This window comes from Psychrosphaera sp. B3R10 (assembly GCF_018861025.1).
GTDB classification, from domain to species: Bacteria; Pseudomonadota; Gammaproteobacteria; order Enterobacterales; family Alteromonadaceae; genus Psychrosphaera; species Psychrosphaera algicola.
In genome coordinates this window covers 1-54415 of record NZ_JAHKQH010000043.1, presented here as the reverse complement: position 1 = coordinate 54415, position 54415 = coordinate 1, and the positions used below count along the sequence as shown (strand labels likewise).

Below are 54415 nucleotides of genomic sequence, written 5' to 3'. Positions count from 1 at the left end.
TGATTTTATGGGAGGGTTACAGATTCATTATATTTTCTTCCTAAAACACTACTTAACGTCACGACTTGTATCACTTTTATCCGCAACATGTGTGCTTGGTCAAATTAAAAGTGCATCTATTGCCAAATTTCAGTTTTCACTAAGCGATTCTTAAGTTTCAGTTCATAAAATCAGCTCATCAAACTAGAGGTGATTTATGTTAATTAAGCCTGAACTTTGCAAAATAAATGTTCATTCCAACAAATCCTTTTATTGGAAGCCATTCGCTCTTTTTCTATTATTTTCGGCATTAGTTTCAAGCATTGCGTTGAACAAAGACCAATATATAGCCAGCCAACTAAAGGTATTTATTTTTGGTAATCAAACATTCCAGTTTTTACCTCAATACTTTTGGCATAACGTTACTTATTTAGGCGATGCGTTAATTCTCGTTCCTTTGCTTTCATTCATTTGTTTATTTAGCGTTAAAGCATGGGCTGCAATGTTTGGCTCAGTACCGCCTGCATTTATTATAAGTCATGCAGGAAAAGCATTTTTCGCTATTCCCCGACCAGCAGCAGTATTGGAGCATGACCAGTTTACTATTATTGGTCGTACTTTAGCCGCACACACAAGCTTTCCTTCTGGGCATACCATTACAATTTTCACTGCTATGTCAGCACTTATTTTTGTATATTTGAAGCAGGATAAACATCATTCGAATTTAAGAAACTCTGTAATAGCAATGCTACTGTTTATTGCAACCATCACTGCTATTTCAAGAGTTGCCGTTGGTGCTCATTGGCCTGCCGATTTACTCTTAGGCGCTCTTTTGGGTGGTATGGCAGGGATGAGTGGTGAGTATTTAAGTCGTCATTACTCAAAATGGTGGAACTGGGCAGTGACTAAGCCTATTTATCTAGGATACTTTATTCTTAATTTTTGTGCGCTATTACTTTATTTAACAATTAGCGGCGAAACCCCTGCATTATTTATAGTGTGGGTAGCGATAATTGTTAGCGGCACGGTCGGCACATACATTTCACTTAAAGCTATCCTATTAAAATGATATTAAAACTAAATTCATTATTCTTAATGATGAAAGCCAGTAATTATGTGCTAATAACTAGCATAATAAATACAATTTTTTTCAATCTAATTTTGTTCTCTTTTGTTGTAGAAAATACCGATGTATTAAGTGCCAGTGGTGCTGTCATTTTGTTGTCTGTGTTCCTCATCGCTTTTACCTTTACTTTTACATTCGCTTCCATTGTTACATTAATTTCCCCTATCTTACTTAAAATATTTCTTGGAGTGACCGCGATAATTAATGCCATGGCAATTTACTATATGGCTAATTACCAAGTGGTTTTAGATAAAACCATGATGGGCAATATATTTAATACTGAGTACTCTGAATCATCTGAACTTATTACCTTTAAGCTTTTATTATTTATAGTATTTATCGGCTTAATTCCGGCTTATTTTTATATAAAGCTTAAAATAAATCGACTAGATAGAGGAAAGGTCGCGATAAATGGAGTTATTGGATTAATTACTTCAATCCTTATCCTCTATTTAAACGCCTCAAGCTGGCTATGGATAGACAAATACGCAAGCTTGCTTGGGGGGAAAATATTGCCTTGGTCTTACATCATTAACACCAATCGATATTACGCTTCACTGAATAACTCAACTGACGGACAAATGCCCTTACCTGATGGGCAATTTAGCAATACTAAAAAGATGGTCTTTGTCTTAGTGATAGGTGAAACCGCTCGCTCAGACAATTTTTCTTTATATGGTTACCCGAAAAATACAAACCCTAAATTGCAACAAACGCCTAATTTACTTGTGTTTAAAAACACACAGTCATGCACCACGTATACTACAGGTTCACTAGCTTGCATGTTATCTCACACTGAAAAAGTCGCCAATTTTGAAGCATTACCAACTTATTTAGCTAGGCATGGGGCTGACGTGATATGGAGAACAAACAACTGGGGAGAGCCAGCAATTGACGTAAGCAGTTATGTTAAAGCTAGTGATTTACGTTCAAGTTGTCAGGGAGAAGGCTGTAGATTGGATGAGGCTCTATTAACAAACTTAATTGAAACTATTGAATCATCAACAAAACAAAAAATATTTATTGTTTTGCATACTAAAGGAAGCCACGGCCCTAGTTATTACTCTAGATATACAGCAAGTTTCAACCAATTTAAGCCAGTTTGTCGAGATGAGGAAATTAGTAAATGCACTTCACAAGAGCTGATTAATGCCTATGATAATACGATTTTATATACGGATCATTTTTTAGCAACTTTGATCGCCAAGCTTGAGAGTTTGCAGAGCATTCCATCAGCCATGATGTATATTTCAGATCACGGTGAGTCATTAGGAGAGCAAGGACTTTATTTGCACGGAACACCTTATTCATTTGCCCCTGACTATCAAAAAAACATCCCCTTTTTGTTATGGGCTTCAGATTCGATGCAATCGCATAAGCAAATAGACCTGGAGTTTATACAACAAGGCGAGAGTCATACACACTTCAATGTATTTCATACTGTATTAGGTGCGTTTGATTTTCAATCACCTATCTATAAAAAAGAACTAGATGTATTAAACCAAAATATTTCACCTAACCTGAGAGAATAATCAGTGTAATTTAGGTCAAATATCAGTTTACACTAAGCCGATCTTAAGGTTACCTCATTACTATAAAGTCACATTGAACGAGGTGACTTTATGTATAGAATTATTACTTCCACCGTATTAGTCAGCACATTACTAAATATTAGCTTTACATCTAAAGCTTCCGACCAAAAGCAAGTCTGTAACCAAACAAAAAATCTTGAACTGACCACTAACGATATTTTTGACCTAGAAGATCCTGACACTATTTTCCTCCATCGATGGGGGAATTTTCTACACATAAAAACCAAAAGTACAACCCTAATAAATGAAGCCGCCTTTTTCATAAAAAAATGTGAAATTGATGAGCAAGACTTACAAGAGTTAGAGCGCCACCTTAGAAGCAAAAAGTATCTCAAAGATGCACGAGTTACCACTAACGAAAACTCATCCAAGATAAAGGTTGAAACGTGGGATAATTGGTCATTAATGCCTACGGTCGATTTTGGCAGAAAAGGCGGAAAAAATAAGTATGCCATTGGTATTAAAGATAGAAATTTTCTTGGCTTAGGCATTAATGCGGAAATTGAATCGTTTACCAATGATCAGCGCAGTGGATATAAATTTAAGTCAAGTTTCCCTCTGTTTTTAAACAACAACATCAATGCAAATATTCGCTTCACAAGCAATGATGACTGCACATCAGAAGCAATATCAATAGACAAAGACTTTGTAAGTTTCGACACAAATAATGCCTTTAATATTGGTTTCAATAATTTTAATCAAATTGATACTCAATACAAAAATGGTGAGGAATTTGATCGATACAACCATAAACAAAAGCTTTCTACCGCACGCTGGCAGTGGCTGTATAAAGATACGACTGCCAATACGCTAAGGTTTGGTATTGGCTATACCAGTGAAGAACATCAGTTTTCAAACGATGATATTACCCATTTAACCGCACCAGAATTCCTGCCTGAAAATAGAGAGTTTAACTACCCATTTCTAAGCGTTGAATTTTTACAAAAAGATTATAGAAAACTCACCAACGTCAATTTAATTAATCAGATTGAAGATTTTAACTTAGGTTGGCACCTAACAGGTAATGTTGGCTCCGATATCAGTGGGTCAAATACCTCACCAATACTCATCTGGCAGTCGAGTGTTTCCAAAGGCATAGATATTTTTGAGAACTCCTTTTGGTTTTTTACAGCTACTTTTGAAGGGGAAGCGTATAGCTTGTCAGGTAAAGAATCTAGAACTCTTCTAAATATTAGCAATGAGTACTTTCACAAATTCAATAACAATTGGGGCGGCTATTTTAAGAATGTAAGCCAAATTAGTCAGAACCAATTTAAAGACTCTCCCATCGTATTGGGCGGCGAAACTGGGTTGCGAGGCTACCCTCTTCAATATCAACATGGCGACCACAGTACGCTTTTCACTCTTGAAGCGAGGTATTACCCTCATATCAATATTTACAAACTTATAGAAGTAGGTGGTGCTGCGTTTATCGATGTAGGAAAGATTTTTAACCAGCAAGAAGCAACCTCAGAAAAAAACTTATGGATGAAATCAATAGGACTAGGTGCTCGATTTTATTCAACCCAAACGAGTGAGGCACGAGTCATTCATGTTGACGTTATTAAACCAATAAGCTCCGATGCCAATGTCAATGGCGTTGAGTTTCGCATAACAACTAAACATTCATTTTAAGGCCATAAAAGTGAACCGCGCTATTCCCTTTATCAAAAACCTCAAACTCACAACAAATCAACTAGTAATCTATACCTGCCTATATATTACTTTTATTGTGAATATCCCGTTTTTAACCAAAACGGTAACTGTCATTACAGCCTTAGATCAATATAACCTATTATTTTTAATTTCTGTGCCTTTTTTCTTATTGTCGTTATCAATCATAGTACAAAGCTTTTTCGCTTTTAGATGGATAACTAAGCCGCTCTTAATCTTAATAGTTTTATTATCATCAATACTATTCTATGCGACTCTTAATTACGGCATCGTTTTTGATTACGGCATGATTCAGAACACTGCTGAAATCGATACTGCTGAAGCGTTTTCATATTTCAATTTGTCTGCTATTTTCTTCTTTCTATTTTTTGGGGTTGTACCTTCTATACTCATCGCAAAAGTGCAGTTAACCTATAACTCATTTATAGGGGAATTGTTCACTCGTTTAAAACTACTCAGTGGTAGTATTGGTGTACTATTATTAATAGCGATAGTTTTCTATTCTAGCTATGCATCTGTCGGCAGAAATAACCGCGACCTTGTAGGCTATTTAACACCTTATGCTTTAATTGATTCAACAGCCAAATATATTAGGAAGAACTACTTATATCCTCCATTAAAATTTAGCCTATTAGACACCAAACCTGAAATTGTTAAGCCTACACAAAACAAACACGTAACTGTCATGGTATTAGGCGAGACAGCTCGCGCTCAAAACTTTTCGCTTAATGGTTATGATAAACCTACCAATCAGTATACCGACAAGTTGAATGTTGTTTCATTTGCAAACGTTAGTTCTTGTGGAACTGCAACAGCCGTTTCTGTTCCTTGTTTGTTTTCAAGATTAAATAAAGAAAACTATGACAAACGAATAGCAATTTCGCAGCAAAATGCTATTGATATTATTCATTTAGCAGGTGCGGACGTATTATGGATTAGTAACAATAACGGTAGCTGTAAAGATGTATGCAACCGGGTAAAAACACTAAAGATTGCAACTGAAAAGGCAAGTCCATTATGTGATGGAGAGTATTGTTTTGACGAAGCACTACTTCCCCCACTAAGACAGAAGCTGACTTCGTTAACACATGAAAACACGTTAATTGTGCTTCACATGATTGGCTCTCACGGTCCAACGTATTACAAAAGATATCCAGAAAAAAAACGTATTTTCACACCTGACTGCCAACGTAGCGATATTCAAAATTGTACGCTAGATGAGTTGGTGAATACTTACGATAATACAATAGCGTATACTGATTACGTGCTATCTAAAGTTATAGGTGAATTGAGTTCCTTAAGTGAACTAAATGATGTTGAAACCTCTATGCTTTATATCTCAGATCATGGAGAGTCATTGGGTGAAAGTGGCGTTTTCCTGCATGGCTTACCTTATGCTTTTGCTCCAAGAGAACAAACCCACGTACCTTTTATCTATTGGGCCGATTCATTACACTTGAAAGGTAAAGCAGATTGTTTAAAAGAAGCAATAAATGTCGACCTTTCCCACGACAATATATTTGATATTTTACTCAATGAAATGTCGGTAAAGTCCGGCACCTACAAAGAACAAAACAATCCATTAAACCAATGTAAGCTATCGAGTTTAATAGCTCAATCAGCATACCAATCTACTTCTATTGGAGCCAAATAAGTCATGTTTGATAATAAAAATAAGCCGAAAGGCTTAAAAAGGGTTTACTTAGCAACCTTAAACTCGTTAAGAGCTTTTAACTGGTTAGTAAAAAACGAAGCTGCCTTTAGACAAGAACTTGTACTCTTAATCGTAGTTATCCCAATTACCTTTTTATTTGATATTACAAATAAAGAGCAACTGATATTAATTATAGTGACTTTGTTCATCCTTTTTACAGAAGTACTCAATACTGCGATTGAATCTGTTGTTGATAGAGTAGGGTTAGAAATTCACCCTTTATCAGGCTTAGCTAAAGATTTAGGCTCTGCGGCAGTTTTTATAAGCTTAGTTATCGCAGTATGTACTTGGGCTGCGGTTTTGATTTAATAACGAGAAGAATATGAACCAAAACTTAAAAGATATAGTGGTTAAAGTACTTCAAGTTACCCTAGGTTTTTGGGTTATTAAAGTGCTTGCCACCACATTAGGCGAAACAGGTGGATTAGAATTGAGTAGGTACACTGCAAACTTAGGCATTACTGTTTGACATAATAGTTTTCGTTGTAACTCTACCTCTACGGCCAGCCTTAATAAAACATTGAGAATTAATTTTCATTAATTCATAGAAAATTTCAGTAGAAATCTACTTACCTAGTTAAATATCAGTTTAAATTAAGCAAATTTTAAGCTTCATAAAATAAGGTAAATATCGTTTTATTAAGAGAGTTTTTCAACGATGTTTGCTCCTGTCTATAGTGTTTTAAGACCATTTGTTATTTTTTCTGCTGCATTGCTTATATTTCTTACGGCAACAAGATTTGGTTTAGCTATGTGGCAAGTTCAACGATTTGATACGGCTTCTAGCCTTATTCAGCTCTTCGTAAATGGTCTACGTATTGACTTAAGTCTGCTCGGCTACCTATGTGCATTACCAGCTTTACTTCACCCTTGGCTAGTAGCGACTAAATTCAGATTAATCTGGATAAACTGTTTGAAAATTTGGTTTTTCATTGCCGCTTTTGCTGTCTTATTTTTTGAATTAGCAACACCTGCTTTCATAATCGAATACGGTTTTAGACCTAATCGTTTATTTATTGAGTATCTAGCTTATCCTGATGAAGTAACAAAAATGCTAGTTAATGGTCATTCACTGACGTTAATCGTAGTTTTTACCGCCTTAATTGTTGCTAGTAAATTTATATGGAAGTACTTAGGGAAATTCCTACCAGCAGGTACAAATACCAATTTAAAAATCTCTATCGTTTCGTTCTTTACGCTTTTTATCGTTTTGTTTTTGTGTGCAAGAGGTACTGTTGGTCATCGACCAATTAATCCTGCATTGGTCTATTTTTCAACAGACCCATTAATAAACTCACTGACCTTAAACTCAACCTACAGCGTTGCCTATGCACTTAATCAGTTTGGCGATGAAAAAAATGCTGCCAAGCTGTACGGCAAAATGAGTGATGAGCGAATTATCGAATTGGTTAGACACCAAACGCAACAACCTCAAAGTAGCTTTAATAATAGCGAGTATCCAACTCTAACTAAACGTTCACCTTCTTACCAAGGCAAACCCAAAAATCTTGTGATCATTTTAGAAGAAAGTTTAGGCGCACAATATGTTTCATCATTAGGTGGAATACCAATAACGCCTGAAATAGACAAACTCAATGCACAAGGATGGGCGTTTAATCGATTATATGCCACAGGTACACGCTCAGTTCGCGGTATCGAAGCGGTCATCACTGGGTTTACTCCGACCCCATCAAGAGCGGTAGTCAAACTAGATAAGTCTCAAAAAGACTTCTTTACCATTGCATCATTATTAAAACGTAATGGCTATGAAACCCAATTCATTTACGGTGGCGAAAGTCATTTTGACAATATGAAAAGCTTTTTTCTGGGGAATGGGTTTACTGACATCGTTGATTTTGATGATATTGAAAACCCTCAATTTATCGCATCTTGGGGAGCTAGTGATGAAGATTTATTTAATCAAGCTGATATAGAGTTAACTAAATTACACAAATCTAATAAACCTTTTTTTAGTTTTGTGTTTACCTCTAGTAATCACGACCCTTTTGAAATCCCAGAGGGTGTCATAAGCCCTATAGAATATACCAAAGAACAATTACAACGATATGATTCTAAAGAATTACTTCGCCATAAAGCAATTCAATATGCTGACTATGCTCTTGGAAAATTTATAGCCAAAGCTAAAACGCAACCATATTGGGAAGATACCGTATTCCTTGTTGTCGCTGATCATGATGCTAGAGTAACAGGCAGTGACTTAGTGCCAATCAATAACTTTCATATACCCGGTGTCATTTTAAATTCAGGAAACAGCCCTCAGTCAGATGAGCGAATTGTCAGTCAAATTGACTTAGCACCAACATTGTTATCGTTAATGGGCGTAGAAAATCATTCACCTATGTTAGGGCAAGATCTTACCGAACCAAACTCATCAGGCAGAGCAATGATGCAATACGCAGAAAATTTTGCATATATGATCGATGATGAAGTAACCATATTACAACCAAGTAAACCTGCTTTAAATTTTGAATATAATATTAATGAAAATCAATTAAACCCAAAAGCAGAAAACGTTTATTTATCTGAAGTAGCTTTAGCTCATGTTCTATGGGGCAGTTTAGCGTATAAAAATGGCTGGTATTTTTCTTTGTATGACTAAAAATACAACCTATTCATTTTAGTGAGCTCTAGTTATTAAGTCCTACATTAATCAATCACAGAACTTTAAATACTGTGATTGATTACGAGCCTATTGCCTATACAGCCAACACAATTAATAGATAAGTTATTGCTTGAGCTAAAGCATCTATTTAGATCTCGCTTTGTTCACATTCAGGCTGAACTTTTGTACTGAACCTTATGTTTTAGAGTACTCATACTTTGTAATAAGTGCACGTAAACCCTATGGCGTAATGTGCCCGAAAGCATCAAAGAATCACAAAAATTTAATACCTAAAATCATCTTAATTGAATGTCCACTTCTTTTAGGTAACTTCTTTATCTAACGCTGGGAGAGTTGTATCGATTCAAATATCGTGAGAAATAACAAGGCTTATGTCCGCTACCGTATAATTGTTGCCTTAATCGTTAAGTGTCTCAAGGCTTGTTATTGGCACAAAGCACGCATTCGTTCTAACTCACAAGTGTCCATTGGCGAGCTAGCGTCTGACTCGTATTTGCCCCAAAACGGTTTAACTTATTTCATAGGTAGGAATTCTTTGTTACTTTGAAAAGTAGAATCTATTCGTTATTAAGGTATTTAGGTGAAAGTTAAAAAATTAAAAACATTTGATGAATATTTGGCATATATTCAAACTCTTCCCGGCGGAACATTTTATCGAGGGGTGGAAGATAAGAGTTTTGAATTGATTCCATCTATTGGTCGAAAAAATATAGACGAGCGGCCTATTAATGAAATAGAGAAAATATTAATTAAGCGCTTTAAAAATGAAGCTGTCCCTTTCCTTAATCAAATCCCAGAAAATGATTACGAGTTGTTAACAATTGCCCAACATCATGGACTGCCTACTAGATTACTAGATTGGACGCGTAGCCCTCTTGTTGCATTATATTTTGCAACTGAGAACCATATAAAAGAGAGTGACTTTGCTGTTTACATTACGCCGACAAATGTGAGGACTATTGAGGATATAACTGGAAAGCCACCAATTGATGGGTTGGACGACGTGTATATGTACCCACCTAAGCACTTAACAAGGCGCGTTAGTGCTCAAAGTGGATTTTTTTCGATACATCCAAATCCCACAACACCTTGGCAACACCCTGAAATAACTAAAATTATTATGCCATGTAGCATAAAAGAAGCTATTAAAAACACTCTTTCCATATCAGGAATAAATGCAGCTACAATATTCCCAGATTTGGATGGTTTAACTAAAAGTCTAAAGTTTGAATATGGTTTTTGGGAGTAGCAACTCACTTTTGTCCAGAAATGAGTTTGAACGACCGTCCGCTTTTCGCTCAAAACTGCCTGTCGTCGGTTAATCAAAGTGTTATAGCAGATGTGAACCACGACACTTTAGGACGAATAAATTTTGAGCGGTAAGTGCAGCGTAGTATTAATGCGCATGATTCATTTTGTAACCTATTTGTCTATAATTGTCGCACTGCGATTATAATTATCTCAAGCTATAATGTTCGTATACTAACTTAACAATCTTGCCCGCACGCCCATCCACAGGCCCAGGCCCACTGGAAGTTATAGCCGCCTAACCAACCCGTTACATCTGTGACCTCGCCAATAAAATACAAACCTTTTACTGATTTACATTCCATCGTTTTTGACGACAGTTGATTGGTGTCTACGCCGCCTAAAGTGACAAACATTATAATTACCACATTGTTGATCGATTCACTATATTAATGTTATCGAATTAAAAAGGTAATGGCATGGTTGTTAGTAAAAGAACAAAACGAGATTTATCAAAATATAGAAATAAAAGATCTGAAGATCATAAAGTGATATCGATTACTCATCCAGAACTTCCTCCATTTCAACCATATATTGAAAATAAATCAAAAGGAATACGTTTTTTCTTTGAAGCAGCTAACTCAAAAGAAGAGGCAAACTCAAGGTTTCATAATCACTTAAAAACAATAATTGGAGCCGGAACTCACGCAGAGAATAATAAAAAGGAATCATTTTTTAATTTCGCAGTGAGTGTATTAGGTCGAGAAAGTGCGGAGTTTTTAGCAAGGCTTTTAATAAAGCATTTAGAAAAACAAAGTAAATGGTCAAGCCTATCAAAAATTAACTCATGCTTACGTTACTTTATAGAGTATTTAGAAAAACTTAACTTAAGCGATATTTTAAATTTGGAATTAAGCACATTCGCAAATTTTAGAGCCTATTTACTCGAAGAAAAAAACATAACCAAAGAAAATTACTTTAATAGCTTAAAAGCGTTATTTCTTGAGGAGCCTTACTTCAAGGATATAGGTTTACTTAATGTAATGTGGGATAAAAGTCTATCTCGGAATATCCATGAAATAGATTTAGAGCTAGCACTTGATCAAGGGTACTCTGATCGAATAATGACTCAGATCTTAGCTTATACATTTTATGAAATTGAAAATATAAAGACTTCAATGGAGCACATTAAACAGCTATCCCCTGAAGTGTTAGGCGTACATTATTTAAATCCTAACAATTTTGAAATAGAAGCAGTACCTCCGATTTATTATTACGATAAAAAGATTAATGAATTACTTTCATCCCCTGAAAAGTATCAAACCTTATATCTGAATTGCATTTACGATGAAGCTCACAAGGCAGCCTACCAAGGTCGTTTTATGAATAAAATCAATAGACTTGCAACAAAGTTGGGAATGGTTTCTGAATATAAATCGTTTCTTAAATTTACAGCTACTAAAACGATAAAACAAAGAAAAAATGACATTAAAAGAATTAAAAAATCAGATTTGGGTAAAAACTATATCGAGTATGAAAAGTTTTCTATAAGAGTTCAACGACCGATAAAGCTATATGAAAGTAAAATTTCTGATTTACTTAATCAAGGTAATAACGGCTACGAAATCCTAATGGATAATGTTTTACTTCACTTAAAGGGAAACCCAGATCGAAAAGATTGGTTGGTTCAGCGAATAAGAAAAATTGCAGAAGCATATAATCAAGAAGAGCAATACCATGAATTTTTATGCTATCTGAGAAAAGACTTATGGGGAGTCAGACAAAGAAAAGAGTATGAAGATGGAGAAATTGAAAAATTTAACCACTCATATTTTGATTTTTTATCAGGAAAGTCAGATCACCTAGCCTTTTTAGTCGCTTTATATGCATGTATAACCTACGGCTTAAATGGCGAAGTAATTTACTCAACACTGTCAAAAATCGATGGTATTTCCACGTTAGAGTACTTTGATAAATATTTAGGATCAACTGAGGAATCTAACAACAAAGAAAAGGCGATATTGCTCTTAGGATACAAAAAAAGGTCGAATTTCACCGGGCTTGGAAAAGAGGTCATTAGCTCTGTAAATGTATCTTCACCTTTTTATAAATATCTGGAGCTGCTTGATAGCACAAAAGATAAAGAACGAGAATTGTTTTATGAATTAAATGATCACAAATGGCAGAACTTGATTTCTACATTTTGTAAGATATTTAGCATTATGGATGACACTTGGCAGCGATTACCTTCTCTTGAAGGACATAAGTTTCGAAAAGTTTTTGCCGGTCACAAACTAACTTCTTTAATAGATGAAGTAAAATCTGAAACTGAACTAATTGAAAAACTTAAAGCTGCACTTAGTCACAAAAATTTTGATGTAACAGTCTTTAGCTACTTGATGAAAAGTGGCCATAGTTCTCATGCAATTGATCTATCAATAATTGCGCTTACCGAAGACTTACTTGATTCCGCTTTAAAGTTCGAAGGCGAAATTGTAGTTGGTAAAGATAAATCACTGACAAATTTTAAGCAAAGATATCTATGTGATTGTACTGACCCTACGCAACCTACGCCTAAAGAATTAATTCATTTAGATTATTGTAAAAGTTTTGATTTATGCCTTGGCTGTAAAAGATCTAGAGTTTTTTCTGGCCATCTTCCTCGTATTGTTTACAGGGTATTGCAGTATGAAAAAGTTATGGAGAAGACACCTGACTTATTTAACTCAACATTGATTGATAAACATACTATTGCGCTTGACTCTTTAGAGCGATTCAAGAAAGAACATGTAAATGGTGTAAAGCTTTTAGAAGAGGCTTATATCTATGCAAACAAATGTTGGGTAAATGGACAAGCTCTTTTGCCTCCAATTTTTTCACAAAAAGGATTTTAAAATGGAAAACCTTTTAAAACTAAATGTACTAAATAGTCAACTTTACCAGCAGCTACAATGTTTAAAAGCTCTTGGCGAAAAGTATGACACCTACGATATGAGTAGAATATCTAACGAATCAAAGTTTTCTGATAACGTTTGGAAATTCAAGAACTTTGACCAGCCAGATTTTAAATGGTTAAACTACTTTAGTGAAAATCAATTTCCTTTAATGGTGCTCATTAAAGTTGTCATTTACCACCAAATAGAACTAAACAACAAAGCAACAAGCATTATCAATGTTGTTCCTGAATTTATGTCTAAATTTGGTCACCTTCTTGAAGAAAAGAATATACTTACAATTAGTGGTAGCTCTTCTATTAAAGGCTTATCGTACCTAAAAAAAGGAGATATTACGCAGGTAGTATCTTGTTATATTCAAAAGAAACAAAGCGTTTTTAACTATCATGCATTATCTGTTTTTTCTTATGTAGAAAAAACTCCATTTGACTCTATTAAAGAAGCACCTTTTTTACACGGTAATTTGGAGCTACCTTGGGAAGGAAATGACATTTCAAGTTGGGTGAATAATGTAAACAATCAGCTCGGTTATTATCATATAGCAACTCCATACATCCCGATTCCACTTTCCCAAATCAGTCAGATTATTACACATGCTGAACCATGGATATCTGAAGAAAGAATACGTGTTATATCTGAGATTTTTTATTTGGTTAGAAGTAATCAAGACAAAAACTCAAAGCGTGAAAAGAACAGCAAAAAACCTCAAATAAATACATTTATTTCAAGAACTATTGTTGAGAATTATGGACGGTACTTCAAATCATTTTTACCTTTAGAATTTGATGTTAAGGGCAAAATAACAATGTCATGGCTAAATGATTTATTTAAATTAGCAAGGGGAGCAGCAACTCAAATTATTCTTTTAACAACAGGCATTAGAAATGTAGATCTAAGAAATTTACAAGTGGGATGCTGCATTTCATCTAAGCGTAGTGATTTACTTTATTACCTCGTTCTCAACATAAAAAAAACTAAACTGAAAAACTTTGTTATTCCAGTACCTTCCAGAACTTATAAAGCAACAAAGCTGTTAGAAGCAATTCGATGGGAAAAATCGTCTAAATTTTTACTTAATCGTGTACAGAAAATTAACAGGGGTAAAGAACGAAAAGAAGGTGAAGAGTGGGCAATTGCAGATGGTAAAGTTACTAGCCAAATTATTCGATACTTTTTTAACTATTACTCTATTGATTTGATCATAGATGAAGACAAAGACTATGAAGCTACAGCTCATTGCTATAGATCGACTCTTGCTGGTTGGATCGGAAGTCATAGTAAGTTTGCTATTTTAATTTTAAAAAAATTATTCGGACACTCAAATGGGCTTATGCCTGATGCTTACTTGAAAAATAATCCCATCGTAATTAAAAAACGAAAAGAAATTATTAAGGAAAGTACCTTTAAAACCGTTGAGCAAATCACTAATGCGATAGTAAACGATCAAATTGCAGGAGGTAAGGCAGAATCATTAAAAACAGGCATTGAAGAGCTTAAAAAAGATATTAATCAATCTGAATCTCTAACAGAAGCAGAGCTAAATTTAACTTTAAAAGAACAATTTAAAGTCTTGCTCTATGAACGCATTCAATCAGGTCAAATGAATGCTCTTTTAACACCAATGAGTGTTATTTGTATGAGAAATGCAAACGATACTACTGAGTCCCCTTGCAGTCATGATAAATATCGACGAATGAGAAGTGACTCTGGTTTTTCTAAAGCATATTCAGAAGTTTTAGGTACATTACCAGATTTGGCGAACTGTATTGGAAATAAGTGCAAAGATTCACTAATGGGAGATTGGAGCTTACCACTTTATGAAGCTTACGTGTTCTATAAGCAACTTCTATTAGGTCTAGAAAGCTCATTTGATGAAGAGCAAACAGCTAAAATTTTTATTAAACAGTACGCTAAAGACATAAAAGAAGTCTTTGGGGATATCGAGGTAGAGTTAGCTAATGGTTAAAAAAATAGCTAAAAAGCCAAGTGAGCAAGACGAAGATAAACGCTCGCCACAGCAAAAGTATGATGATGCTTTAAATATATACATTGATCATCTATCTCAAGCAAAAGCTGAAGGTAAAAAAAGACTTGTACTGTCTAAAATAGCTGAAGAGTCGAGATTGAATAGAACAACTTTTTATAAACCTAATTTTTCAGAGTCAAAATATAATAACTTATTTACTGATCTAGGTGAAAAAATCACTACATGGAACAAAGATAAATCAATGGAGTTTGATGACACGGTGATCGGCATCAAGGATGAAGAAATCTCTCGATTAAGAAAAGAGTCAGAAAATGCGCAAGATCAATCTGCCAGACTACTTATTGATAAAAACAGGTTAAGTGCTTCTTTATCTTCTAAAAGGAAAGAAATAGAAGAACTTCAAGAGAAACTTGATAAATACGCATACGAAGCAATTTCTTCACCAAAAATTAAACAGTCATTTGTTGGTTCAGCTAAAGTGTTCTCACCTGATACACTTCTTTTTGTCGATGGTAAGTATAACTTTGATGATATTAGTTTAAGAAATTCAGCTTGGAGTGATACGCGAAAAAACATAACTACTGAGTTGAAAAAGCCAATATTAACAAGGGTATACTTAATGGTTGGCCTACCGTGCAGCGGAAAAACCACCTGGATTGAACAAGGAGAGCTTTACCCTGATCGCCACTCTCTAATAATTGATTGCTGTAATTTAACGCTTATTGATCGTTTTGAATGGGCTAACCTTATTGCGAAAACTAACCCAACAGCACTAATTTGTGCTGTTGTAATCAATACCCCAATTCCTTTAATACAAACAAGAAATATGGCTCGACCATTTGATAGACAAATACCATCTTCAATACTTATTGAATATGTTGCACGTCTTGAAAAAGTTGATATTGAAAGAGAAACATTCATTGACGAAATAATAGTGGTAAGAAATTAAATGCCAATTAAATTTACTGAAAGCAACCTTCTTTCTTGCGGGATCCCCATAACTAGTAATGGGCATGTCCATGAACAGCTTTTTTCATTCTTACATGCTTTTAAAAATGAGCCTTCATCCATACCTAATAAGAAAAAATCTGCAAGCGAAGAAACGTTAAGAACTACAGCGTACCACTTAAAATTTTTATTCGATACTTTTGAAGATAATGGAATTGATCCGTATGAGGCTACTTATGAAGATGTTGAAGATTTAATGGATTTTATGCATGACACTAGCTTTACAGGTAACTCTATCCAGGTTTATGTTTCATCGTGGCAGGCTTACTTCGATTATTTAACAGCAAATAACATTCATCATAATATGAAATTTCCAGCGTCCAACTTCTTTGAAAAAAAACGCAATCCCGAAGGTGATTTCCAATCACATACAAGAGGAAATAAAGATACAGTCAGAAGAAAGAAGAATAATACAGTCCCAGATGACTGGTTAACTAAGAATGAAACATATGCTGATAGTGTTTTAACAATGGATGAATTTTGGCAACTATTTAAAGCATTAAATGAAGAAGATAGCGTGTTTGGTGTTATGGCCATTGCAATGCTGCAAACATTACTCCGAAACGGTGGAATAAGGCAGTTCCCGAAAAGCCCGAATGCAAAGAATCCATTATGGAAAAGTTATCGTGAAATGCAAAGCGCTAATATTGAAACTCAAGAGTTATGGTTTCGTAATAAAGGTGGTTCTAACGCTCACTGTACAGTCACAATACATACGATGAAATTCATTGATGAATTGCTATTGAATCATGACTTCGAAGAGCGGCGTAAAAAACTAATAGAAAAATATGTCCCTTCCAAGCATTGTAAAGACCCTTTAATTACCAAGTATCCACCATTATGGATAAATCAACATGGAACGCCAGTTTCTAGTCATATGCTCCAAGAGGCTTTTAAAACCGCATCAAAAAAAATTGGGAAAAAAGTTATACCTCATGATCTTCGTCACACTGGTGCAACACATATACTTATGAATTATGAAAAAGTGACTGATTTGGAAATCAATATGTCTATGTTGAGTGATATCCATAGCTGGTTACAAATGCAGCTTTGTCATGCGGATATAGAGACAACAAAAAAGTATATCAAAACGGTCTTAAAGTTACGTGGAAATGCAGCCATATTGGCTTTGTTACCTGGGACTTTCGATATAAATAAAACAGATGTGGATATAGATGTAAAAAAGGCGTTCGAGCAGCATATGGAACTACATATAAAACAGTTTACTGAAATCCGTAGTGCATGATCCCTAGTAAGCACAATCGATAATTGTACAAATCGTAACTTACTGTTATAAAAGTCGATTAGGCTCCGTGTAGCATACAATCTATTCGCTTAAATACTTCATCTAAAGAGTCAAAGTTACCCGTAGCTATGATCGATAGTGGAGTTCTTCCATTAAAATATGAATTATTATTTTTCATATTCATAAAGCCATAGACGTTATCAGGATTAGAAAAAGCCACTTTAAGGTTTTGATGAATGTTTGCGAGGTAACTAAGACGCTCTAGCTGCTCTTTATCTAAATAAACCGTGTTTATATTTTTTTGATAGCGATGAAAGTCAGCTTTAGTTATTCCTAAAATTGCTAGCTTCTGAATAGTAGTACAACCCCACTTTTCAAGAAGGCGAGCCCCTAAATCAAAAGCTACACTATGGTTTATGCTCGAAGTTTTAACACAACTTACTAATTTAACTCGTTCTAGTAAAAGTAAAACCAGCTCTCGTTGAAAATACTGGTAATCGTCAGGAATCTTTAAATTAGTTATTTTAGACAAATAAACATCCCCTGTGTGCTTTTTAATGCGGTCAATGTGTTGCTGTTCAAACACATAAATTTGATCAGCCCATTGCAACATTTCTTCAGTGCAAAGTGTCGAGTTAGCTTTCTGCACGTATTTGGCGCTGAGACCTGCTGATTTATACTCGTGACCGCTATTTGCAGCACGAAACAATTCTTCAGCGGTTTTGCTGCACTGAATATTAGAAGTGCATAAAAATAAAATATTCACTAGCGCTTGCCCCTCATGAAAAGTCACCAGTTCTCATGCGAACTAGCATCTCCATTACTACTTCAGCATCAATCGCAAGTTGCTCAAAAGGTGACTTACCTTGCAAGGGGCGCTTGGGTTTAGTCAGCCATTCATGGCACACCCGATCATCAAATTTAAACTGCTTCATCAGCTCTTGATAAATATCAAAATGCTCAGCTTTTAAATGCTCTAGTTCAGTTAAATTAGTATGTTCTTCTAGGGAGGGGTTGCTGTTTTGATGAGACATAAATTTAAGCTTTTAAATAGTGATGATCTGTATCAACACTAAAGCATAAAATCTATTTGCTGTCTAACTCATAATGAGACATACTATTTCAATTCAAATAGAAAATGTCAATAGAATCAGATTTATCGAATGGACGAATTTAGTTTTGCACAGAAGCAGCGGCTAGCTTATATCGACTTTAAGCTCTATTTTACTGGGATGGTAACTCGCAGTGAAATAGTCAGCCATTTCGAATTAGGCCTTGCCGCAGCAACCAGAGATTTAAAATTCTACAAAGACAATGCGCCTGAGAATATGGCGTATGACAATGTAGAAAAAAAATACTTCATCACCACGCAATTCAAGCCCATATTTAAACATGATGCTCGCCGTACTCTTATTAAGTTAGCGAATAACATCAGTGATGGCTTTGATTCTATTGGTGATACTTCATTCCCTATTGAATCACCAAGCCCGTTAAACGCACCTGATATTGATATTATCGCTAAGCTATCTCAAGCGATTATCAACCATAAGCCTATTAGCGTTATATACACGTCTTTAAGCAGTGGTTCAGGTGCAAGAGAACTTGTGCCTCATTCAATCGTAGATAATGGCTTACGATGGCATTTAAGAGCGTATGATCGCAAATCAAAGTCATTTAGAGACTTTGTATTAACTCGCATTACCAAAGTTACAATTCTGGCACAGACACCATCTCCTGAAGAAGATAAGTTAGAAGATCACCAGTGGATGCGTATGGTGCCATTACAAATTACTCCGCACCCAAATAACGTTAAACATCCAACCGCTATTAAGCTCGATTTTGGTATGGAAAAAGGCATGTTAGAAGTTAACGTGCGTGCGGCAATGGCAGGCTATTTATTAAGGCGTTGGAACGTGGATTGTTCTGAAAGTGGCTCACTTTCAGGCCCTGAATATCAGCTTTATTTACAGAATATACAAACATTATACGGTGCAGAAAATCTCGCAATTGCACCAGGCTATCAGCATAGCTAAATACTCATTAAAGAATTTAAAAAGGAAGTTAACCAACATGGTTGAACAACACAAAAAAGCATTAGAAAAACAGCTCTGGAACATTGCCAATACTTTACGTGGCAACATGAGTGCCGATGAGTTTCGTGATTATATTTTAGGGTTTATATTTTACAAATACTTGTCTGAACGAATGGATTTATATGCTGATGAGCTATTAAAAGAAGACGGCATCAAGTTTGACGCTATTGATGAAAGCACAGACGAAGGCAAAGAATACTTAGAAGCGATTAAAGAAGAGACAATCGACCACTTAGGTTACTTCTTAAAACCTAATGAGTTATTTCATGTATTGGCGCAAAAAGGTGAAAACGGCGAGTTTATTTTAGAAGACTTATCTGAAGTGCTTAACCATATTGAACAAAGCACAATGGGTACTGCCGCAGAAGATGACTTTAACGGCTTGTTTGATGACCTAGACTTAACATCAAACAAACTAGGTAAAACAGAAAACGCTAAAAACGAGCTTATTTCGAAAGTACTTACCCACCTTGATGATATTGATTTTCTTCATCATGAAACTGATATTGATGTACTTGGTGATGCTTACGAATACCTTATTGGTCAGTTTGCTTCTGGTGCAGGTAAAAAAGCTGGTGAATTCTATACGCCACCTATGGTTTCTACATTACTTGCCAAACTTGTAACGCAAGGTAAAGACAAGCTTAAAAGTGTTTACGACCCAACTTGTGGTTCAGGTTCGCTACTATTAAAAGTATCAAAAGAGATTAAACGCAAAGGCGGTGATATTGGCGGCTATTTTGGTCAAGAATCTAACCCAAGTACGTACAACCTAGCTCGCATGAACATGATTTTACATGGTGTGCATTACCGTAATTTTGATATTCAGCAAGACGACACACTAGAGCAACCACACCATGTCGAAAAGCGCTTTGAAGCTGTAGTCGCAAACCCACCATTTTCGGCAGATTGGAGTGCCTCCGCAGGCTTTCTAACGGATGAGCGCTTTCAAGATTACGGTAAATTAGCACCAAAAGGTAAGGCTGATTTTGCTTTTGTTCAACACATGATTCACCAACTAGATGAAAATGGCACTATGGCGGTAGTATTACCGCATGGCGTATTATTCCGTGGTTCAGCCGAAGGCCATATTCGTAAACATTTAATCAAAGATAAAAACTACCTTGATGCGGTCATTGGTTTGCCAGCGAACATCTTCTATGGCACAGGAATTCCTACTTGTATTTTATTACTTAAGAAAAATAGGGATATTAATGATGATATTTTATTTGTTGATGCAAGCCAGAATTATGGGAAGTCAACAAATCAGAATTATCTACGAGAGATTGATTTAGAAGAAATATTAAGAGCTGTTCAAAAACGAGAGTTTATTGACAAGTTTGCTAACTCAGTGCCAATGAATGAAATAGAAGTAGAGAATGATTTTAACCTAAATATTCCTAGGTATGTTGATACTTTTGAAGAAGAAACTACTGTAGATTTAGAAGTCACCGTCAATAGTATAAATGCAATAGATGGGTCGCTTGCAAGTGTGAATCAAAGTATTGATAAGTACTGTTCTGAATTAGGTATAAATGTTCTTTCGGAGGAGATGTAAAGTGCAAAGATTAGCACCGACATTACGCTTCCCTGAATTCAAAATTAATTGGGTTGAGAGTCGTATAGAGGATTTAGTTTCAAGCTATAAATTAGGAGGGAATTACCAAAACTCTATTGAGAAAAACGCATATCCTCTTATTAAAATGGGTAATGTTGGAAGAGGTTACTTTGTTACTAATAAACTTGAATATATTGTAGGAGATATTCCAGCGGCAGAGGATAAAATTCAAGAAGGCGACTTGTTCTTTAATACAAGAAATACATTAGATTTGGTTGGTAAAGTAGCTGTTTGGAGAAATGAATTACCGACAGCATATTACAATTCTAACCTTTTAAGAATGAAGTTTGAAAACAACTATTTTTTTAATTATGTATTTAATTCTTTTTGGGGATTAAAAAAATTAAAGAGAGTAGCAAGTGGCACTACATCTGTCGCAGCCATTTATACCAAGGATCTCATGAGGTTAAAGGTATCAACACCTCAAGAGTTATCCGAACAACAAAAAATCGCAGACTTCCTTTCATCAGTAGATAAAAAAATCAGTCTACTTAAAGAAAAACATGCTTTGTTAACGCAATATAAAAAAGGCGTGATGCAAAAGCTATTCAAGCAATATATCCGCTTTAAAGATGAAAATGGCAATGACTTTCCTGATTGGAAAACAAAGCTATTATCAAAATTAGCTGATAAAAATAATCTTAAAAACAAAGATAATGCTGTTAATGCTGTACTAACCAACTCAGCTAAAAGTGGCATTGTAAATCAAGGCGATTATTTCAATAAAGATATAGCTAATCAAGGTAACTTGACTGGATATACCGTTGTTGAAAAGAATGACTTTATTTATAACCCTAGAATTTCTGAACTTGCGCCTGTTGGCCCTATTAAACGCAACCACATAGGCCAAGGTGTTATGTCGCCTCTTTATACTGCTTTCCGCTTTAAAGATGAAAACGTTTTAGATTATTTAGAGCAATATTTTAATACAACTATGTGGCATCGATATATGCACAGCATTGCGAACTTTGGTGCCAGACATGACCGAATGAATATAACATCTGCCGATTTTTATGCTTTACCTATTCCGTTACCTTGTGAAGGTGAACGAGAAAAAATTGTTAGTTTTATAAAAGCTCTTGAAACAAAAGTTAATGCGGTAAATGAGCAAATAGAACTAACAAAAACCTTCAAAAAAGGTTTGTTACAGCAGATGTTTGTATAATTAAAGGACTAGGTATGAAAATTGATCTCGAATATATAAAAGATATTTTAACTGTATTTATTGAAGCTGAAACTGCTCATATTACTTTTGCCGATTTAAAAAAGGCAGGAATTCCACATGATGAGAATGGTGACATTAATCAGAAGTTTTTATTTCATTACCAAATTTTAATTGATAACGAATTAGTAAGTTTAAGTTCTCTCGAAATTGGTAATTTGAAACATATGGGGATTTATCAAAGCTTGGATGGTCAATGGGGTGTTGTTCTTAAAGATTTAAGGTTAACCCAGACGGGTCATGACTTTGCTAAATCGCTTGCCAATAAAGAAGTTTTCTCCAAATTAAAGTCTGAATTTAAAGACTTTCCATTTAAGGTCATTTTTGACTCTGGCAGAAAATTATTAGAACACGTTGCCAAGAAGAAAATGGATAAATTACTAGAAAGCTAACACAAGGAAGTTAATGTGGCCTATCAGTCAGAACAAGAATTAGAAGATAACTTAGTTGCTCAGCTTGCTAAAAAAGTTGATGGTAAGCAGCAGTTTGAAAAGGCTAATATCACCGATGTTGAATCACTAAGAGCTAACTTAAAAAAGCAGCTTTCAAAGCTTAATGGCTTTGAGATAAGTGACAATGAACTTAAGCAAATTCGCAATGTTTTAGCTAAAGGCAATGTCTTTGATAAAGCGAAAATACTGCGTGATAGGCTGCAAATAAATAAAGACGATGGCACCGCTGGTTACATTCGTTTTATTGATGCCGATGTTAGCAAAAACCACTTTCAAGTTACCCAACAAGTTACCGTAGAAGGCCGTTACAAAAACCGCTATGACGTAACCATTTTGGTTAACGGTTTACCTCTTGTTCAAATAGAGTTAAAGCGCCGTGGCTTAGAGCTTAAAGAAGCGTTTAATCAAATTAATCGCTATCAGCGCCATTCTTACTGGGCTGAAGATGGCTTATTCCAATATGTTCAGGTGTTTGTTATCTCTAATGGCGTTAATACTAAGTACTACGCCAATAACCGCAAACAAAGCTTTAAGCAAACCTTCTTCTGGGCAAAAGAAAATAACGACCGTTATACCGAGTTAAGCCAATTCGCTAAGGTGTTTTTAACCCCTAAACACCTAACTGATATGATCACTAAATACGTGGTACTGAACGAAACAGACCGCATATTAATGGTAATGCGCCCGTATCAAATATATGCCACAGAAGCGATAATTGACCGAGTTGAAGAGCGTGAACAGTTAAAAGCCAGTAATCAATCAATAGAAAAGCAAAATGGTTACATTTGGCATACTACTGGCTCTGGTAAAACACTTACCTCATTTAAAACGGCTCAGTTGCTTACGGGTGATAGCGCCATTCACAAAGTGGTGTTTGTAGTTGACCGCAAAGATTTGGATTACCAAACAGCTAAAGAATTTAATAGTTTCATCAAGGGCTGTGTAGACGGCACTGACAAAACTAAAGTGTTAGTTGACCAGTTTACCGGTAAAGATGTGTATTACCTTGAGAAAGACGGTGAGCAGCAGTCATCAACTAAAGCGAAAGGCGGAAAGGTTAATACTCGCCGCAATGAAAAGCTGATTGTAACCACCATTCAAAAGCTTAATAACGCTATTAGCAATAAACGTTATTCAAGCCGAATGGAGCCAGTAAAAGACAAAAACGTGGTGTTTATTTTTGATGAATGTCATCGCAGTCAGTTTGGCGATACTCATCAGCGCATTAGTCAGTTTTTTACGAATCATCAAATGTTTGGTTTTACCGGTACGCCTATTTTTGCAGAGAATGCGGTGTCTAAGTTTTCTCGTAAATACACCACCAGTGACTTATTCCACAAACCACTACATAAATACACCATTGTTGATGCAATTAAAGACGAAAACGTACTTAAGTTTAATGTTGAGTATGTGGGCCGTTATAAGAAAAAAGACAGTGCCAATGAAGTTGATATAGACGTTGAAGGTATCGACACTAAAGAGTTAATGGAATCTGAAGTTCGGTTAGAAAAAATAACCGATTACATTATTGCTCAGCATAATCGTAAAACGCATAGCAAAGCCTTTACCGGCATGTTTTGTGTTTCAAGCGTGCCTGCATTAATTAAGTATTACGAGCTATTTGCACAGAAAAAAGCGGAAGGTAAACATAACCTTAAAATTGCCACTATTTTTTCGTATGCCGCTAACGAAGAAGACCCAGATGCAGATGGCTTAGACGAAGTTGTATTGGATAAAGTTGCAGAGCCTCAAGCCCAGTATGAAGGTATAGCCAGCCATAGCCGAGACAGACTAGAAGAGTTTATTGGCGACTACAACAAAATGTTTGGCAGTAGCTATACCACTAAAGATAGCGAGTCTTACTACAACTACTATAACGATATTTCTAAAAAAGTGCGTGAGCGAAAAGTTGATATTTTGCTTGTGGTAAATATGTTTTTAACCGGGTTTGATAGTAAAACCTTAAATACGCTTTATGTTGATAAGAACCTTAAGTACCACGGTTTAATTCAAGCATATTCACGCACCAATCGCATTTTAAACGAGCAAAAATCGCAAGGTAATATCATTAGCTTCCGTAATCTGAAAAAGCGCACAGATGATGCCTTAGCGTTGTTTTCAAACAAAGATGCGAAAGATACGGTGATCATGCCGCCGTATGAAGAATTCATTAAGATGTTTAACCAAGCGTTAGACCAAATGCAAACCATCGCACCTGATACGGCGAGTGTTGATAGCCTTGAAGATGAAAACGCTGAACTTGAGTTTATTAAAGCATTCAGGGAGTTAATGCGTTTACGTAATGTGCTTTCTACGTTTGCTGACTTTAAGTTTGATGATGTCTGTATTCAAGAACAAGAATATGAAGACTATAAAAGTAAGTACCTCGATTTATACGACAAGGTTAAAACTAATACGGCCCCTGAAAAAGAGTCGATATTAGAAGAAATAGACTTTGAGCTTGAGCTGCTAGCGATGGACGAAGTGAATGTTGCTTACATCTTAAAGCTACTGAGCAAGCTTAAACAATCAGACTCTGACGAAGAATACCAGCAGCAGTATAAAGCACTAATGCAAACCATTGGTGGTGATCCTGAACTGCGCAGTAAGCAAGAACTGATTGATAAATTCATTCAAGAAAACCTACCAGATGTGCAATCAGCCGAAGAAGTTGATGATGCCTTTGCCGCCTACTGGGAAGTTGAAAAAGAAAAAGCCACCCAAGCAATGGCTGAAGAAGAGCATTTGATACCTGAAAACGTAAAAGAGCTTGTTGAACGCATGATATTCAGCAACCAAGAGCCACTACGTGAAGACATAGTAGCGACTATGGAAAAACCACCTAGTGTATTACAGCGCAAGAAAGTAATACCAAGGTTAGCTGAAAAGCTAAAAGGCTTTGTTAATACGTTTTATGGTGGGATGTAGTGATGAATTTTGTAATTTTAGATAATTATGGCCGCAAAGCTCCTGCTTCTGTAGATACAGCATATTTAAGTGTAGATAATTGGAATGATTACTCCTTTGTCACCATGTTTTATTTAACTGTTTTTGATAAGGAAGGAATAGAGCATGAGATTGGAAATGTAAAAATTGCTTTTAAAGGGCAAACTACTGACAAAAGCACATACACAACACTAGGAAAAAGCTTCTCGCTTCTAAATGATCAGTACTTTTCATTAGGAACTGATACAGAATATTATAAAAATTTAAATAAGTTACCCCCTGAATTGAAACAGCACATTTTAGCTGCATTAGAAGATATTGTTTATAAGCCCGAAAAATTAAAAGATATTGAAGATGAAGAAGTATTAAATACATCTCTCTTTCGTGGGGTAACATTATCCGATGTACATGGTCAATTCTCCAGAGTATTAAACGGGCTTGCTGAGTTATCAGATTTTGATTTTAACTTTGTAAGACAGGGTTTAGATGGTTTTTGTAACTTAAAAATACCATTTAAAGTTAAAGTAGGCTCAGTTCCAAGTACAAATATTCATGCATTTATCGGACGTAATGGTTGCGGAAAGACAACTATTTTAAACGGTATGATTGATGCAATCACAAATCCTGAGCATGAATCATGTTTGTTTACAGAAAGTAGTATATTTACTGAGTCTCGCATTCCTAATGGCTATTTTCGCTCCTTAGTTTCTGTATCTTTTAGCGCATTTGACCCTTTTACTCCACCTCAAGAACAACCAGATCCGGCTAAGGGAACAAAGTACTTCTATATCGGCTTAAAAAACAGAGAAAATAGTGAAGCATTGAATTCATTAGGAGATCTTCGAAAAGACTTTGTTTCAGCGTTAATAGGATGCTTGCGTAATGAAGATAAGAAAGGCTTGTGGCTTGACGCTATTGATAAATTAAGTAGCGATCAAAATTTCGAAAACATGGGGCTAAGCATTCTTAACACTAGGTATGCTAACTTACGAGAAAAGCATCCAAACTGCCAAGTAGATAGTGATGAGTTCAAAGAGCTAGTTTATAACGATATTCAAAGCTATTTAAAACGGATGAGTTCGGGTCATGCAATTGTATTGTTTACCATTACAAGGTTAGTCGATACGGTTGGAGAAAAATCCCTCGTATTATTAGACGAGCCAGAAGGTCATTTGCACCCACCTTTGCTTTCCGCATTTTTGCGTACTTTAAGCGACCTGCTATATGTCAAAAATGGCGTAGCTATCATCGCAACACACTCCCCTGTAGTTCTGCAAGAAATACCTAAATCATGTGTATGGAAGGTCATTCGCTCTAGAGAAGCTATTACTGTTGCAAGACCAGAAATAGAAACTTTTGGAGAAAACCTTGGCGTTTTAACTCGTGAAGTATTTGTTCTTGAAGTAGCAAACTCAGGATATCACTCGCTTTTGACTAAGTCTGTTGAATCTGGAGCATCCTATGATGAAATATTGTCAGACTATAAAAATCAAATAGGCTTAGAAGGTAGAACCGTTTTAAAAGCAATGGTTTTAAGTAGGGATGCAAAAAAAGCACAATGAAAAGACTAACCCTACCTAATATTTCTTTCAATGACATGTTAGTAAAATGCTCAGAAGGGATGGAGCAAGTTAATGTACGTAATAACTTTATTTCGGTTTTCCCAACCTTTTACGTTAAAGAACAACAATATCAAGCCTTAAGTTTGGCTGGTAATTTATATACATACCCTAAAGTTAACCCTTTAACTAATACAACACCAGTTGTTGGACATCTGACAAAAAGAAAATTAGTTAATCTATATGAAAATAATTTACGTGATAAAGATAAGCCTGCAAGAGACTATTACGATGCTTTGCTGGTTTCTTCTGGGGAGCGTTGCCCATTTTGTGGTGACATAGGGCAGACCAAGAATTTAGATCACTTTTTACCCAAAGCTCATTTTCCTGAATTTTCTGTAATGCCACTTAATTTAGTTCCTTCTTGTCGTGACTGTAATATGGGTGAAAAGGGGCAAGCTTACGCTACTGTTGAAGACGAACAAGCTATTCACCCTTATGTCGATAAAGGTATTTTTTATCAAGAGCAGTGGGTATATGCCGAGTATATTGATGAAGATGATGGTGCTGTAGTTTATTCCGTCCAATGCCCTGCTGCTTGGAGCCCAGAAGAAAAGAACAGAGCTAGAAACCACTTCAATGGTTTAGATTTAGCTAATAGGTATAGCTTGGAAGCAGGCAAACATTTAAGTGAAGTAATTGATCAAAAGAATGCCTTTGTAGATGTAATATTAGGTTTTGATCCTCAAGCAACACCACAGGCAATCAAAAATGGTTTTGTGAATGCTAACCTTCAACCTCTCATAGATTCCGAGCAGTTTGCTAATCACTGGAAGAAGGTAATGTATCAATGCTTAGCAAATTCAGATGCTTTTTTTGAAATATAGCTCATATCTGATCTTACAGTTTCGATGAATAAGTTTGGACTTCATCTGACTAGCACTTTGAGCTATCAAGAGATGTTCGCTATCATTTACAACGATTTGAACATTTTTACAAAGCGCAGACGTTTAAATAGTTCAGCCCTGCCCAAAAGAATTAATTTGATTTATACATCTTTATTTTATAAATCAAAATTACTCTATATATGATTCATAAAGCGCGGGTTTTTAAATCACAATTCGATATAAAGTAAGCGTGGTTTACGTTACTTTGTGAACTTTCCGCAAGAGAAAAGCCTATTTGCTCACAAAGAAGATGTTTCACAGGTTAATGATGTTAGTCTAGTTAAGATCTTGAAGAAAATAGAGCGTAATATTGAATATTTTCGTGGTGAGAAAAATTCAGGCTTAACAAAGCTTATTGATGAATATAAAGCTCTATCATCAGGTGACAAAGTAGCGCAGCAAAAGTTAAAAAAGCTTCTAGGACGAAACGGTTAAAATAGTTTTAAGTTACCGGTATCTGAGCACATTATTATCTATTGGCTCCTGATGCAGGGGGCCGCCAGTAACGGGCAAAAATCGGCTATTCACTTTAATTAACCTTAAAAGCTTGTTTAATAAAGTCAAACAGTCCTCTACTTTCAAGTATGCTAATAGCGCTGTTTTTATCATTAATTAATGCATTCAACTCTTTGACTTCTTTAACGTATTTTTCATTTAAGCTGTCAATATTAGAAGTTAATCGGGTGTTTTTAGTTTCAATAGCTAAAACTTGCTTTTTCACTCCTTGGTATCCATCCGCTAACTGCTTGTTTTGGGATTGTAACGAATCAATACGGCTCTTAAATTCAATCTCTTTTTTTTCATAATATTGAGGAGTGACCGGATCACTTAAAATTTTACCGAAAATATTTTTACTAAACACGTTTTTCCAGAAATAAAAGTAATCTTCTAATTGCTCTGGTGAAGGTGATTTTGTTTCGTATTTTTTTTCAATAGACCACTTTTCAATATCTATCTCGATGATCGGTATACAATGATTTTTAAAGTCATGTATTTTTTCAGGGTCACAAGCATGAGTCTGTTTAACTTCTAAAGCTACTTTCCCCCCCCATTTTTCAGCTAGATCTTGTGGCGAAGAAAACTGACAAATTAGATCTGGATAGTAATAATCGAATGTATCTCTATTTGTAAGTTGTATTTTTACATCTTCAGTGCGCAGTTCATCAACGTCAATTGTGAACTTAACCTCGCCACACGTGAAATTGAGTTGCTTTTGTTCTGCAAGAGCTAATATCGCAATAGAATGAGATAATGAATCACTATCTTTATCTTCTTTAATAGATTGTTTAGGTTTTTTTATATACCTAAAGAAGCCTTTTATTACAGAAGACATTTCAGTTCTCGCATTTGGATCTTTTTGAGTACTCATGAAAGTAATCTTATTGAATTCATGAATATTGTCACGCTTCAGCTTAAGTACTTCCCAAATATAAAAAATCCTCAAAGGGTGTACTTCACCAGTTATATAATCGCCATTAATGTCCTTTCCATAGGCCCAAATTTTTTTATTTGCCATTTGTTAAACTCATCTTTAAGTTGCCATGGTGTATTTTTAAACCCAAGATAGGGGATAAGCAGGTAATCTCTGCTTATCCCCTAAACAGAACATTACCGGGCTTTGTTTGACTGTGAGAGAACAGATGCAGCAAATGATTTTGTATCATCACTGTATTTGTCGCTCTTCATAACATTTGAAGCCTTGGTTTCCATTCCGGAGCTCGTTTGATGTGTTGAGCTAGATTGGCTCAATACTGATGCCGCTAACGACTTTTGTATTTGAGACGCCGATGGATCATTTAATGTTGAAGCAGCTTTTGAAGCTAACTGCTTAGAGCTTTGTTTAGTATTAGTCATTTCAACTATCCTCTAAAATATAAATTTGAGCAGCTACATATAAACTGCTCGTTTACGCTAACTTTCAGCTGGAACAAGAATGGGCCAAGCTTTACAACCATAACGCCTTGCATCAAGCATCTGGTTTGACTTAGGGTCCTTTCTATATCTGCGAAAGATTAACTTCATACCCTCTGGAACAGGGATTTTCTTTTTAGTGGCCATAATGCACACTCCTATATTTAAGAGGCATTAGGTTGAAATGTTTTACGTTTTTGACTAAAGTAAGCCTGTCTGGAACGTAAAAATTCCTAAGATGTGCCTCGTTTGTTTGGGTCATCTGTCACAAGGTAATGCGCCAACATTACCTTGTGATACCTTCCCATAAATTTTAAAAAATCATATCTCTTACCTGATTACTGCCAATTAGGCGGTTAAATATTCGATAGTTTCCGGTATCTTTTCTGTACCTACCTGCAATAATCGCAGGACTTATTCCGAGCTTATTTGCAAGGCTTAGAACACTATTAGGTGTATCTAGCATGCCAATATATTTTGACCAGTCATTTTTTGATAATGAAGCGGCTAAAGCTTTTTCGTCAGCCTCATCTTCCTGATTATTGACGTGTTCTGAACTGTCAAGATCATCAAAAAACGGTATTTTTGTCTCTTTCAAGTGAAGCGATACGTGTGCTAACTCATGCATTAAAACAAACCAAAAATTATCTAGTCTGTCATAGCGGATAGTCATACCAATAACAGGATTACCATCGATGCCCCACATCGCAGCACCATCTAAATATGTTTTGGGCAAATGTTTTTCAAAAACTAAATGTATTCCATTTTTTGCAAGCAACTCTTTAGCTAATAGCGGCCCTTTTTCCAGGCTTGAAAGCTTTAAAACTCTTTTCATGAAATCAAGATCTATTCGTTCTAGATCACAATTTGGCAGCTTAGTATTGAGTGTTTTGCTTAAAACCTTTGCTTGCCAAGCTGCTAAAGCCAATGAATCCATTTTTTTATTTGTTGTATGTGCATCACTTTTTCTTAAGTGAGCTGAACAATTATCAAAGGTATTCATACCTACAGGCTTGAGAAGCCCCTTAATAAGCTCTTCTGCACGTTCTTTAGCATCTGCTATATTTGCTATGGTTTTGCCAAAATAACCAAGCTTAAACATTGCTGAGATTGGATAATCATTATAATTGACATCTCTATTGTCTAGTTCATGCTCTTGTTCTTGCAGGAGTACATCATATGGGATTGCCAATCCTTCATGTAATGAACGAATCATAGATAGACTTAATGACTTTTTCTTATTCAATATTTCAGATACCCTACTTTTTGTACCTAAATATTGAATTAAGTCTTTTCTAGATAAATTTTGTTGTTCCATACGATATTCGATAGCAGAAACGGGATCTGGCAAGCCAATATCAAAAAGTTCTTTCTCGTAATTTTCAATTAAAAGCCCTAACACACCTATTAAATCTTCATTTGCGATGGGATCTTTTTCAATAAGCATCGATAGGTGCTGTTGAGCCTCTATTCGTTCTTTTTCATTTGTAATGATTTTTATTTTCATATTGCTCACCTACTTAAGATTCCATTTGCTTGATTCAGCAATGGACCCTATTTTTTCTACAATAATGACACCGGCTCCAATAACAATTAACGCAAGTAATTTAAAGCTTCCAGCAAAGAAGTGGAATATAACTTTGTTATTAGGCAAAAAGTCGATTCCTCGATAAGAGATCTTTATTATTTCCTTATCTTTCCAAGAAGCTTCTTCTACTTCACGTAACCAACATTGCAATGGCTTTTGCGCATCACAATTATTCGCTATGTACGTAGTAATTAACTCTCGACCAATGACTTTCAAATTGTAGTTCCTTTTTATTACAGCCCCATTATTGATCCATTTATTGGAACTTTCAAATATTTTTTAAAAATATATTAGTGGAACCTTATTTTTAAATGAGAAATACCTAATTAAGCAGTATGTACAACTGCTCTTATTAAATACTATTTTATTAATAAATTGATTGGATAGGAGTACTTAAAATATCTAAGCCTTTCTCTTTAGGCAGATTTAATACATCGCAATACTGAACGTATTCAAATACATTCAGTTTTCTTTCACAGGTTTCTATTCTTACCACAAACTGGTGAGGCTCACCCAGTAATTTACCAAGGTCACGCACAGTTAACCCCTGCTCATTACGAGCAGCTTTTAGCCAGTCTATCAAGGCTTTATAACGAGAATCGTTTATATGCTTAATCATGGCATGAACTCTATTGCATAACCCTCTTGGCAACAAAACAGTACCAAGGTATGATGACAATTTGGTGCGATTTAGATGCCAAATATTATTTAATTATTAATAGATAATGTCATTAGATATTAGGCAACCGAGGTGTTCATGAAACAAAATACTGAAGATGTATATAAAGAGTTTAAGCATATGCTTGGATCAGGGGCTCTTCGTATATTACTTAATGTAAAAATTGGAGAATCCACTTTAGATGGCTTAGCAGAGCAATTGCATCGAGATAATGCTCAGTTTAATGACAACAATGTTGATATTGCCAAATGCTATAAATTTTTGAAATACCAATTGAATAAATTCGGTTTAACAGGTATTCAACAAATAGTAGATGAGAAAACCGATCTCACAGCCCTCTTCAAATTTAAGTTTATCTCTCAAATAGAGGACAGTGAAGTCAATTTTTTAATCCCTGACGCATGGGCAATATTACGCTTACCAAATATAGAAGACAGAAGAAAAATTAGTTATCGAATATTTTCGAGTTGTGTCAAAACAGGTTCAGTTAAACTATCAGATAAGATACCCAATTTTAATGGCTTTAAAGAGAATGATGGAAAATTTGAGTGGCGTGAATCATCAGGTATTAAATTTTTACTCTATAAGGATAGAATGTGCGAATTTAATGAATATGCAGCTGACTATCTAAATAATTATTATGTTGCCCCTTATTTAAAGAATGCTGGAGAAACTGAAAAAACCGTGCAGATACTGTCAATTGATCAAGTTATGAAAGGTTGGAAAATATCTCCTTTGTCATCTAACAGTCACTCGTAAAATTAATGTGAATTTATTATAAAAAACAGGCCTAAAGCTATAAGGATTAGGCCTTGCTAGAAGTTAAGCGTTCTGTCCTGCAACCCAACCGCTACTCCAGGCCCATTGGAAGTTGTACCCTCCTAGCCAACCAGTAACGTCAATTGCCTCACCAATAAAGAATAAACCTGAAACTGATTTCACCTCCATTGTTTTAGAAGATAGATGATCAGTATCGATCCCCCCAATTGTGACTTCTGCGGTTCGATACCCCTCAGTTCCAGAAGGTTTTATCTTCCATGCATGTATATTTACAGATAATGCTTGAATTTGTTTATGATTCAGCTGTTTGATAGGTACATTAGGAATATCAAACAAAGTGATGAGCTTTTCAGCAAACCTTTTAGCAAATAGAGTTGAAAGGTAATTCTTAATTGAAATATTTGGTTGTTCAATCAAGGCCGCAGTAATAAGCTGTTCAATATCTTTATTAGGTAACAAATTTACTTCTACTTGATCGCCTGGATGCCAATAAGATGATATTTGAAGAATAGCCGGTCCAGAGAGTCCTCGATGAGTAATTAACATATCCTCAGCAAATGACATATTGTTTGTAGTGACAGTTACATCGGTTGATACCCCTGAAACTTCAGACAGTAGCTCTTTCAAGACAGGATCGAGTGTAAAAGGTACTAAGCCTGCTCTTGTTGGAAGTACAGTTAAGCCAAATTGTTCAGCTAATTTGTAAGCAAAAGGAGTAGCACCAAGCTTTGGCATTGAAAGACCACCGGTAGCTACTATTAGAGATTCACACTTATAGCTTTGCTTGTTTGTGTAAACATAGAATTGCCCATCTTCACATTTTTCGACCTTAGTAATTTCAGTTTGAAAACTAAAACTAACATTACTTTTCTCACATTCATTCATGAGCATGTTTACAATATCTTTTGCCGAATCATCACAAAATAATTGCCCAAGTGTTTTTTCATGATAAGGAATATTGTAGTCATCAACTAAACCAATAAACTCCCATTGAGTATACTGACTAAGAGCTGACTTACAGAAATGAGGGTTTTTACATAAGTACTTTTCTGGCTCTATATAATAATTAGTAAAATTACATCTACCGCCACCAGATATGAGAATCTTTTTCCCTGGCTTTTTGGCATGATCTAGTACTTTTACTTTTCTATTATTTTTTCCTGCGGTATTTGCAGCAAATAAACCTGCCGCTCCAGCACCAATTACAATAACGTCAACAGACTCACAATTAGTCATTATGCTGCCTCTTTATAGTTTTGCAGATTTTGAGGGGCCGAATCGATCAACAAACTATGCCTTAGAGTGCTATCTTTACTGTTGATCTTAAAGTCATCATAACCAATTGAAAATAAATAATTTAAATATAATAAACAATTTAACTTGTAATGTTCATCTCCTTCGGCGGTTCGGTAACCTTCAGTGCCGTTTGGTTTTACTTGCCACTGATGAATGGTGGCGATGGTGTTGTCTAAGTCTTTATGCTGGAGCTGCTTTATTGGCTTGTCAACGAGTTGTTTTGACTCGATTAATGCTTCGATAAACCGTTTTGGTAACCACTGCGCTAACGTATTTTTTAGGCTTTGATTTGACGACTGTTGTTTTAAATTATCCAGTTCTTGTTTTAAGTCGATATGAGGCAGCAAATCGATTGAAACCGCTTCGCCTGGTAACCAATAATTGGAGATTTGTAAAATCGATGGACCAGACAAACCTCGGTGGGTAAATAACATGTCGGCGGGGAACGAAGTGCCGTCTTTTGATTCCACTCGAATCGGGAGCGATACGCCAGATAAATCAGCATAAATCGCTTTGTCATGGTCATGCAGGGTAAATGGCACAAGGCCAGCGCGTGTTGGCAATACCGTTAACCCAAACTGCTCAGCCACTTTATAACCAAATGGTGTAGCACCCAATTTAGGCATAGACAGCCCGCCTGTTGCGATAACAACAGACTCACATTGATAGTTAAGGCCAGATGTTTGCACCTCAAAACCTGAGTTGGTTTTTGTTACGTTTGTAATTTCGGATCTAAGCTGAACTTTAACGCCGGCTTCGTTGCATTCGCCCATTAATAGTCGCACGATATCTTTGGCACTGTCGTCACAAAAAAGCTGACCAAAGTCGCGTTCGTGGTAAGCAATCTCATATTTGGCAATCAGACTTAAAAAGTCCCACTGGGTATAACGAGACAACGCCGATTTAACAAAGTGCTCATTGCTGCATAAATAGTTGCTAGGCTCGACATCCATATTAGTAAAATTACAGCGGCCGCCGCCAGAAATTAATATCTTTTTCCCGGCTTGCTTTGCGTGATCAAGCAATAATACACGACGTCCCCGATAACCCGCTTGTGCTGCACACATCAATCCGGCTGCACCCGCTCCGATAACGATTACGTCAAACTGCTGACCTGCCATAACTTACTCCAAAATTTTAAAGGCGCATTTTCCAATAAGCAGATCATTAAAACAACTGAATTCCTTATTCCGCCGAAATTTCGTTCAATAACAAAAATAAATAGCCCATTATTAAAAATATTTAGTGTTAATACTCGATTTGCTCTCGAAAAGTGGTGATTAATTAGTATACAATACGCGGCTTGTTAACAATTTAATATTTGCGTAGGAAAGTTCGTGACCTATAGAGTCTTTTTATTTTTTATTTTAGTTTTTTTGCCAATTGGAGCCGAAGCTCGCATGATGATGCTCGCATCACCTGGCAACTATAAACTTGAACCTATGTTCAAAGATAAAGAATGGGATATGTCGGCCGAACTTGGTGTCCTCCTCACATCTGGTAATACAAATTCAACGTCGTTTTTAAGTAAAATAACCGCTTCACACGAGATATTAAAATGGCGGTTCAAGTACGATTTAAATGCCTTATTAAAACAAGACGAAAAGTTTGATTCAGAAAAAAATAGAGAAGTACTAACGACTACTGCTGAAAAGTATTCATTTGATGCTCAAGGAAACTATGAGCTAACGCGAACCAATGGTGTCTTTGCATTGATTTCACACACCGACGATCGATTTGCTTCTTTTACTAAATACTCGATGATAGTTGCGGGTTATGCTTTCCGCGGCATCAACAAATCAAACATGTTTCTAGATCTAAACTTAGGTCCTGGATACGCAAGAGGCGTATTGAAAGCTGACGGGGCTGTTGAAGAAGGTCCTGTTGTACGCGCTTCAGCGGCCTATTCTTGGGTAATATCTAAAAGCGCTAAATTTGTTCAAAATGTAAGTGTGCAAACAGCTGGCTTTAATAACAGAAGCATCTCAGAAACATCAATCGTCACTAAAATTAGTGACTCAATGCAGATGAAAGTAGGTTTTCGAGCGATTCATAACAGTGAAGTGGCCACTAATCTAAAAAATTTAGATACTCAAACGTCTGTCACTCTAGTTGTTAACATTTAAAAAGACCCATTTGTCATGAATATGTAATTTATTCGATTTTATCGCGTGATAAATTGGACATATTCGAAAAGTCTTCTACTTTAATTAACAAATTCAAAATTTATATTTTATTAGTAACCACAAAAAACTTAACACGGAAATTTTATACATGAATAATTACTTGGTACTTGGCGCTGTTGCATCAGCATTGTTTTCAAATATTGCAACTGCTGCTGAGCCAGCAAAAACATCTAACTTTGACATAACTGCAGAGCTTGGTGTTCTATTAACATCTGGTAATACTGATACATCTTCATTCTTCACTAAGATTGTTGCTAAGCAACAACTAGAAAAGTGGACAAACAAATATACTTTCGACATGTTGAAAAAAGAAGCTGAAATCAAAGATTCTGACGGCAACAAAATGACTCAGGAAACTGACGACCGTTGGAATGCTTCTGCAAAAGGTAGCTACAAAGTTAGCGGTAAATCTTCAGCGTTTGTTTTAGGTAGTTATGCTGACACTCAATACGGTGCTTATGCTACATACGCAACTGTATCTGGTGGTTATAGCTTCCGTGCTCTTGAAAAAGAAAACCTATTTTTAGACTTAGATGTTGGTGCCGGTTTTGTTGACGCTAAAGTACAAGGTACTGACGACAGCGATGACAGTGAATTATACCGTGGTTCTGCCGCTCTAGAGTGGAAAATTAACGACATGACTAAGTTTGTTCAAAACGTAAGTATTGAGCACGCTCCTGGTTTAGACAATACTCAAACAATTACTGAAACGGGTGTTTCTGCATCTTTCAGTTCTTCTATGCAAATGAAATTTGGCTTTAAAACAATTTCAAATACCAATGTTGCTGAAGGCTTTGAAAAAACAGACACTGAAACAAGTGTTACTGTTGTTGTAAACTTCTAATATATCGTTGGTTTTTGGCCAACTAAATATTAGATATCAACCAATACGAAATAAGGGTGCTTTTGCGCCCTTTTTTGTGCCCGTCTTTTAATGAACATCACTTTGTTTTTATAGTGTGCCGCTAGCGTAATACCTATGGTATTACTGCTTTAAACGTAGCCCTTGTTTTGAAACACCAATTTTACAGGGGCTTTGCCCTAGATACTCTCCGTCTGCTTCAATATCTAAGCCTGTTGTTTCAACCACAAGAGGTTGTGACATCGACTTAATTTCAACATGATCCGACCCAGAGTGTTTTGCAAACAGCAACTTTACTAATAAAGCTAACTTGGTCCATAAGTCTTGTTTTGCCAACTTGACCATTTGCACACTATTGTCCTCGGGGTTGGCCTTAGGCGCGATTGGTAAACCGCTTCCAAAAAAGCGACTGTTAGCAAAGGCCGTCATAAAGTTAAAATAGGTTTCCGTTTTATTGTCATACGAAATGGTACATTCGGGTTCCCGGTAAAGCGGGATATACCACAAAGCCGCGATAAGATAACTTAAACTCGGAACTGTCCCTTTGTTGTGTCTTAACGCCTTGGCGATAGCGGCGTCAAAACCAATACCTAATACATTATGGTAATACACCAACTCCGCTGTTTTAGAGCCTAGAAATTCACAATAGCCAAGGTGGATGGTTTTGTTTTCCTCGCCGGTGACGACGTTCAAAAGGTAATCGAGATTATTTCGGTTTTTCCCGTACCAGGCTCGGGCAAAGTCATTCCCCGTACCGGCTGGCATTAACGCCACATTAAAGTTGTAATCAATCAGTACATTAATCATTAAGTTAAATGTACCGTCACCCCCCACAACAATAACATCGGTGTATTCGGTGTGGTGCTTAGCAAAAAATATTTTATTGGCACTAACGGTTGGCGCCGTTGGATAAAGCGTATAGTCAAACTGCATTTGACCAAGCTTCGCTACAAGTTTATTTAACCGGCGCGTTCGACGACGATTTGGTAAGGGATTAAAAACCACCAAATATTTTCTTGCTGTCATTCATTCTCTCGGGTACTTTAGGCCGTCAGTTGGCACTTTTGTTACAGCCTATCAGGTTAAACAAAAAAAGATCTATGTCATAGTAAAAAGTAATATCATCACCTAGTCTGACCACATCCAGTAAAAACAGCCACTTGCGGACCTTTATATCAAAAAGTAATAAACAGTATACTATTGATACTTTATCGTAGTAGTGATCCTTTTCTACAATCCCCCTCTGTAATCCATAAATCCGAGATCGTTATGAGTCCAACACAACTTGTACAACAATTGAATCAAGCTTCGTCGCCATTGTCGGCGCAGCAAGTGGCAGACCTGCAAACTTTGGTCAGCGCTTTAAACCCAATCCAACAGGCATGGGTAAGCGGCTATTTAGCAGCTACGGCCAATGCAGCTATGCCAGCGGCACAACCTGCGGGCGTTGCTACGCAAACCAACGAAGCCTCAGTGCTAACTATTTTATATGGTTCGCAAACAGGTAACGCTAAAGGTGTTGCTAATCAATTGAAAGAACAAGCTGAATCTCGTGGTTTAGCAGTTAAATTGGTAAACATGGCTGACTACAAGCCTAACCAACTTAAAAAAGAAAAATATATCGCGATTGCTGTTTCTACCTACGGTGAAGGTGAACCACCTGAAGACGCAGAAGCATTGCACGAATTCTTAGCGTCTAAAAAAGCGCCTAAATTAGCTGGCGTGAAAGTCGCGGTTATCGGCTTAGGCGATTCAAGCTATGAATTTTTCTGCAAAACAGCCATCGACTTTGAAGAACGCTTTAAAGCATTAGGTGCTGAAACGGTTGTTACTCGTGCCGAGTTAGACGTTGATTATGAAGACCAAGTACCAGCCTGGATTACTGGTGCCGTGGACGCATTTGAACCTGAACTCAAAGCAAGCTCACAAGGTAGCGCACAAGTGATACCAATGGCTGGATTTGGTGCGCCTGCACCTCAAGCGAGCCAGTACACAAAACAAAACCCATTTGCCGCTGAATTATCGGTTTCGCAAAAAATTACCGGGCGTGACTCTACAAAAGATGTTCGCCACGTTGAAATCTCGCTTGAAGAGTCAGGATTAACGTATCAGCCTGGTGACGCACTAGGCATGTTCTTCTTAAACGACGAGACGCTTGTAGATGCACTGTTAACTCAAGTTGAATTAACAGGCGAAGAGCAAGTTAAGTTAGGCGAAGAATCACTCACTGTGCGCCAAGCACTAATTGAAAAGTTAGAATTAACGCAATCTTACCCAGGATTTGTCGACAAGTATGCCCATGTAACAAATAATGCAGAGCTACTAAAACTTGTTGAAGATAAAGCCGCATTGCGTGAATACATCGAAGCACGTCAAATATTTGATGTTGTCGCTCAAAACCCAGCTAAATTAGACGCTCAAACGTTAGTTGATTGTGCCCGTAAGTTACAAGCACGTTTATACTCAATCGCGTCAAGCCAAGCTGAAGTTGAAGATGAAGTTCATTTAACGGTTGGACTTGTCGAATTCGACGCGTTTGACAGCGAACATTTAGGCGGTTGTTCTGGTTATTTAGCACGTCGTGCTGAAGAAGGTGCATCGATAAAAGTCTTTATCGAGCACAACAACAATTTCCGCTTACCAAGTGACGACAATACTCCAGTGATCATGGTTGGTCCAGGTACGGGTATTGCGCCATTTAGAGCATTTTTACAAGAACGTGATGCACGTGACGCCGAAGGTGAAAACTGGTTGTTCTTTGGCAACCCTAACTTTACCCAAGACTTCTTGTATCAAGTTGAAATCCAAGGCTACGTTAAATCTGGCCTATTATCTAAAGTCGACCTAGCGTTTAGCCGTGACCAAGCCGAAAAAATCTATGTTCAAGACAGATTACGCGAGCAAGGCAAAGACGTATTTGCATGGTTAGAAAAAGGCGCGCATTTTTATATTTGTGGTGACGCAAACCGTATGGCAAAAGACGTACATCAAACCCTCCTTGATATTGTTAAAACTCATGGCGGTAAAGATGACGAACAAGCAGAGCTATACCTTAAAGAGTTGCGTAGCACCCATCGTTATCAAAAAGACGTGTATTAATAGTCGAACAGAATTTTAGGAATTAACGTGAGCATAGATTTAGAAAACAATGACATTAAGCCAAACAGCAAGCACGATGCCAATGCAAAGTTTGCTGATAACGAGCGCTTAAAGACACAGAGTAATTTTTTACGCGGCACAATTGAAGCCGATCTTACTGACCAACTCACTGGTGGATTCACTGCAGACAACTTCCAGTTGATCCGCTTCCACGGTATGTATCAGCAAGACGACCGCGATATTCGTGCAGAACGTTCTAAACAAAAATTAGAACCGTTACATAACGTAATGCTTCGTGCCCGTATGCCTGGCGGTATTATTCAACCAGCGCAATGGTTAGCCATCGACAAATTTGCAGATGACAAAACCATGTATGGCAGCATTCGCTTAACCACACGTCAAACGTTTCAGTTTCATGGGGTATTAAAGCCGCATATCAGAGGCATGCACCAAATGTTAGACAGTGTTGGTATCGACTCGATAGCAACGGCTGGCGACGTTAACCGTAACGTGTTGTGCACAACTAATCCTGTTGAATCTGAGTTACATCAAGAAGCCTATGATTGGGCGACTAAAATTTCAGAGCATTTGTTACCAAAAACGAAAGCGTACGCTGAAATTTGGTTAGATGGCGAAAAACAAGCAACTACAGAAGAACCAATTTTAGGGTCAACTTACTTACCACGTAAGTTTAAAACCACAGTGACTATCCCACCAAACAACGAAGTGGATATTCACGCGAATGACTTAAACTTTGTTGCGATTGCAGAAGACGGCAAGTTAATTGGTTTTAACGTGCTTGTAGGCGGCGGTTTAGCAATGACTCACGGCGACGTAAACACCTATCCGCGTAAAGCAGATGACTTTGGGTATATTCCGGCTGAGCATACTTTGTTAATTGCAGAACATGTCGTAGGCGTTCAACGTGACTGGGGTAACCGAGCTAATCGTAAAAATGCCAAAACGAAATATACATTAGATAACTTTGGTGCAGACGCATTTAAAGCTGAAGTTGAAAAACGTGCTGGCATTAAGTTTGAAGCAAGCCGCCCTTACGAATTCACTCATCGTGGTGATCGTATCGGTTGGGTAGAGGGCATTGATGGCAAACACCATTTAACGCTATTTATCCAAAGTGGTCGTATTTTAGATTACCCAGAAAAAACCCTTAAAACAGGTTGTCGCAAAATTGCTGAAATTCACCAAGGTGATTTCCGCATGACAGCAAATCAAAACTTAATTATTGCCGGTGTCCCAGCTGATCAAAAAGCCATTATCGAGAAAATTGCTCGCGAACATGGACTTATTGACGACAACGATACTGAACAGCGCAAAAATTCTATGGCCTGCGTAGCAATGCCAACGTGTCCATTAGCCATGGCGGAAGCTGAGCGTTATTTACCAAGTTTAATAGAAAAAACTGAGGCGATATTAGCCAAGCACGACATTGCAGAAGACGACATCATCATGCGTGTTGTTGGTTGTCCAAACGGTTGTGGACGCGCTTTATTAGCAGAAATCGGTTTAGTTGGTAAAGGACCAGGTAAATACAATGTGTATTTAGGTGGTAACCGTGAAGGAACTCGTGTTCCTAAATTGTATTTAGAAAATGTTTCAGAAGACGTTTACTTGCCTGCTTTTGACGAACTCATTGGGTCGTGGGCAAAAGAACGTAATGACGGCGAATGTTTTGGTGACTTTGTTATCCGTAAAGGAATCGTCGCTGAAGTGAAAGTATCTAAAACAGACTTTCACGCCTAACAAATTTGGGCTCCTTTGAGCCCCATTGGGAAAAAATTATGACTAGTGCTACAGCTATCAATGAAAAAAATTCAGGACAAGGTTCTGAATTGATTACAGATCTTGCGCAAATTAATCGCGATCTGTCATCTTTAAATGCTGAAAAACGTGTTGAGTGGGCCTTAGAGAATTTGCCACAACAAGCGATGTTGTCGTCTAGCTTTGGGATCCAATCTGCGGTTATGCTGCACTTAGTAACCCAACAGATGCCAGATATTCCAGTTGTATTGACCGATACAGGTTATTTATTTCCTGAAACGTATCAGTTTATCGATCAACTTGCAGAACGTTTAAACCTTAACCTACAGATTTATCGGTCTGACCTTTCACCTGCATGGCAGGAAGCTCGATTTGGTAAATTGTGGGAAAAAGGTGCCAGCGGTATCAAGCAATACAACCAAATGAATAAAGTTGAGCCGATGCGTCGTGCGCTGCAAGAACTAAATGTAAATACATGGTTCAGTGGTATCCGTCAGGGGCAATCACAAAGTCGTGCGGAAAAACCAGTCGCAGAGTACAGTTTCATCCGTGGTGAAAGTCAGCCGGTAGTAAAACTTCACCCTATACTGGAATGGACAAATCGTGATATATATCAGTACTTACAAAAACACGACTTACCTTATCACCCTCTTTGGGAAGAAGGTTATGTCTCGGTAGGTGATATGCAAACAACACAAAAACTCGAAGCTGGCATGACCGAAGAAGAAACGCGTTTCTTTGGTCTTACACGCGAATGTGGTTTACACGAAGTAAGCGACGGCAGCGGCATTTAGTGCAAAGCTTACCGCTATTTTTTAATTTAGAAAACAAAGCCGTACTGGTTGTCGGTGGCGGTGATGTTGCGTTGCGTAAAGTACAGTCGTTATTGCAGGCTGGGGCACAGGTAACTGTTGTCTCACCTGAATTTCATCACGCTTTAGAAGAAATAGCGGACTCAAAGCTCAATCGAGTCTTTAAAGAATATCAATCAACAGACGTTGAACAAAAACAACTGGTTATCGCGGCTACAGACCATTTAACATTAAACAAACGTGTTAAAGATGATTGTGACGCTGCGAACATTTGGGTCAATGTTGTCGACCAACCAGATCTCTGTGGTTTTACGTTTCCATCTATCATCGACCGCTCACCGCTTGTTATTGCCATCTCTACCAACGGCAAAGCACCGGTTTTAGGCCGATTATTAAAAGAAAAACTCGAAAAGATCATACCTCGCTGGACTGGCCAATTTGCCAAGCTCGCCGGCGAATTTCGAGCGCAAGCAAAACAGCAAATCAACGATTTTAAATCTCGTCGCCATTTTTGGGAACGTGTGTTCCGCGGTAAAGCATCACAATATGCCGCAGGCGAGCAATGGGATTTAGCCACTAAAGAAATGCAAAACGAATTAAGTGCTGCGGCGTCAGGAACAAAATCAGCCAACAGTGACGGCCAAGTCTTTTTAGTCGGCGGTGGTCCAGGCGACCCAGATTTATTGACCATAAAAGCCTTACAAGTTATGCAATTGGCCGACGTTATCGTTTATGACTACCTAATAGCCGATGACATTTTGCGCCTATGCCGTAAAGATGCCGACATGATATCCGTAGGCAAAAAGGCCGGTAAACATACGTTACCACAGGAAAAAATCAATCAACTACTTGTCGACTTGGCAAAAGAAGGAAAGGTTGTATGCAGGCTAAAAGGCGGCGACCCGTATATTTTTGGCAGAGGCGGCGAAGAGGCTCAACTCCTAGTAACGAATAATATCCCATTTAACGTTATCCCAGGCATTACCGCAGCGTCAGCATGTTCAGCCTCTACAGGCATTCCGTTAACACACCGAGATTACTCCCAGTCTGTGCAGTTTATTACGGGTCATTTTAAAAGTGCCGAGCAAAAAACCGAAGGTGATAAAGCGCCGGGCAAAGCCAATCAACCAAACTGGACAGCATTGGCAGCGTCGAATCAAACGTTAGTTATTTATATGGGCATCATTCGCAGCAGCAACGTTAAAGACAATTTACTCAAACATGGCCGTGCCGCTTCCACACCAGTGGCGATTATTGAAAACGGTACTCGTCCTAACCAAAGAGTCGTTACGGGCACACTAGCGCAGCTAGACACCTTAGCTGACGAACATAAAATTGGTTCGCCTGCACTTATCATAGTTGGTGAAGTTGTCGACCTACATCAAACGCTACATGCGGCCAATCTCGACTCATCGTTTTATTTATCTGAACCAAAATTGTAGTTCGGCCGCCAGTCTCAAGCTTTATTTACTGCTTTTATTTGATGATGTTAATGCACGTTAAATGTTTGCAAACGTCTTTAAAACAAACCTAACGTCTTTGTATCGTTGCGCGGTCATGTACAATCATAGCTGGAATGGCGTTGCATGAAATGGTATTAATGTTGCCATAATTGGCGCCGCTTTTTAATTAACGCCTTTAAAACTCGTATTTCGTAGCTATATGGATATTAAAAATTGAATAGCATCAAATTATTATTTTTCCTTGCCAGCATTATTTTCGCTTTTTCTTCGTCGGCCGAAGAACGATACCAACATGAAATTAATTTTGGACTTATCAATGTCGATACCTTTGAACTTTTTAGTACTGATTTCTCTGAATTTCCGGTATTTGGCGGGACATATCGCTATTACTTTGAAGGGTTAAGTGGCAATTTACCAAGCCATATTGAGTCTCATTTAGAACAAAAAAGCTGGGTGCAATACGACATAAATTTACTGTTTGGATTAGCACCTAGTTTAAGTGGCCAATATTATTTTGATAACGGCCTTAACCTAGAATATGACATTACTTATCTGCCAAATTTTTTGAGTCTTAACGAAGCCCGTAACTTCTCTGTGCTTTCAGACTTTGTTTTAAACAAAGCACTTAATAACCAATGGCAGCTAGGTGCCGGGTTTGTTGGCATATATAACAATGAAAGTTCTCATTCTTTTGGCTATGACAGAAACGATGTCGATCAGTTTTACATGCCAACATTCCAAGCAAGATATACCGATATTCAAGGCTCAACGGGTTGGGACATCAATAGTAGAATCGTCTTTTTTAGGGATTATTTATCCTGGTCTAACAAAGTGACTTATTTAGCCTCGAGCACTACAAGTTATAAGGTGACGGCCTCCCTCAGCCGTTTCCGAGATGATGAAAACTATGACTTTGATGATTTAGAGTTTGGAGAACTATATTTTCAAATAAGTGGTTCAAGGGAACATTGGTTTTCAAAACAGTCGTCTATCGACATTGGCATTGGTTTGCTTAACTTACTAAGCGAAGATCATGACGGCATTCCATGGTTACCCGTGTTTGAACTTAACGGCAAACACCGATTTTAAAGTTAACTGACGCTACCTCGGTTTTATTTCAATTTGATACTCGTCTAACGTCACAATTGAAGGGCCACGTTCACGGTCGTTAATAATGGTCTTATCGCCTATTTCAAATGTCACCGCGGCATGTAACGTATTAGTTATCTCCACTGCCACTTGGCTCATGTATTCTTTGCGCTTCTTAGTGATCCGTTTACGCGCATTGTTTAATTTGACTATTTTGTATTGTTGGTTAAGGATCTGCTCTTTAATCTCTGCCCGCTGCTGGTCGGTAAGAAACGACTGTAACCTATTTTTTAACGCATCTAACTCGTCTGACAATGGCTCAACTTTAGTCCAGATATCGAGCTCTTTTTGTTTAAACAAAACAAAGCTGCGGTTTAGCGATACCGACGTTGCCGTGTCTGATGGCGAACCAAGTTTTCCAACCAACAAGCCCTTACTTAACTTAATCTTTCCACCGACAAGCTTGCCGTCGCCAAATTTACCTCGACCAACTCGTAACGACGCGGCGGTTACATTACAATGCGAGAGCTGTTTATGAACATGCACATCACGCTTGGCAATAATGTCTATTTGATTTGCAAAGGCTACGTTAATTCGGTAGCCAGACTCCAATAAACAATTACTCATTCGTCCGTCATAAGGTTCGTCTAAAGGCTTACCAGACGCACCAGAGATGATGGTTATTTCACCACGACAACGAATGGATGCTTGCTCTACAAAGCCACCGATAATGACATCGCCGGTTGCCACAATACGCATTTCAGGTGAAACATCGCCAGCGATCATCACTGAGCCGTTAAATTTAATATGACCATGTTTAGGCGTTAATTCGGCTAGCGTATAAACGTCGTCGACTTCCATTCGATTTTCGATTAAACGCGCTAAACCTTCGCGTTTGGCCAACAGGATATTAGTGTCTTTCTTATCTATTGTCGTGCCACTTGAAACTTCGAGTTCGGCGTCTTTCCCCGCTGTTGGAATTAAGACTTCACCAAGTAAATTTTTGCCCGGCGTACCGCCAGTTGCTGGGAATTTTTGGAATATTTTTTCACCCGGCTTAACCGTTTCAATGTCGCCTAAATCTTTTAGGTCGACCTTGCCGCCTTCAATTTCCATGGGCCGTCTGATCTTTTCAGTCAACAATTCCACTAAAGGTTTGAAATACGCATTTTTACCGTGTTTAGGCTCAAGTCCTAAAGCAATTGTCCCTTCGATTAGGTCGCCTGGCTCAGCTTCAATAGTTTGATGCAACAATCTATCAACCAAAGACTTTTTAACACCAAATACAATACCGAGTTTTTTACATTCCGCTTTGATATCGTTTATATCAATGTTTTTACCGCCCCAGGCCATTTCAATTGTGGCTTTAGCGGTCATTTTATTTGCAGATAAAAAGATTGATAATTTACCGTCTCTAATCGCAGCAATTTGATGAACAAAGTCCCCTTCAGGCTCAAGTTCTTCTTTTACTGAAATTATAAACTCATTTCCAAGTTCAACAATGGATGGTAGTAATTCGTGAGATAAGCTGGCTTCGTAATATTGGCTGCGTTCAAATGCTGAAATAAGCAAGGCTTCAGTTAAAGGAGGCGTTTCTGCATTGCAAGCAACAATCAAATTGATATTGGTGTCTTCCTGCTCGAAATTAAAATCTTCCAAAGTACTACCTAATTAACCTATATGAACAAAAGTGACATTACACTTGCGATTAAAACATCTGTCGATATCAATTGAAGCGGCCCCATTTAAACCACGAAGTTTACGACCTGTAAGACAACATAAAACATGTAAAGTTATCGGCACGTTTTAAAAAATCATTAAACCGTTCGGGTCGCTCATCGACAAATTACCTCACAGACGAGTTTACTGCAAAGCAAATGTCCTGCACACTTAATGTATCACGCCAAAAGTATTTGGTTGTTTGATACTCGCAATGTTTTATTTATAGCCTTATTTCAAACTCGATTTAAAACCCAGTCTATAATTTAATAGAGTATAACCATGACTGTGGAACGTAACCCAAACAGGAATTTGATATGTTTAATCGCCATATTTGCGCCATTATTTTTCTTCTCACGCTAATGTACTCGGATGATGCTTTATCTCATGCAGAGCATGACAAGGCTCGTTATGTTGCCGTCGACGGCAAAGACCAAGGTTCATGCGAACAACCCGCCCAGCCTTGCCAATCAATTGGTTACGCCGCTAAAAAAGCAAACAAAGGGGATAAAATTTTAGTTGCCGGTGGCGAATACCAAGCCAAGAGTGTCGACGAGCTATTTTATCTCACCTCCGAACTTGTACCAAGTTACGGCGGCTATTCTAAAGCTGACCATTATAAAACCGCTAATCCTCAACAGAACCCAACATACATCAGTGGTGTCCCGGCAACTTATAATAAGCAGCTTAGCGAACGTGGCTTTATTCTCATCGTCGATAAAAAATCAAAGAGCTTGGCGGCGTCGGCAGCATTTCAACAAAAGCTTGGGCAATTTGATGCAATCAAACAATCCCAAAGCGACATAAGCTGTGTCAACGGCAATGCGGGAAGCTTCCCGTGTAATAATGTTGATCTCGTTTCACACGTGCCACTTAGCAGCTTTGCAAATTCACCATCTGCAGCCAATGACATTTGGGGACACGTCGACCTAAATACAGATATTGAATACGCTATAATAGGCTTACGTAACGGTGCTTCGGTGGTATCACTCGAAGATCCAAGTAATCCGCAAGTTGTTGGCCACGTCACCGGATTAACGGCGATCTGGCGCGACATTAAAGTTTATCAGTATTTCGATTTCGAACAGGGCATGTGGCAAGCATATGCTTATGTCTCTACCGACGGTGCGGCGGATAGCGTCACAATTATTGACCTAAACGACTTACCCAATAGCATCCATTCTGTTGGTCATGCCAATGAAGACGCAAGTTTACATAATATCTACATCAGCAACGTCAACTATGGTACAGGCGTAGCGATTAACCACCGACAACCTTTGTTGCACTCTATGGGATCGAGTCGTTATGGTGGGGCTCACCGCAGCTACGACCTCATCAATCCTAAAGCCCCAACTGCTGTTTATACACCAGTGGATGCAACACGAGACGATTACACCCACGATGGTACGTCTTTTGTGGTCACGGATGATCGCGTGGCAAACGACTGTCAGCGCTTAACCACAGACCAAACAACCCCAACCGAATGTGATATTTTTGTCGACTTTAACGAAAACGAAATGCGCCTTTGGGACCAAACCGATAAAACAGACTTAACCGAATTAGGACAGGGCATATACAACAACGCCGCTTATACCCATTCAGGTTGGTGGACCGAAGACAAAAAGTATATTTACGTTCACGACGAGCTAGACGAACAGCAATTTAATAACAATACCGCAGTGATGATATTTGATGTTTCTGATCTCACGGCACCGTTATCCAAAGGCCGTTGGAACGGCCCAACGAAAGCCATTGACCACAATGGTTTTGTTCGGGGTAATCGTTACTATATGTCTAACTATGAACGCGGCATGACCATTTTGGACATAACCGACCCAGTTAAGCCTGTCGAAATAGGTTACTTTGATACTTTTCCATTTTCAGATGACGACCAGTTTAATGGTGCCTGGGGCGTTTACCCATTTTTACCAAGCGGTCTGATTTTGATCAGTGATATCAATTCAGGCTTGTACGTCGTTAAGGACAAGACCAAAAACGTTGTAGCGGGCCAGATTTCATTTAGTCAAATGAAGCAAAACTACGCAGAAGGCCAAACAGCCATAATCCATGTTCAACGACTGCTAGATAGCACAGGCGAGATTAGCGTTGAATACCAAACTCTTTGGGGCTCCGCCACCGGCGACGATTTTGTTGCACAAACAGGCAAGCTAACTTGGGCCGACGGAGATAACTCTGATAAAACTATTTCTATCCCAATCAATTCCGACACTGACACCTTAGAATTCACCGAGCAATTTTCGGTCGAATTGTTTAACCCTCAAGGCGGCGCAACATTGCAAAACCCGGGTAACGCCTGGATCATAATTGACGGTAATAATGAAGTTAGCGGCGTTAAATTTGGTGCTGCAAGTGCCGAACTGATTGAAAACCAAACAAGCGACAAAACCCAAATTTTTATCCCAGTTAGTCGACTTCCGTCGTATGTGAGCGGTCTAAATGTCGGAGTGTCGGTTGTTCAAACAGGCGACAGCCAAGCCACAAACAACTCCGACTTTGTATTACACGATACAATGTTAACGTGGGCTGCTGACGACAATTCTGACAAAACAATCACCGTCGATATTATCAATGACGATCAGCAAGAAAGCACAGAGACAGTAACTTTAGCATTCGATGTGGGTGATAATTACCGAATAGTAGGTACGAACGCGTTCACAATTACTATATTGGACGATGACTCAAATGCCGCGCCAACCGTCACAAGCAATAATTATATCGGCGAAACCATCGAATCACTGCCGCTAGGAGACTTAGTCACGGTTAGCGACGATCAAACGAATTTAACGTACCAATGGACGCTGACTGCCAACAACAGCAATGCAACACTAAGCACGGCTAACACCTTAAATGCGAAATTTACAACATCAGTCGCAGGCGTTTACCCACTCACACTTATGGTAACCGACCCATTTGGCGAATCGGCAACAACCTCGTTTACCGTCGAAAAAACCGAAGCAAAAAAGCAAGACAAGGGTGGATTTTCGTTTAATTACTTAACATTGTTTTTAACCACCGCCCTAATCTTCCTAAGAAGGCGCGCAGATATTAAAAAGATCGGTAAAATTGTTCAAACTATGAGCAAATAATTAAACAAACCTAAATCAGGGAGTGACAAGCAATTCGACTTTGCTTATACTCCCTGCCGTTTTCTGGGATTCTTATATTCCCAAAAACATATGGTATGCCCCCTTAGCTCAGTTGGTTAGAGCATCCGACTCATAATCGGCAGGTCCCCTGTTCAAGTCAGGGAGGGGGCACCATTTTCTCTTCCCTAGACGTTCAAAACGCCTTTTTTATACCTAAAATTCAATAAAACAGCCCTACATCCCGCATTCTATGGTTTTACTAAGTCCTAGGTGATTTTGTAAGATCCTAACATTCATGTACCATCGAATGTACCAACAGCTATTTCAACTAAATCCATTGGTACATCATGGCAAAAAACATTACTCCATTAACCGATACAAAAATTAAACAAGCCAAAGCTACTGACAAAGAATTGTAGTGGCATAGTGATTTTGGCCACCTAATTAGAGGATGTTATGATTGAATCATAGCAGTATTAGGTGAAGATAATGGCTAAGAAGTCCCGTAAAAATTTCAGTCCAGAATTTAGATTAGAAACGGCACAATTGGTACTCGATCATGGTTATAGGCATGAAGAAGCAGCCAAAGCCATGAATGTGGGTTATTCAACGATTGGTAAATGGGTTAAACAGTTAAAAGAAGAGCGACAGGGCAAAGCACCTAAGGTAAGGAATGCCAATGGATGCAATCAAACAATAAACTAATATTTTCATGTCAAATTTTAGCTTATCTACAAACCCATAAAAAGGTAATCGTCCGGTAAACCACGCCTAGCAGATCGTTTTTGTCTAATTAGTTGCTGGGCAGGTATGCGTTAGACCCGAAGAATGGCTCAGGTGCCAGCAAATGCTGTTCTGCTAGTAAACAACGATATTTCTTGACCTGCATTAATAACACTTTGAGAAAGAGCAGATTAAAATAACAATATCAATAACATAAAAAGCAAATCAAATATAATGTAGACGCGATCAACACATTGAGTAGCCACACAATATCGGCTATCCTGATGCATTATTTTTAATGTATGTTACTTCTTGTGCCGTCTTTACATAGCGTTACAGTTAGACCTGCTGTCAAACCAAGCCCATCATTATCTGGATGAGACCATGCTTTAACAGCACAGAGAATAACCCTTTTAGCATCAGTTGCACCACTGCATAGTTCTGCAGCTTGACCAGCAGTAAAGCCCAACCCTCTATTAACTTTGCTACCAAATGCCATTTGGTAGCATTTTGTTGGTTCGGTATCAGGTATACTTTCTTCAGCGATTGAATTACAACTAAGACAAAAAAGTGTAAATACTAGGACATTAGACATTGATTTCATTAGCTTTTCCTTCATAAATATAAGGGGATACTCTAACAATTCAATCCTGAGGATTGGGTCACTCTTAGACCGATAGTGCTCTCGTTTTTGATTATTTTAACATTAGTATCAAATTAATTAGGGCATTACTAGCCAAGTACTTTCTATAATATTTAGTAGGTAAGCTAAATTGCCTCACTAATTCATTTATTTAAATTTGTAAGAGTCATAATAAAATTCCATTTTGAAAGCGGACCAACAGGCTCAGTGTCGCTGAACCGCTTTTATGATTAGTAAATGGTTGATTCAATAACTTCCTCTGCACTTGGTTGGAGATCCCTAATATCGCTGAGGCTCTTTTGGGATGACGGGTTTTCTGTTGATATTGCATGACAGTTGTTAACCTGATAATTCGAGCCAATTAAAGCGAACTATGACATTCCTCTGCACTCGGTTGGAGATCCCTAATATCGCTGTGGCTGACTCATATTACAAGCTAAGGGGATGACGTTTTTTGTTCTGAACTTTTGAGGCAATTGAAGGTGAATTATGAACTTCCTCTTCACTCGGTTGGAGATCCCTAATATCGCTTAGGCTGACTCATATTACAAGCTAAGGGGATGACGTTTTTTTCTGTGTATTTGGGATGACGAGTTTGAATGTTTCTACCCCCAAAAAAGAAATCATGATACAAATAACACTTGCGCCAGTCGTTTGAAATCGAACTATTGGTATTTAATTTTGGGAGATTAGTCATGCGCAAAGTGATATTTAGCCTTTCATTCCTGTTGTCGGTTTTTGCCAGTAGTCACGCTGCGGCTACAAATGTAAATAACAAAGACAACGAGCACGCTTACGCCAAAGGGCAAAAGTTAGTAGAACGTTTATGTACTTCTTGCCATCGCCGCAATTTAATCACTCGTAGCTCTGGATATACTTATCAACAGTGGCAATCGCTAACCCGCACTATGATAGATTTATCTGAACAACCTGAAACAGAACAGTTAATTTTTAGTTACTTGGCAAAAGCTTACCCTCCGAATAATCATCGTTCTCCAGATCTTGTTTCAGGCGATGTGCAAATTTTCTTTGAGCAATGGCACACACCAACGTTAGGACAACGTGCTCGCGATCCGGTTGAAGCCCCAGATGGTTCCATATGGTGGGCCGGGCAACGTGCGAACTTAATTGGCCGCATCGACTCAGATACCGGAGAAATGAAGGAGTATTCGTTGCCACCGAATGCGATGCCTCACTCAGTTACCCCAGATAAAGACGGAAATATTTGGTATACCGGAAATAAAAATGGCTCGATTGGAAAACTTGATCCAAAATCGGGTGAAATTACTGTTTTTAAAATGCCAGACAAAAACGCCAAAGATCCGCATACGGCAACCTTTGACAGTAACGGCATCCTTTGGTTTACAGCACAGCATAGTAATATGATTGGTCGATTAGACCCTAACACCGGAGATATTAAGTTAGTTACCATGCCGACGGAGCATTCGCGCCCCTATGGCATTAAAATCGACGCCGACGGCAATCCCTGGGTGGCCTGTAATGGCAGCAATTGTTTAGTGAAAGTAAACCCATCTACGATGCAATTAAAAGAAATTAAACTGCCGGATGCCGCTTCAAAAGTACGCCGTTTAGATATCGACAATGCCGGTAACATTTGGTTCGTGAATTCAGCATTAGGTCGCCTCGGACGCTATAGTCCAGACACCAGCGCAATAAAAGAGTGGCCCTCTCCCAGTGGCGAACAATCACATCCATACGCAATCGCGGTTGTTGATGGCATAGTATGGTACAACGAATCAGGAAAACGCCCCGATGCGTTAGTGAGATTTGACCCGACAACAGAAATGTTCCAAAGTTGGGCTATTCCCTCTGGGGAGATTTATGCTGGGATTATTAGGCACATGCGCGCAACTCAAAGTGGCGACTTGCTTATACATCAAAGTAGCACTAACAAAATTATAAGGGTCAAGATAACGCAAGATTAGAGTAACTAATTAAGGGCAATTTTTTGTCCCAGAACAATTACAGAGTCTGCATTATTCAGGTAAGATGAAAAAATAGTAAAGTCTCTAGCCGCTACATACTTTGCTGTTTAACACCAATTCAATCTATAAATTATTAATCCCCTTTGCAGGGGGATTTACACAAAAAGGGATTTGACGTTTATGCGTATTAATAAAGCTGTTTTACTTGCAACGAGCCTTGTCTTTTCAATTGCTAATGCTGAAGTCTTAGAGTTTCCAAAAGCCGGTTTTACAATCAATAGCTTGGATACAAGTCCTACAACGGGAATGTCGCAACCCCTTCAAATGTTTCTCCCTGCCAAAAATGGTTTTGCGTCAAACGTAAATGTTCAAATTCAACCTTACCCTGGCACCTTGACTCAATATAAAGAACTTTCGATAGGCCAATTTAAACAAATGGGTATCTCTATTGTTTCCTTTGAAGAAAGCGCAAATTCAATCTCATTTGAATACACAGGGATGATGCAAGGCCTTAGTCTTCATTGGTATGCCAAGGCTTTTAAAAAAGGCAATTATGTCTATTTAGTTACTGCGACAGGAAACGAAAAGGACTGGGCTGCAGACAAACAAGTCCTAATGGAAAACGTAAATAGCTTTAAACTTAAGTAAATATCATAATTTTTGAATCAACTGAGTCGGACCAACAGGGACCAATGGGGTCAGTGTCTGTAGGATCCCCACAAAT

General features: G+C 37.6%; 43 protein-coding genes, 1 tRNA gene and 2 pseudogenes. 33 read left to right on the top strand and 13 right to left on the bottom strand.

Annotated features, from left to right (window positions below; genetic code table 11):
• Nucleotides 1-196 precede the first annotated feature (196 nt).
• The 8 genes from KO525_RS16750 (at nucleotide 197) to KO525_RS16715 (ending at nucleotide 9978) form a co-directional block, all read left to right on the top strand.
• Nucleotides 197-1048: a phosphatase PAP2 family protein gene (locus tag KO525_RS16750; RefSeq protein WP_215964987.1), complete on the top strand. Its 852-nt coding sequence runs from the start codon at nucleotides 197-199 to the stop codon at nucleotides 1046-1048.
• Nucleotides 1045-2637 (top strand): phosphoethanolamine--lipid A transferase EptA, encoded by a 1593-nt coding sequence (gene eptA, locus KO525_RS16745; RefSeq protein ID WP_215964986.1) that lies wholly within the window; start codon nucleotides 1045-1047, stop codon nucleotides 2635-2637. Before KO525_RS16750 ends, eptA begins: the two co-directional genes overlap by 4 nt.
• A 90-nt stretch (nucleotides 2638-2727) precedes the next feature.
• On the top strand, nucleotides 2728-4332 hold the full coding sequence (locus tag KO525_RS16740) for a hypothetical protein (RefSeq protein WP_215964985.1): 1605 nt from the start codon (nucleotides 2728-2730) through the stop codon (nucleotides 4330-4332).
• 10 nt (nucleotides 4333-4342) lie between these two features.
• Nucleotides 4343-6025, top strand: a complete 1683-nt coding sequence (locus tag KO525_RS16735; protein WP_215964984.1) for a phosphoethanolamine--lipid A transferase — start codon at nucleotides 4343-4345, stop codon at nucleotides 6023-6025.
• 3 nt (nucleotides 6026-6028) lie between these two features.
• Entirely contained in the window at nucleotides 6029-6394 is a 366-nt protein-coding gene (locus KO525_RS16730; protein ID WP_215964983.1) for a diacylglycerol kinase, read from the top strand.
• Between the two features lie 13 nt (nucleotides 6395-6407).
• Nucleotides 6408-6554: a hypothetical protein gene (locus KO525_RS16725; RefSeq protein ID WP_215964982.1), complete on the top strand. Its 147-nt coding sequence runs from the start codon at nucleotides 6408-6410 to the stop codon at nucleotides 6552-6554.
• Nucleotides 6555-6743: 189 nt separating this feature from the next.
• A complete protein-coding gene (locus tag KO525_RS16720) occupies nucleotides 6744-8705 on the top strand; it encodes an LTA synthase family protein (protein ID WP_215964981.1) in 1962 nt (653 codons plus the stop codon).
• Nucleotides 8706-9309: 604 nt separating this feature from the next.
• Nucleotides 9310-9978 carry an FRG domain-containing protein gene (locus KO525_RS16715; RefSeq protein WP_215964980.1) on the top strand — a complete coding sequence of 223 codons (669 nt, stop codon included), beginning with the start codon at nucleotides 9310-9312 and terminating at the stop codon, nucleotides 9976-9978.
• A 238-nt stretch (nucleotides 9979-10216) separates the two neighbouring features.
• Here KO525_RS16715 and KO525_RS16710 read toward each other — a convergent pair.
• Nucleotides 10217-10387 (bottom strand): annotated as a pseudogene (locus KO525_RS16710) (NAD(P)/FAD-dependent oxidoreductase); the annotation flags it as partial.
• Between the two features lie 69 nt (nucleotides 10388-10456).
• Here KO525_RS16710 and KO525_RS16705 point away from each other — a divergent pair.
• The 4 genes from KO525_RS16705 to KO525_RS16690 are packed head-to-tail and all read left to right on the top strand — an operon-like array spanning nucleotide 10457 to nucleotide 17172.
• Nucleotides 10457-12871: a hypothetical protein gene (locus tag KO525_RS16705; RefSeq protein ID WP_215964979.1), complete on the top strand. Its 2415-nt coding sequence runs from the start codon at nucleotides 10457-10459 to the stop codon at nucleotides 12869-12871.
• A gap of 1 nt (nucleotide 12872) precedes the next feature.
• Nucleotides 12873-14897 carry a hypothetical protein gene (locus KO525_RS16700; protein ID WP_215964978.1) on the top strand — a complete coding sequence of 675 codons (2025 nt, stop codon included), beginning with the start codon at nucleotides 12873-12875 and terminating at the stop codon, nucleotides 14895-14897.
• Entirely contained in the window at nucleotides 14890-15867 is a 978-nt protein-coding gene (locus tag KO525_RS16695) for a hypothetical protein (protein ID WP_215964977.1), read from the top strand. The genes KO525_RS16700 and KO525_RS16695 overlap by 8 nt, the downstream gene beginning before the upstream one ends.
• The gene (locus KO525_RS16690) at nucleotides 15868-17172 is read left to right on the top strand and encodes a site-specific integrase (protein WP_215964976.1); all 1305 of its coding nucleotides are present in this window, start codon (nucleotides 15868-15870) and stop codon (nucleotides 17170-17172) included. It abuts the gene before it with no gap.
• Between the two features lie 58 nt (nucleotides 17173-17230).
• On the opposite strand, the gene KO525_RS16685 is transcribed toward KO525_RS16690, so the two are convergent.
• Complete coding sequence (locus KO525_RS16685) at nucleotides 17231-17938, bottom strand: hypothetical protein (protein WP_215964975.1); 708 nt, start codon at nucleotides 17936-17938, stop codon at nucleotides 17231-17233.
• Between the two features lie 13 nt (nucleotides 17939-17951).
• A complete protein-coding gene (locus KO525_RS16680) occupies nucleotides 17952-18206 on the bottom strand; it encodes an antitoxin Xre/MbcA/ParS toxin-binding domain-containing protein (protein ID WP_215964974.1) in 255 nt (84 codons plus the stop codon).
• Between the two features lie 129 nt (nucleotides 18207-18335).
• On the opposite strand from KO525_RS16680, the gene KO525_RS16675 reads away from it, so the two are divergent.
• The 8 genes from KO525_RS16675 to KO525_RS16640 all read left to right on the top strand — a co-directional run bounded on the left by KO525_RS16675 (nucleotide 18336) and on the right by KO525_RS16640 (nucleotide 28444).
• Nucleotides 18336-19205 carry a WYL domain-containing protein gene (locus KO525_RS16675; RefSeq protein WP_215964973.1) on the top strand — a complete coding sequence of 290 codons (870 nt, stop codon included), beginning with the start codon at nucleotides 18336-18338 and terminating at the stop codon, nucleotides 19203-19205.
• A 37-nt stretch (nucleotides 19206-19242) separates the two neighbouring features.
• Nucleotides 19243-20823: a type I restriction-modification system subunit M gene (locus KO525_RS16670; RefSeq protein WP_215964972.1), complete on the top strand. Its 1581-nt coding sequence runs from the start codon at nucleotides 19243-19245 to the stop codon at nucleotides 20821-20823.
• Nucleotide 20824: 1 nt separating this feature from the next.
• Nucleotides 20825-22048 carry a restriction endonuclease subunit S gene (locus KO525_RS16665; RefSeq protein ID WP_215964971.1) on the top strand — a complete coding sequence of 408 codons (1224 nt, stop codon included), beginning with the start codon at nucleotides 20825-20827 and terminating at the stop codon, nucleotides 22046-22048.
• Between the two features lie 14 nt (nucleotides 22049-22062).
• Entirely contained in the window at nucleotides 22063-22497 is a 435-nt protein-coding gene (locus tag KO525_RS16660; RefSeq protein ID WP_008132714.1) for a DUF2513 domain-containing protein, read from the top strand.
• Between the two features lie 15 nt (nucleotides 22498-22512).
• Nucleotides 22513-25485, top strand: coding sequence for a type I restriction endonuclease subunit R (locus KO525_RS16655; RefSeq protein WP_215964970.1), 2973 nt, complete (start codon nucleotides 22513-22515; stop codon nucleotides 25483-25485).
• A 2-nt stretch (nucleotides 25486-25487) separates the two neighbouring features.
• Nucleotides 25488-27065 carry an AAA family ATPase gene (locus KO525_RS16650; RefSeq protein ID WP_215964969.1) on the top strand — a complete coding sequence of 526 codons (1578 nt, stop codon included), beginning with the start codon at nucleotides 25488-25490 and terminating at the stop codon, nucleotides 27063-27065.
• Complete coding sequence (locus KO525_RS16645) at nucleotides 27062-27949, top strand: HNH endonuclease (RefSeq protein ID WP_215964968.1); 888 nt, start codon at nucleotides 27062-27064, stop codon at nucleotides 27947-27949. The genes KO525_RS16650 and KO525_RS16645 overlap by 4 nt, the downstream gene beginning before the upstream one ends.
• Before the next feature lie 267 nt (nucleotides 27950-28216).
• Nucleotides 28217-28444: a hypothetical protein gene (locus KO525_RS16640; RefSeq protein WP_240700981.1), complete on the top strand. Its 228-nt coding sequence runs from the start codon at nucleotides 28217-28219 to the stop codon at nucleotides 28442-28444.
• A 94-nt stretch (nucleotides 28445-28538) separates the two neighbouring features.
• Here the strand turns inward: KO525_RS16640 and KO525_RS16635 are convergent, their stop codons facing one another.
• The 5 genes from KO525_RS16635 to KO525_RS16615 form a co-directional block, all read right to left on the bottom strand.
• Nucleotides 28539-29525 (bottom strand): hypothetical protein, encoded by a 987-nt coding sequence (locus KO525_RS16635; RefSeq protein WP_215964967.1) that lies wholly within the window; start codon nucleotides 29523-29525, stop codon nucleotides 28539-28541.
• A 92-nt stretch (nucleotides 29526-29617) separates the two neighbouring features.
• Nucleotides 29618-29863, bottom strand: a complete 246-nt coding sequence (locus KO525_RS16630) for a hypothetical protein (protein ID WP_215964966.1) — start codon at nucleotides 29861-29863, stop codon at nucleotides 29618-29620.
• 370 nt (nucleotides 29864-30233) lie between these two features.
• Nucleotides 30234-31427 carry a transcriptional regulator gene (locus KO525_RS16625; RefSeq protein WP_215964965.1) on the bottom strand — a complete coding sequence of 398 codons (1194 nt, stop codon included), beginning with the start codon at nucleotides 31425-31427 and terminating at the stop codon, nucleotides 30234-30236.
• Between the two features lie 9 nt (nucleotides 31428-31436).
• Nucleotides 31437-31724: a type II toxin-antitoxin system HigB family toxin gene (locus KO525_RS16620; protein ID WP_215964964.1), complete on the bottom strand. Its 288-nt coding sequence runs from the start codon at nucleotides 31722-31724 to the stop codon at nucleotides 31437-31439.
• Nucleotides 31725-31875: 151 nt separating this feature from the next.
• Nucleotides 31876-32127, bottom strand: a complete 252-nt coding sequence (locus KO525_RS16615; protein ID WP_215964963.1) for a helix-turn-helix domain-containing protein — start codon at nucleotides 32125-32127, stop codon at nucleotides 31876-31878.
• A gap of 138 nt (nucleotides 32128-32265) precedes the next feature.
• Here KO525_RS16615 and KO525_RS16610 point away from each other — a divergent pair, with 138 nt between their 5' ends.
• Nucleotides 32266-32946 carry a hypothetical protein gene (locus tag KO525_RS16610; protein WP_215964962.1) on the top strand — a complete coding sequence of 227 codons (681 nt, stop codon included), beginning with the start codon at nucleotides 32266-32268 and terminating at the stop codon, nucleotides 32944-32946.
• 63 nt (nucleotides 32947-33009) lie between these two features.
• Here the strand turns inward: KO525_RS16610 and KO525_RS16605 are convergent, their stop codons facing one another.
• Nucleotides 33010-34203: an NAD(P)/FAD-dependent oxidoreductase gene (locus KO525_RS16605; protein ID WP_215964961.1), complete on the bottom strand. Its 1194-nt coding sequence runs from the start codon at nucleotides 34201-34203 to the stop codon at nucleotides 33010-33012.
• The gene (locus KO525_RS16600) at nucleotides 34203-35384 is read right to left on the bottom strand and encodes an NAD(P)/FAD-dependent oxidoreductase (protein ID WP_215964960.1); all 1182 of its coding nucleotides are present in this window, start codon (nucleotides 35382-35384) and stop codon (nucleotides 34203-34205) included. Before KO525_RS16600 ends, KO525_RS16605 begins: the two co-directional genes overlap by 1 nt.
• A gap of 216 nt (nucleotides 35385-35600) precedes the next feature.
• Here KO525_RS16600 and KO525_RS16595 point away from each other — a divergent pair, with 216 nt between their 5' ends.
• Nucleotides 35601-36389, top strand: a complete 789-nt coding sequence (locus KO525_RS16595; protein WP_215964959.1) for a YdiY family protein — start codon at nucleotides 35601-35603, stop codon at nucleotides 36387-36389.
• A 148-nt stretch (nucleotides 36390-36537) separates the two neighbouring features.
• Entirely contained in the window at nucleotides 36538-37293 is a 756-nt protein-coding gene (locus tag KO525_RS16590) for a YdiY family protein (protein WP_215964958.1), read from the top strand.
• A gap of 141 nt (nucleotides 37294-37434) precedes the next feature.
• Here KO525_RS16590 and KO525_RS16585 read toward each other — a convergent pair whose 3' ends face one another.
• On the bottom strand, nucleotides 37435-38337 hold the full coding sequence (locus tag KO525_RS16585) for a diacylglycerol kinase family protein (protein ID WP_215964957.1): 903 nt from the start codon (nucleotides 38335-38337) through the stop codon (nucleotides 37435-37437).
• A gap of 243 nt (nucleotides 38338-38580) precedes the next feature.
• On the opposite strand from KO525_RS16585, the gene KO525_RS16580 reads away from it, so the two are divergent.
• From KO525_RS16580 to KO525_RS16560, 5 genes are all read left to right on the top strand, one after another.
• Nucleotides 38581-40410, top strand: coding sequence for an assimilatory sulfite reductase (NADPH) flavoprotein subunit (locus tag KO525_RS16580; protein WP_215964956.1), 1830 nt, complete (start codon nucleotides 38581-38583; stop codon nucleotides 40408-40410).
• Nucleotides 40411-40443: 33 nt separating this feature from the next.
• Nucleotides 40444-42171: an assimilatory sulfite reductase (NADPH) hemoprotein subunit gene (cysI, locus tag KO525_RS16575; RefSeq protein WP_368668267.1), complete on the top strand. Its 1728-nt coding sequence runs from the start codon at nucleotides 40444-40446 to the stop codon at nucleotides 42169-42171.
• 38 nt (nucleotides 42172-42209) lie between these two features.
• Nucleotides 42210-42983: a phosphoadenylyl-sulfate reductase gene (locus KO525_RS16570; RefSeq protein ID WP_215964955.1), complete on the top strand. Its 774-nt coding sequence runs from the start codon at nucleotides 42210-42212 to the stop codon at nucleotides 42981-42983.
• Nucleotides 42983-44443 (top strand): siroheme synthase CysG, encoded by a 1461-nt coding sequence (gene cysG, locus KO525_RS16565; RefSeq protein ID WP_215964988.1) that lies wholly within the window; start codon nucleotides 42983-42985, stop codon nucleotides 44441-44443. The genes KO525_RS16570 and cysG overlap by 1 nt, the downstream gene beginning before the upstream one ends.
• Nucleotides 44444-44677: 234 nt before the next feature.
• On the top strand, nucleotides 44678-45553 hold the full coding sequence (locus tag KO525_RS16560; protein WP_215964954.1) for a hypothetical protein: 876 nt from the start codon (nucleotides 44678-44680) through the stop codon (nucleotides 45551-45553).
• Between the two features lie 12 nt (nucleotides 45554-45565).
• On the opposite strand, the gene KO525_RS16555 is transcribed toward KO525_RS16560, so the two are convergent.
• Nucleotides 45566-47212 carry a DUF342 domain-containing protein gene (locus KO525_RS16555; RefSeq protein WP_215964953.1) on the bottom strand — a complete coding sequence of 549 codons (1647 nt, stop codon included), beginning with the start codon at nucleotides 47210-47212 and terminating at the stop codon, nucleotides 45566-45568.
• Between the two features lie 377 nt (nucleotides 47213-47589).
• Between KO525_RS16555 and KO525_RS16550 the strand changes: the two genes are divergently transcribed.
• The 3 genes and pseudogenes from KO525_RS16550 to KO525_RS16540 form a co-directional block, all read left to right on the top strand.
• Nucleotides 47590-50379 (top strand): choice-of-anchor B family protein, encoded by a 2790-nt coding sequence (locus KO525_RS16550; RefSeq protein ID WP_215964952.1) that lies wholly within the window; start codon nucleotides 47590-47592, stop codon nucleotides 50377-50379.
• A 97-nt stretch (nucleotides 50380-50476) separates the two neighbouring features.
• Nucleotides 50477-50553, top strand: a tRNA-Ile gene (locus KO525_RS16545).
• Between the two features lie 315 nt (nucleotides 50554-50868).
• Nucleotides 50869-51045, top strand: a pseudogene (locus KO525_RS16540) (transposase); the annotation flags it as partial.
• Nucleotides 51046-51397: 352 nt separating this feature from the next.
• Here KO525_RS16540 and KO525_RS16535 read toward each other — a convergent pair.
• On the bottom strand, nucleotides 51398-51706 hold the full coding sequence (locus KO525_RS16535) for a hypothetical protein (RefSeq protein ID WP_215964951.1): 309 nt from the start codon (nucleotides 51704-51706) through the stop codon (nucleotides 51398-51400).
• Nucleotides 51707-52440: 734 nt separating this feature from the next.
• On the opposite strand from KO525_RS16535, the gene KO525_RS16530 reads away from it, so the two are divergent.
• Both KO525_RS16530 and KO525_RS16525 read left to right on the top strand, forming a co-directional pair.
• Complete coding sequence (locus tag KO525_RS16530) at nucleotides 52441-53691, top strand: cytochrome C (RefSeq protein WP_215964950.1); 1251 nt, start codon at nucleotides 52441-52443, stop codon at nucleotides 53689-53691.
• A 180-nt stretch (nucleotides 53692-53871) separates the two neighbouring features.
• Complete coding sequence (locus KO525_RS16525; RefSeq protein WP_215964949.1) at nucleotides 53872-54339, top strand: hypothetical protein; 468 nt, start codon at nucleotides 53872-53874, stop codon at nucleotides 54337-54339.
• The last annotated feature ends 76 nt before the right edge of the window (nucleotides 54340-54415 follow it).

What these genes read in the sequence shown, in the direction of transcription:
- KO525_RS16525 (WP_215964949.1), top strand. Translation starts at nt 53,872, where the DNA reads ATGCGTATTAATAAAGCTGTTTTACTTGCAACGAGCCTTGTCTTTTCA.
- KO525_RS16600 (WP_215964960.1), bottom strand. Translation starts at nt 35,384, where the DNA reads ATGGCAGGTCAGCAGTTTGACGTAATCGTTATCGGAGCGGGTGCAGCC.
- KO525_RS16725 (WP_215964982.1), top strand. Translation starts at nt 6,408, where the DNA reads ATGAACCAAAACTTAAAAGATATAGTGGTTAAAGTACTTCAAGTTACC.
- KO525_RS16635 (WP_215964967.1), bottom strand. Translation starts at nt 29,525, where the DNA reads ATGGCAAATAAAAAAATTTGGGCCTATGGAAAGGACATTAATGGCGAT.
- KO525_RS16680 (WP_215964974.1), bottom strand. Translation starts at nt 18,206, where the DNA reads ATGTCTCATCAAAACAGCAACCCCTCCCTAGAAGAACATACTAATTTA.
- KO525_RS16535 (WP_215964951.1), bottom strand. Translation starts at nt 51,706, where the DNA reads ATGAAATCAATGTCTAATGTCCTAGTATTTACACTTTTTTGTCTTAGT.
- KO525_RS16570 (WP_215964955.1), top strand. Translation starts at nt 42,210, where the DNA reads ATGACTAGTGCTACAGCTATCAATGAAAAAAATTCAGGACAAGGTTCT.
- KO525_RS16580 (WP_215964956.1), top strand. Translation starts at nt 38,581, where the DNA reads ATGAGTCCAACACAACTTGTACAACAATTGAATCAAGCTTCGTCGCCA.
- KO525_RS16610 (WP_215964962.1), top strand. Translation starts at nt 32,266, where the DNA reads ATGAAACAAAATACTGAAGATGTATATAAAGAGTTTAAGCATATGCTT.
- KO525_RS16700 (WP_215964978.1), top strand. Translation starts at nt 12,873, where the DNA reads ATGGAAAACCTTTTAAAACTAAATGTACTAAATAGTCAACTTTACCAG.
- KO525_RS16615 (WP_215964963.1), bottom strand. Translation starts at nt 32,127, where the DNA reads ATGATTAAGCATATAAACGATTCTCGTTATAAAGCCTTGATAGACTGG.
- KO525_RS16650 (WP_215964969.1), top strand. Translation starts at nt 25,488, where the DNA reads ATGAATTTTGTAATTTTAGATAATTATGGCCGCAAAGCTCCTGCTTCT.
- KO525_RS16530 (WP_215964950.1), top strand. Translation starts at nt 52,441, where the DNA reads ATGCGCAAAGTGATATTTAGCCTTTCATTCCTGTTGTCGGTTTTTGCC.
- KO525_RS16630 (WP_215964966.1), bottom strand. Translation starts at nt 29,863, where the DNA reads ATGACTAATACTAAACAAAGCTCTAAGCAGTTAGCTTCAAAAGCTGCT.
- KO525_RS16695 (WP_215964977.1), top strand. Translation starts at nt 14,890, where the DNA reads ATGGTTAAAAAAATAGCTAAAAAGCCAAGTGAGCAAGACGAAGATAAA.
- KO525_RS16720 (WP_215964981.1), top strand. Translation starts at nt 6,744, where the DNA reads ATGTTTGCTCCTGTCTATAGTGTTTTAAGACCATTTGTTATTTTTTCT.
- eptA (WP_215964986.1), top strand. Translation starts at nt 1,045, where the DNA reads ATGATATTAAAACTAAATTCATTATTCTTAATGATGAAAGCCAGTAAT.
- KO525_RS16585 (WP_215964957.1), bottom strand. Translation starts at nt 38,337, where the DNA reads ATGACAGCAAGAAAATATTTGGTGGTTTTTAATCCCTTACCAAATCGT.
- KO525_RS16705 (WP_215964979.1), top strand. Translation starts at nt 10,457, where the DNA reads ATGGTTGTTAGTAAAAGAACAAAACGAGATTTATCAAAATATAGAAAT.
- KO525_RS16660 (WP_008132714.1), top strand. Translation starts at nt 22,063, where the DNA reads ATGAAAATTGATCTCGAATATATAAAAGATATTTTAACTGTATTTATT.
- KO525_RS16670 (WP_215964972.1), top strand. Translation starts at nt 19,243, where the DNA reads ATGGTTGAACAACACAAAAAAGCATTAGAAAAACAGCTCTGGAACATT.
- KO525_RS16730 (WP_215964983.1), top strand. Translation starts at nt 6,029, where the DNA reads ATGTTTGATAATAAAAATAAGCCGAAAGGCTTAAAAAGGGTTTACTTA.
- KO525_RS16675 (WP_215964973.1), top strand. Translation starts at nt 18,336, where the DNA reads ATGGACGAATTTAGTTTTGCACAGAAGCAGCGGCTAGCTTATATCGAC.
- KO525_RS16625 (WP_215964965.1), bottom strand. Translation starts at nt 31,427, where the DNA reads ATGAAAATAAAAATCATTACAAATGAAAAAGAACGAATAGAGGCTCAA.
- KO525_RS16690 (WP_215964976.1), top strand. Translation starts at nt 15,868, where the DNA reads ATGCCAATTAAATTTACTGAAAGCAACCTTCTTTCTTGCGGGATCCCC.
- KO525_RS16740 (WP_215964985.1), top strand. Translation starts at nt 2,728, where the DNA reads ATGTATAGAATTATTACTTCCACCGTATTAGTCAGCACATTACTAAAT.
- KO525_RS16590 (WP_215964958.1), top strand. Translation starts at nt 36,538, where the DNA reads ATGAATAATTACTTGGTACTTGGCGCTGTTGCATCAGCATTGTTTTCA.
- KO525_RS16750 (WP_215964987.1), top strand. Translation starts at nt 197, where the DNA reads ATGTTAATTAAGCCTGAACTTTGCAAAATAAATGTTCATTCCAACAAA.
- KO525_RS16645 (WP_215964968.1), top strand. Translation starts at nt 27,062, where the DNA reads ATGAAAAGACTAACCCTACCTAATATTTCTTTCAATGACATGTTAGTA.
- KO525_RS16605 (WP_215964961.1), bottom strand. Translation starts at nt 34,203, where the DNA reads ATGACTAATTGTGAGTCTGTTGACGTTATTGTAATTGGTGCTGGAGCG.
- KO525_RS16550 (WP_215964952.1), top strand. Translation starts at nt 47,590, where the DNA reads ATGTTTAATCGCCATATTTGCGCCATTATTTTTCTTCTCACGCTAATG.